Genomic DNA, 57,492 nt, shown 5'->3' on the forward strand with positions numbered 1-57,492 from the left:
AGTGCCGGCCGCTGGCCGGCAACCTCACGGAAACCGGACACCCAGGGCAGCCGGCCAGCGGCCGGCTCTACCGGGGCCGATCGATGGTAGTGCCGGCCGCTGGCCGGCAACCTCACGGAAACCGGACACCCAGGGCAGCCAGCCAGCGGCCGGCTCTACCGGGGCCAATCGACGGTAGTGCCGGCCGCTGGCCGGCAACCTCATTGAAGCCGGGCACCCAAGGCAGCCGGCCAGCGGCCGGCTCTACCCGATCATCACCGCAGCGGCCGATCCTCGCCACCATCCCCGGTTTCCACGGGTGCCGGACCGGCATTGCTGCGGCGCTGTTCTTCGTACGTGCGGAACGCCTGGTGGATGTGCTTGCGCAGCTCGTCGTCGTTCCACGGCTTGGTCAGGAAGCGATAGATCGCGCCGCGGTTGATCGCATCGGTCACCGTGTTCAGATCGGTGTAGCCCGACAGCACCAGGCGGATCGTATCCGGGTACAGCATCTTCACCCGCCCCAGGAACTCGGTGCCGCTCATGTCGCTCATGCGCTGGTCGGACAGGATCACCTGCACGTCGTTGATCGCCAGCAGATCAAAGGCGTCACGCACGTTGCCAGCGGCCAGGATGCGGTAGCCGTCGCGGCGGAACAGGCGCACCAGCGAGCGCAGCACGTTCTCCTCGTCATCCAGCAGCAGCAACGTGCGGTCCGGGCGCGTTTCGGCGAAGGCTTCCGGGCGCAGGTAGCGGCGGCGCAGGGTCATGCCGGCGGCATCGGCCGACATCGGCTCGCCGAACAGGTAGCCCTGGAACACATCGCAGTCGTTGCGGCGCAGGAAGCCCAGCTGGGCCTGCGATTCCACGCCGTTGGCAATCACGGTCATGCCCAGCTGGTGGCCCATGGCAATGATCGCGCGGGCAATGGCTGCTTCGCGATTGCCAGCCGGTGCGCTCTTGATGAAGCTGCGGTCGATCTTCAGCTTGTCCACCGGGTAGCGCACCAGCGCGCTGAGGCTGGAATCGCCGGTGCCGAAGTTGTCCAGGCTCAGGCTGATGCCTTCGTTGCGCAGGTTGGCCAGCGTTTCATGGACGAAATTGACGTTGTTGGTCAGCGCGCTCTCGTTGATCTCCAGCGTCAGCATGTGCGCCGGCACGCCCGCGGCCTGCAGCAGGGACATCACCTCGGCGAAGAAGTTCGGCCGCAGCAGCTGCAGGGTGGACACGTTCACCGCGATGGTGAAGTCATCAAAGCCCTGGTCGCGCCACAACCGCGCCTGCTTCAATGCGCCTTCCAGCACCCAGGTGCCGATCTGCACGATGATGCCCAGGCGCTCGGCGGTGCGCATGAAGCGCTCCGGCACCAGCATGCCCAGGGTCGGCGACTGCCAGCGCAGCAGCGCTTCCATGCCGACCACGTGGCCGTCGCGGGCGCTCACCAGCGGCTGGTAACGCAGCTTCAGCTCGCCATTGGGAATGGCATCGACGATCTGGCGCGCGATGATGCTCTCGCTGTGCGCGCTCGGCGGGGTATCCACGGCATGGATGCGCACGGCATTGCCGCCTTCGCGGGCGGCCTGGTACAGCGCATCTTCGGCATGGTCGAGCAGGCGCGAGGCGCTGCTGGCATGTTCCGGGCACAGGCTCACGCCCAGCTTGCCGGTCATGAACAGCGTGTATGGAAGCACCGACAGCGGCAGTTCCATCTGCTGGCGGATCTCTTCAGCGAAGTCCTCCGGCAGCGGCAGGTCCGCGGTGCGGGGCACCGCGATCAGGAACTCGTCGCTGCCATGCCGCCACAGCTTGCCACGCCCGCGCAGGTAGGACTGCAGGCGCTGCGCCACCAGTACCAGCGCCTGATCGCCCACTTCGGCACTCATGTTCTCGTTGACCGATGCGAAGTGGTCGATGTCCACGTGCATCAGCATCAGCGCGATGCCGCCGGAGGCCGCCTCGGCAACCATCGCCTGCAGCTCGGGGTTGCCGGCGCCAAGGCGGTCGGGGGCATCATCGATGCTGACCGGGGGCAGGTTGGGATTCCACATAGGCTCAGTATTCCGGTGAATCGACGGCGGCCATGCTGGTCGCCTGGTAGGGGAGGTGGACGTCGATCAGGGTGCCTTCGCCATGCGCGGATTCGATCCGCACGTGGCCACCGACGCTCTGCGCGCGCTCGCGCATCACGATCAGGCCGAGGCCACGTGGGCCGTCCGGATCGAAGCCTTCACCATCATCGCGGATCTGCAGGTGCAGGCCACGCTGGCTGACGTCGCGCAGCTGCAGCAGGACCTGGCTGGCGCGCGCATGGCGCAGCGCATTGGTCAGGCTTTCCTGTGCGATGCGGAAGCAGGCTTGTTCGATGCTGTTGTCGGGGCGGTGCGGCAGCGGCTCGATCTCGGCCAGCAGCTCCACCGGCGAAGAGCGGAACAGCACCCGCGCCTGCCAGCTCAGCGCCGCCTCCAGGCCCAGTGCATCCAGCTGCGGCGGGCGCAGCAGGGTGGAGATGTCGCGCAGCTTGGCCACGGTGGTGTCGGCCAGGCTGACGATCTGCGCCAGGTCCTCGCCACGACGCTTCGGATCGTCCTCATCCTGCGCCGCATGCGCCGACAGCTTGATCGCGGTAATGGCCTGGCCGATGTCATCGTGCAGGTCGCGCGAGATCGCGCGACGCTCGTCCTCCTGCAGCGAGAACAGCCGCCCGGCCATCGCCTGCAGCTCGCGATTGCTGGTTTCCAGCGCCCTGCGGGTGCGTTCGGAATCGCTCAGGTCGCGTACGATCAGCAGCTTGCAGTCACGACCGCCGTAGCGCACTTCGCCCACCGCCAGACCGGCATGGAAGCTGCGGCCGTCCGCACGCTGCATGGCCACCACGCTGCTGTGGCCCGGCCCCAGGTGGGGCTGGCCGGCGCGCAGCTGGCTGCGCACCCGTGGCAGGTCGGCGGCAGCGACCAGTGCCGACAGCGGCTCGCCCAGCAGGGTGTGGCTGCCGTAACCGAACAGGCCGGCGGCCCAGGCGTTGGCGTACAGCACGTGCTCGTCGGAGAGGATCACCACGCCGTCGGGCAGTACCCGCACCAGCTCGCGGAACTGTTCCTCGCGCTCGCGCAGCAGGCGCCGCGACTGCTCGCGCTCGGTCACGTCCTGCAGCGTCCCCAGCACGCGGCTGCGGCCGGCTTCGTCGATACCGCTGGCCGCCCGCAGGTGCACCATCAATGCACGGCCGTCCATCGACAGCAGCGGCAGCAGCACGTCCACCTGTACCGGCTCGCCGGAGCACAGTTCGGCCAGCAGCTGTTCGGTCTGGGTGGCGGTGGCCGGGTCGGCCGGCACCAGCAGCTCATCGAAGCGGTGCCAGCGCCGGGCCTCGGGCGGGCGGCGGCCGAGCAGGCGATAGACCTGGTTGGAATAGCGGCCCAGCCCGGTGGACGGGTCCAGTTCCCAGGCGCCGATGCGGGCCAGCTCATGGGCTTCCTCCACCCGGGCCAACGCCTGGTCGCGGCGCAGCTGGGCCAGATCCTCGGCGGTGCGGTCGATGGCGATCAGCAGGCGGGCGTTGTGGCCGTCGTAGCTGATGGCGTTGGAGCGCAGCTCCATCTGCCGCAGCGCGCCATCGCGCAGCTGCAGCTGAGCGCGCAGGATGCACAGCTCCTCGGGCGCCTCGCGGATCGCCTCCAGCTTGGTCTGCAGGGCCTGGTCCTGGCCCGGCGGCCACAAGGCGTCGATGGTCTGTTCCAGCAGCTCGTCGCGGTCCCAGCCGAAGGCGCTGCAGGCGGCGGGGTTGGCATCGAGGATCGCCAGCGTGTCCAGGTCGTAGACGAGGATCGGCCCGGGGTTGCCCTCGAACATCTGCCGCAGGCGCAGCTCGGAGGCCTGCTGGCGCGCATGGGTATGCAGCACGTGTTCGGCCAGCGGGCGCAGCAGCAGATAGAGCAGGCCCGCGCTGGCCAGCGCGAAGAACGAGCCCTTCAGGCCCTGCCACAGGGCCGCCTGCTGCGGATCGGGCACCAGCGCCTGCACCACGCTGTCGGTGGAGATCATCCAGGCCAGCGCCATCACCAGATAGCTCAGCACCACCCGGCGCCGGTCACGGCTCAGCGCCTGCGCCATCCGCGGGTCGGGAACTGGGGCGTTGCCGGTCGGTTCTGCGGGCATGGACGGGGCGGGTGACAGGGGCGCCGGTCATCTTACCCCGCAGCGTGCCGTGACCACTCAATTATCCGCCGCAGGCGCCGTTAACCACTGCGTGCCCCGCTGACGGGCGTGTCATCCGGAGCAAGATCGCGTGGACCAAGGGATCATCGCCAGCCTGCTGCAGCACCCGCTTGCGTCGGCGCTGGTCATCGTCGACCGTGCCGGGCACCCGCTGGCGGCCAATCCGGCCGCGCGCGAGCATGGCCTGCCGGCCACCGTGGCGACCTATGCGCCGATGCTGGAAGATCTGCGCCTGATGGCCGCCGATGGTGGCATCGTCGCCTGCACGCTGCCGGGCGGCCCGCGGGGGCACTACGACGGTCACCTGCGTGCGGTGCACGACGGTGCCGGCAACCTGCTGGCGTTCACCCTGAGCATTCCCGAGCCGGTGCCGGTCGATGCGGGCGGGCGCTGGGAGCTGGCACTGGACAGCGCCGGCCACAGCCTGTGGGACTGGGACATCCCCAGTGACCGGGTGGCGCGCACGCCGGCGCTGGGCGACGAGACCGCCACTGAATTGCTGTCTCGCGTGCACGGCGAGGACATCGCCCAGGTGCGCGCCGCGCTCGACGAGCACCTGCGCGGGCACAGCGAGCAGTACAGCGCACAGTTCCGTTTCCGCCAGGCCGATGGCCAGTGGCGTTGGGTGCTCGATCGCGGCCGCGTGGTCGCTCGCACCGCCGATGGCCAGCCCCTGCGCATGGTCGGCACGCATACCGATATCGAGCAGCAGAAGCAGCTCGAATCGCTGCTGCAGGAACAGCAGCTGCACCTGAGCGAGGCCCAGCGCATCGCCAGCATGGGCAGCTGGTCGTTTGATCCCAACAGCGGGCATTTCTGGTGGTCGCCGGAACTGCGTTCGCTTCTGGCACTGGAGCAGGGCGCCGTTCCGGGCCAGCGGCGGTGGCTGAAGCAGCTGCATCCACGCTCCCGCGGCGCGCTGCGCGCGGCATGGCGGCGGTTGTGGCGCGATGGTCGCGCTGCCAACCTCGAGCTGGAGCTGACCCGCGGCCATGAGCCTTCGCAGCACCTGCGGCTATGGATGCAACCGCTGCTGGACATGGACGGGCAACCCAAGCGCCTGCTCGGCCAGGTACAGAACATCACCGAACAGCACCAGACCGATGCGTTGATCCGCTGGCGCACCGAACTGCTGAACCGGGTCTCCGCGCTGGGCCGCATCGGCGGCTGCGAGATCGAAGTGCAGACCCGCAGCATGCAATGGACCGAGGAGTGCTACCGCATCCATGGCCTGCGCAAGGAACCGATCACCCTCGACCAGGCGCTGGCGCTGTACACGGAGGACTCGCGCAACGCGTTCGAGGCGGCGCTCGCCCGTATCGCCAACGGCGGCCTGCCCGAGCAGCTGGACCTGTGCTTCTACCGCCAGTCCGGCCTGCGCGTCTGGGTGCAGGTGCTGATCGAACTGGACCGCCGTGACGGCCTGCCGGCGCGGTTCGTTGTCCTGTTCCGTGACATCACCCGCGAGCGCGAAGCCAACGAGCGCATCGAACTGCTGGCCCACTACGACCTGCTGACCGGCCTGCCCAATCGCGTACTGCTCGGCGAACAGACCGCCGAAGCCATCGAGGAAGCACGCGACCGCGGTACCTCGCTGGCCATGCTGTTCATCGACCTGGACGGCTTCAAGACCATCAACGACAGCTTCGGCCACGCCACCGGCGATGCGCTGCTGAAGGCCGCAGCCACCCGCCTGCACCAGAACCTGCGCAACAACGACCTGTTCGGCCGCTTCAGTGGCGATGAGTTCATCGTGGTGCTGCGCGATCTGGCCGAGCCGGAAGATGCCGGTCATGTCGCCCGCAAGCTGATTGCCTCGCTGGCTGAGCCGCTGCGCCGTGGCGAGACCACGTTGAAAGTCGGCGCCAGCGTCGGCATCGCGATGCTGGGCGATGCGCAGACCGATTTCGACTCACTGCTGCGCGCGGCCGACGCCGCGATGTATGCGGCCAAGGAAGCCGGGCGCAACACCTACCAGTACTACAGCCAGGACGCCCTGGCCCGCATCCAGCGCCGGCTGGACGTCGAGCATGCCCTGCATGGGGCGATCGAGCGCGACGAGTTCAGCCTGGCCTACCAGCCGCTGCTGCACGCCCACCACGGCGAGCCACCGGCGATCGAGGCACTGTTGCGCTGGCACCGCCCCGGCATCGGCTACTGCAGCCCGGCCGAGTTCATTCCCATTGCCGAAAAGTGCGGCGAGATCGTGCGCATCGGCGACTGGGTGCTGAACGAGGCCTGCCGCCAGGCGACCGCCTGGGACCGTGCCGGACTGCACTTTGATCGCATCGCGGTCAACGTGTCGGCGGTGCAGCTGCGTGATCGCGGCTTCGCCGAGCGCGTGATCGAGATCTGCCATGCCCATGGCTGGCCGCCGCAACGGCTGGAACTGGAGCTGACCGAGTCGGCGCTGATCCGTGATACCGACATCCTGCGCCATTGCTTCGACGTGCTGGAACGGCACGGCGTGCCGCTGGCGGTGGATGACTTCGGCACTGGCTTCTCCAACCTCAATTACCTCAACCGCTTCCCGGTGGGGCGCCTGAAGATCGACCGCAGTTTCGTGCAGGGCATGCTGCATGATTCGGGCACGGCCGAAGTCACCCAGGCCATCGTCCACCTGGGCCACGCGCTGGGCATGAAGGTGGTGGCCGAAGGCGTGGAAACCCACCAGGAAGAAGACATGCTGCGCCGCCAGGGCTGCGACGAGATCCAGGGCTACCTGTACTCGCGCCCGCTCAGCCCGCGTGATCTGGCGCAGTGGCTGCGCCAGCAGCGCCCGGCGCCGATGCGCACCGACGCCAGCGGCGAAGCGGTGCTGGTGCGCTGAGGATCTGCGCTGGCAGATGCCGGCGCGGTGTGGTCTGACTCTGGTGCGCCCAGCTCTGGTGGGTGCCGACCGTTGGCCGGCACGGATGCCCTGACGCTCGCGATCATCCACGCATGGCGTGGAACTACCTGGGAAACTCCGCCTTCAACTGCATGCGCAGGGCCTCGACGATGGCCGCATAGCGTCGCTTCTGAACCAGATAGCTGGCCAGGAACAGCGGCAGCACCAGCAGCATCGGTGCCACCATCGGGCGCATCGCCACCAGCGGCAACAGCAGCAGCGACAGGATTGCCACGAACCAGCTGCACAGGCCGATCACCCGCACCTCGTGCCGTCGCGCGTTGAGAACGATGCGTCCACGCATCACCGGGAAGTAGCGCAGGCCGAAGCTCGGTGCGAAGCTCTCGCGGAACGCCATGCTGCCATCGGGCAGCGCATGGAAGGCCAGTTGCAGCCATCTGTCCTGCGGCAGGTCACGTTCCAGGCTGCCCAGCGAGAGCCGGGCCTGCATGGCCGGTGACGCCGCGATGCGTTCGTTGAACAGGGTGATGCCCCAGCTGAAATAGCCGGCCACCCAGGCCATCAGAAGGACGGCTTCGATGAGGAGCACTGCGATCAGGGCGATGGCCATCGGTCTTCCATGAACGGGACCGGTGGATCATGCCATGCGGGACGGCCCATCCACGCAGGACGTGGATCTACTTCAGGGCTCCGCCATCCAGGCCCAGGTCCCATGCCAGGCCCAGCAGTTCATCGTCGGCTCGGGAGGGGGCGGGGCGCGCATCGGCCAGCTGCTGCAGTTCGAGCAGTTCCTCGCGGGCCACGTCTTCCAGCCGCTGCAGCTGCTCACGCACGCTCGCGTTGTGCGGGCGCTCGGTATCGGTGAGGGAGGGCAGGGCGCGGATCAGGGTCATGGTGCGCGTACAGGATGCATCCAATGGCGGGTTACAGGCAAAGGCCCCGGACGAACCGGGGCCTTGCGGGCTGCCGGCGAGGGCAGCGGACATCAGGATCAGAACAGCTCGACGGTGCCGGCGCCCATGCTCTGCTGGGCGACGGGCTTGTGCGGCGGGCGTTCCCATTCGCTGCGCAGCTCGCGCAGGCGATTGCCGGTGCGCTGCAGGGCGCTGGCGATCTCTTCGTCGAACACGCCGCCATTGCGGTGCAGCAGCTCCTGCAGGGCCACCGCTTCGCGGTTGATGGCAGTCAGGCGGTCCAGGTGGGTGTGCACGCCGCCCAGCGCCTGGGTGGCGATGTCTTCGAACTGCAGGGCACGCACGGCTTCGGCCACGCTGCCATCGATCGCACGGGCGCACTCGGACACTTCGCGCATGCCGTCGCCCAGCGAGGCGTTGATCTGCGCGACGTTGTCGAGCATCGCTGCTGCTTCCTGGCGGGCTTCGCGGGAGCGGTCCATATCGCGCGAGGCCATGTGCGAAACCGTCTCGCGCACCTTGGCGATGGCGTCCTTGGAGCTGTGCGCCAGCTTGCGGATCTGCTCGTTGAAGGTGGTCGAGCGCTCGGACAGGTTGCGCACTTCGTCGGCGACCACGGCGAAGCCACGACCGGCTTCACCGGCGCGCGCCGCTTCGATGGCCGCGTTCAGCGCCAGAAGGTTGGTCTGGTCGGCGATCGACTTGACGTCTTCCAGCAGCGCGAAGATGCCATCCAGGTGCTGCGCCATCTGGTCGATGTGCTGCACGGTGGTGCTGCTCTGGCCGCTCACCTGTTCCAGCGCTTCCACCAGCTGTTCCATGCGATGGCTGGCGTGCTGGGCGAAACGGGCGACGTCGAGGCCGGCATTGCCTTCATCACCGGCGCGGTCGACGATGCGCGACAGGGCCTGGCTCTGCTGGCGCGACTTGCGGTTCATGGCATCGAAGCTGCCGCCCAGGCTGGAGACGGCCTGGCGGATCAGGTCACGGGCGCGTTCCACTTCGCCACGCGAACCGTCGATCTCGTTGCCGACGAAGTTGCGCAGCTCGGTCAGCAGCTGGTCCTGTTCGCGCAGGACACGGGCGTGCTCGGGGGAACGATGTGCCTGGGCGCGGGTGGTCCACCACGCAAAGCCGAGCCAGCTCAGCGTCATCGTGGTCAGGATCGCCCAGCGCAGGGCGGCCGGCCATTCGAAACCGATGGCGAAGGGGAGCAGCAGGGTCAGAGCCAGGGGGGCGGCCAGACGGATGAAAATGCGTGAGTACATGGACGTTCTCGGGAGGTGCACGGAGGATGTATCGGCCGTACCCCCTTTCTCTTTAACGTCGATGTGCCTCGAAGTGCATTCTGAATGCGCCGGTTTTCCGGCGCCTTGGCGGCCTCGGGGTCAGAGCCCTTTCCGTGCCGGAAAGGGATCCGACCCCTTGGGCAGGCGCAACGGGGTCGGATCCCTTTTCCATGGAAAAGGGCTCTGACCCCACACCCTCAGGCCAGCAGGCGGTCCACGGCCTCGATCATCGCCTTGCGGCTGAACAGGAAGTCCCAGTAGCTGCCGCCCAGCTGGCGCCACAACACCGCCGAACGCACCGCGGCCAGCAGCAGGGCACGGATCTCCGCCACCACGCCGGCCTGGCCCAGGTAGTGCGGGTTGCCCTGCACCATCACCCGCGGTTTCAGGTGGCTGATGGTGTCGGCATACAGGCCGCCGAGGTTGGCCAGTACGTCCGGGTGGCCACTGTCGCCCAGTTCGGTGGCCTGGCGCTGGGCGCGCTCGATGCCCGAGGCGACCTTGTTCACGGTCGCCCCATCCTGCACGAAGCGGCGCTCCAGCTGCAGCACCGACAGGGCCAGCTTGGGCAGGATCGGGTCCTGGCCCTGGCTGCGGAAGTAGTTGTGCAGCAGGCGCAGGCCGGACTTCAGTGCATGACGGTCACCGAACACCGCCTGCGGCGAGGACGCATCGACGCGGAACACGCTGTCCACGGCGGTGCGCACGGCGGCGGCGTCGGAATGGCCGGTATCGGCGATGCGGCGCACCTGCTGCAGGGCCTGGGCAATGCCGGCCAAGGCCAGGACGCGGTCGTCGACAGTGAAACTCATGCAGCGATTACCTCAAAAGGGGAGGGGGTGGTGCGCAGGCGTTGTTCCAGCGGCGCATCGGTGGCGGCGATCACCGCGCCGCCCAGGCACACATCACCGTCATACAGCACCAGCGATTGACCGGGGGTAACGGCACGCTGCGGGCGCGCAAAGGTGACCAGCACGCTGCCATCGTCCAGCACCTGGACCGTACACGGCTCGTCGGGCTGGCGGTAGCGGGTCTGGGCGGTGCATTCGAAGCGCCGTGCCGGCGGTGAGCCGGCGATCCAGTGCGCGGTTTCCGAACGCAGGCGGTCGGACAGCATCCACTTGCTGTCGCGGTCCTGGTCCACGTACAGCACGTTGCTGGCCACATCCTTGCCAACCACGTACCACGGCGCGGCCGGGCGGCCACGCACGCCGCCGATGTTCAGGCCCTCGCGCTGGCCCAGGGTGAAATAGAACACGCCCGGGTGTTCGGCAATCACGCTGCCGTCGGCCGGGTCGAGGATCTGGCCGGGCTTGGCCGGCAGGTAGCGGCCGAGGAACTCACGGAAGTCGCGCTCGCCGATGAAACAGATGCCGGTGGAGTCCTTCTTGGCGTGGGTCGGCAGGCCGACGTCGCGCGCGATCCGGCGCAGGTCGCTCTTTTCAAGGTCGCCGATCGGGAACAGGGTGGCTGCCAGCTGTTCCTGGCCCAGTTGATGCAGGAAGTAGCTCTGGTCCTTGGATCGATCGGCGCCGCGCAGCAGCAGCCACTGGTGGCCGCGCTGGGTCACCCGTGCGTAATGGCCGGTGGCGATGCGCTCGGCGCCCAGCTCGCGGGCGGCGTCCAGGAAATGCTTGAACTTCACTTCACGGTTGCACAGCACGTCCGGGTTCGGGGTGCGGCCGGCCGCGTACTCGGCCAGGAAGTGCTCGAACACGCCCTGCCAGTACTCGCTGGAGAAGTCCCGGAAGTGGAACGGGATGCCCAGCAGGCCGCACACGGCCACCGCGTCGCGACGGTCATCCTCGGCACGGCAATCACCGCTGCCATCGTCGGCCCAGTTCTGCATGAACAGGCCGGCCACGGCCTCGCCCTGCTGTACCAGGCGCCAGGCGGCGACCGAGGAATCGACGCCGCCGGAGACACCCACCATCACACGCGGAGTGCTCATGCGACCTCCCGGACCAGCGAAAGCGGGTGGCGCTGGCCACCCAGGTAATCCGCCACCACCTGCCACACCAGCGGGCTGCGCTGGCGCTCGCCGGCGGCCTGCAGCTCGGCCGGGGTCAGCCACAGCGCGCGGTCGATGCCGGTGTCCAGCGGCTGCGCCGGATCGTGCGAAACCGGGTGCGCCGCGTAGCAGAAGCGCAGGAAGGCCGTGCCGTCGCCGGCAGTCCACTGGTAGCAGCCGATGAAGTGGGTCAGCTGCACCGTCCAGCCGGTTTCCTCGCGGGTCTCGCGCAGGGCGGCCTCGGCCAGGCTTTCGCCCGGCTCGAGGTGGCCGGCCGGCTGGTTCAGCACCTGGCGGCCGTCAATGGTCTCCTCGACCAGCAGCACGCGGCCGCCGTCGATCACCACGGTGGCAACGGTGGCGTGCGGTGCCCAGCGCGGGTCCGGCGTGGCGTTCAACTCAGAACTCGTCCTTCTTGGTCAGTTCCAGCTCCATCGCGTCGGCGGTGCGGATGGCCGCATCGATGGCGTCGCTGAGCTGGTCGGCGGTGGCATCGGCGTCGATCTTCACCACGAACATGGCGGTGGTGTCCTGCTTTACCCAGCCGCCCATCTTGGCGTCCTGCGAATCTTCCAGCAGGCGATTGGCCACGGCCACCGGGAACTGCTTGGTCTTGGCGCTGTGGGCCGGCGACCAGATCTCGCGGATGTTGTGGCTGCCGAAGTCTTCCACCGCCGAGCGCACGTAGACCATCTGGGTGCGGTCACCCTCGACGTCGAAGACCATGCGGTAGTCGCCATCCTCGTCGACTTCGTAGGTATAGCCCAGCTTGTCCAGGTGGCGCGCCACGGACTTGTCGGCCTGGGGCGCGGCGGTGGCAGCACCGGCAGCGGCCAGGGTGATCAGCAGGGCGGGCAGAAGGGTCCTTTTCATGAAGATCCTGTGAAGCAGTGTTGAAAGAAGCTGCAATTGTGACGTTGGGCGTGCGTGCCGTCCAATCCGCGGCGGGCCGACGCAGGTCCGGCGCTACCCCTATAATGGAAGGATGCCCCATGAGTCCTCCCCCGATTCCCAGCACGAGCACGGCGTTGCCGTGGAGCCCGCGCGCCCGGAAGTGGCGCCGCCGCCGTTCTATCAGGTGATGCTGCTCAACGATGACTACACCCCGATGGATTTCGTGGTGGATGTGCTGCAGCAGTTCTTCAGCATGGACCTGGACAAGGCCACGCAGGTGATGCTGCACGTCCATACCCGCGGCCGCGGCGTCTGCGGGGTGTTCACCCGCGAAGTGGCCGAGACCAAGGTTGCCCAGGTCAACGAGTACTCGCGGATGAACCAGCACCCGCTGCTGTGCACGATGGAAAAGGCCTGACCGGCTGCCGATCCTCGTCCGGGTACATCGACTCCGAACACGGCGTGCCCACCAAGGTGGGCACCTACCAAGGCAGAAACCTGTAGAGCCGAGCCCATGCTCGGCTGCTTTTCGTCCCGGCGCAATGATCCCGGATGGAGTGCGCCCACCACGCGCGGAGGTCACGCCTCCGCCAACGCCTCCAGCGCCATCCGCGCCACCGTCTCGTCGACGTCGGCGGGGTCGCCGTCATCCCTGAACCACACCGCCGACAGCGCAGTGCTGGCCGCGATCCAGCGCAGCAGGCGCGTGCGTTCCAGGCCGGCCAGTGCGCTTACCTGTTGCAGCCGGGCGGCAAACCGCTCGGGCCGGGTGGCCACATGGATGCCCGGGCCACAGAGGTCCGGGTTGCTGAACATCGTCGTGTAGTCGAACGCGCGGTCGCCCAGCAGCCGCTTCGGGTCGATCGCCAGCCAGCCACGCGCGCCGAAATCCAGCACGTTGTCGTGGTGCAGGTCGCCGTGCAGCGGCCGGATCTCGCGTTCTTCCTGCAACACCCGCTCCGCCAGTGATCTGCACTGTTCCAGCAGTGGCGGCAGCGCGGCCCTTGGCTGCAGCAGGTCGGCGAACCATGTACGCAGGCAGACCAGTTCCGCTGGTGGCGCGCTCCGTGGCCGGTGCAGCTGCCGCAGGACCTGGCACAGGATCGTGGTACAGGCATCATCGTCGCCCTCGATCGAACGTTGCCGCAGCGAATCGCCGCCGGCACGCTCGATCAGGATCGCCGGCCCCTCGTGGGCCAGCAGGCGGGCGGCACCATCGCCGTCCCACCAGCGCAGCAGGCGATGGCCGTTCTGCTCCTCGGTTTCGCTGCTGACCTTCAGCATCGCCGGTTCGCCGTCGGCGGTCAGCACCGGCCAGAGCTGGGCGTGGGGCGTCTCGATGGCCGCGCCATCACGCCGCAATCGCCAGCGGCTCAGGTAGGGTTCGCTCATGCTGGGTGGGCTGTCCTGGAGTGAATGAAGATCAAGCGATCTGCACTGCTAACGCCATCTGAACGCAGCAATCCGCTAGGGTGATGGAAATCGCGTAGTCAGGCCGCATATTGTCCCCATCTGCCGCCGGAGTAATCCATGTTCAGCAAAGACCTCGAACACACCATCGGCCAGTGCTACAAGCGCGCCCGTGAGGCCCGGCATGAATTCATGACGGTCGAACACCTGCTGTTGGCACTGCTCGACAACCCGTCCGCCCAGGCCGTACTGAAGGCCTGTGGTGCCGACGCCGAACGCCTGCGCCAGGAGCTGGAGCAGGCCATCGAGGCTTCCGTGTCCCGCCTGGCCGAAGATGACGGCCGTGATACCCAACCGACCCTGGGCTTCCAGCGCGTGCTGCAGCGGGCCGTGTACCACGTGCAGTCCTCGGGCAAGAAGGAGGTCACCGGCGCCAACGTGCTGGTCGCCATCTTCGGCGAAAAGGACTCCCACGCCGTCTATTACCTCAACCAGCAGGACGTGACCCGGCTGGACGTGGTCAATTACCTGTCCCACGGCATCGCCAAGCTGGGCGAGGAAGGCGAGCAGCCGTCCTCCTCCTCCGAGGGCGAAGGCCGCATCGAAGGCGGGGAGGGCGAGCCGAAGGGTGATGCCCTGACCGAGTTCGCCAGCAACCTCAACGAACAGGCGCGGTCCGGCCGCATCGATCCGCTGGTCGGCCGTGCCGACGAGATCGAGCGCACCATCCAGGTCCTGTGCCGCCGCCGCAAGAACAACCCGCTGTACGTGGGCGAGGCCGGCGTGGGCAAGACCGCGATTGCCGAGGGCCTGGCCCGCCGCATCGTCGAGGGCTCGGTGCCCGACGTGCTGGCCGACGCGGTGATCTACTCGCTCGACCTGGGCGCGCTGGTGGCCGGCACCAAGTACCGCGGCGACTTCGAGAAGCGCCTGAAGAGCGTGCTGACCGCACTGAAGAAGGTCCCCAATGCGGTGCTGTTCATCGACGAGATCCATACCATCATCGGTGCCGGTTCGGCCTCGGGTGGCACCATGGATGCGTCCAACCTGATCAAGCCGGCGCTGGCCTCCGGCGAGCTGCGCTGCATCGGCTCGACCACCTTCCAGGAGTACCGCGGCATCTTCGAGAAGGACCGGGCGCTGGCCCGCCGCTTCCAGAAGATCGACATCGTCGAGCCGACCGTGGGCGAGACCTACGAGATCCTGCAGGGCCTGAAGTCCAAGTACGAGCTGCACCACGGCGTGACCTATTCCGACGAAGCGCTGCAGGCGGCGGTGGATCTGTCGGTGAAGCACATCGGCGACCGCCTGCTTCCGGACAAGGCGATCGACGTGATCGACGAGGCCGGTGCCCGCCAGCGGCTGCTGCCGGAAGGCCAGCGCAAGGAGCTGATCGACGTCGAGGAAGTGGAGGCGATCGTGGCCAAGATGGCGCGCATCCCGACCAAGCAGGTCAGTGCCACCGACAAGGATGTGCTGCAGCACCTGGAGCGCAACCTGAAGATGGTGATCTTCGGCCAGGACCCGGCCATCGAGACGCTGTCCTCGGCGATCAAGCTGGCCCGCTCGGGCCTGGGCAATCCGGAAAAGCCGATCGGCAACTTCCTGTTCGCCGGCCCGACCGGTGTCGGCAAGACCGAGGTGACCAAGCAGCTGGCGCTGCAGCTGGGCATCGAGCTGGTCCGCTTCGACATGTCCGAGTACATGGAGCCGCATTCGATCAGCCGCCTGATCGGTGCCCCTCCGGGCTATGTCGGCTTCGACCAGGGCGGCCTGCTGACCGAAAAGATCGTCAAGACGCCGCACTGCGTGCTGCTGCTGGACGAAATCGAAAAGGCGCACCCGGACATCTTCAACATCCTGTTGCAGGTGATGGACCGCGGCGTGCTGACCGATACCAACGGGCGTGAGGCCAACTTCAAGAACGTGGTGCTGGTGATGACCACCAATGCTGGCGCGGCGCAGGCCTCGCGGCGCTCGATCGGCTTCACCAAGCAGGACCATGCCACCGACGCGATGGAGACCATCCGCCGCAGCTTCACCCCGGAATTCCGCAACCGACTCGATGCGGTGGTGCAGTTCCAGGCGTTGGGCTTCGAGCACATCCTGCGCGTGGTCGACAAGTTCCTGATCGAGCTGGAGATGCTGCTGCAGGACAAGCACGTCAGCCTGTCGGCCACGCCGACCGCGCGCGACTGGCTGGCCCACCACGGCTTCGACCCGCTGATGGGTGCGCGCCCGATGGCCCGCGTGATCCAGGACAAGATCAAGCGTCCTCTGGCCGACGAGCTGCTGTTCGGCAAACTGGTCAACGGAGGCAAGGTGAACATCGATGTCCGCGACGACGAGCTGGTCGTCGAAACCCAGGCCGAGCCGGAGCGCCTGCTGCCGGTCACCGTGGAGTGAGCTGACGCCGGGCCTGGCCCGGCGGACCTGAAATGACAAGGGCGGCTGCGGCCGCCCTTGTCATATGCGCCATCAACGGCCGCGCTGGCGGGCCTTCTTCTGGAAGGTGGCTTCGTCGATCGGTTCGATCTGCGCCACCCGGCAGTGGTCGGCATCGGTGCGCAGCTGGCTGCGGCCGGCGCTGCACAGCAGGCCCTGCTGGCCTTCGGTGATGAAGCTCAGTTTCCGCGAGTAGCCGGCAGTGGAGCAGTCGTTCTGGAAGTGCACGACATAGTGGTCCTGGCCATTGCGCAGCAGGATGTTCCGCGAAACGCCGGCGCGCACGATCTGCTGGTCGCTGCCCAGCTGGATGCAGTCACTGGCCGTGGAAGGGGGCTCGGCGGCGCGCACAGGCGATGCGCTGGCGGACGCGGCAACGGCGACGAGCAGGGCGGTCAATGTGAGCATGTTCATGGCGGGGCAGGGGAATGCCGATCCGGACTGGATCGGGTCCCACGATGCCGCCACGGATGAAGATGCGAATCTGCCGCAAGCAGGGCTGACCGACGCCACGGTGCGTTCGGTCACGATGACCTCCGGCAGGGCCGGATTGCAGGCATGACAAAAGGCCAGCAACCAGGGCTGGCCTTGTCGAAGTGGCGCAACGCGCCGACCGCTTACTTCATGCGGTAGGTGATACGACCCTTAGTCAGGTCGTACGGGGTCATTTCAACCTTGACCCGGTCACCGGTGAGGATGCGGATGTAGTTCTTGCGCATGCGGCCGGAAATGTGGGCGATGATTTCGTGCCCATTTTCCAGGCGAACGCGGAAAGTGGTGTTCGGCAGCGTCTCGCTGACGGTGCCCTCGAACTCGATGGAATCGTCTTTCGACATGTAGTCCTGTGCGGTTCAGAAAACGGCCACGCTGGGCCTAAGGCGCAGTATTTTACGCGTGACCGGCCCAGCTTGCAAAGTTTGTGTTAACCCCCGGCCAAACGCTGTGCCGGCAGGCGTCCGACCGCCTGCGTCCACGGGCCTTCACGGCCGTCATGGCGCACCGCGTGGCGGACGTGCTGCAGGAACGCCGCGCGCGGCAGGTGCTCGGCGCCCATCCGCAGCAGGTGCGGATTCTCCACCTGGGCATCGATCAGCGCCCAGCCCCAGCCGTGAAGCGTGGATGCCAGCGCGGCCAGGGCGATCTTGGAGCCGCCGCTGGCGCCACTGAACATGCTCTCGCCGAAGAACATCGTTCCGATCGCCACCCCGTAGATGCCGCCGACCAGCGTCTGCCGGTCCCAGACCTCGAAGGAGTGGGCAAAGCCGAGGTCATGCAGCTGGCTGTAGGCCTCGACCATGTCGGGGCTGATCCAGGTGCCGTCCTGGCCGGGCCGCGGTGCCGCCGCACAGGCGCGCATCACCCGGCTGAAGGCGGTGTCGGCGGTGACCTCCCATGTGCTGCCGCGCAACTGGCGTCGGAAGCGGCTGGACAGATGCACGCCATCGGTACGGAACACCATGCGCGGGTCGGGCGACCACCACAGGATCGGCTCGCCCTCGCTGAACCATGGAAAGATGCCGCCCGCATACGCGTTGAGCAGGCGCGCCGGGTGCAGGTCGCCGCCCACGGCGAGCAGGCCGTCGGGCTGGCGCAGGGCGGTCTCGGCCGGCGGGAAGGGGGCGTCCGGCGCGTCGGCCAGGCGCCAGGGCAGCTGGCGGGTCATGCCGGCATTGTATTCGTCGCGGCCCCGCGTGAATGCTGCGGTAGATGCCAACCTTGGTTGGCAGGTCACCCGTCCGCGCGGAATGGGCTGTGCCCCAGCAGCTCCTGTTGGTAGCGCCGCACATCCCGTCGCTCCTGCCGGCACCACTCCTGCAACGCCTCGGCGAACTCCGCATCAGCCACCCAGTGCCGGCTGCGCACCAGCGTCGGCAGGAAACCGCGCGCCAGCTTGTGCTCTCCCTGTGCACCCGGCTCGAATCGGGCCAGGCCTTCGCGTAGGCAGTACTCGATGCCCTGGTAATAGCAGGCCTCGAAGTGCAGGCCGGGCAGGGTGGCGCCGCCCCAGTAGCGGCCGTACAGCGTGTCACCGCCGCGCAGGCACAGCGCGCCGGCAATCGGCTCGCCGTCCTGTTCGGCCAGGAACAGCACCAGCCCGCGACCCAATGAAATGGCCAGATGGCGCAGGAAGGCCTCGGTCAGGGCCGGGGCATTGCCGTATTCCAGGAAGGTCTGCAGGTAGAAGCGGTACATCGCCTGCAGGTCGGCGCGGCTGGCCTCGTCGCCATGCACCACGCGGAAGCTGATGCCCTGGCGGGCGACCTTGGCCCGTTCCTGGCGGATGTTCTTGCGGTGCTTGTGGTTCATCGCGCCGAGGAACTGGTCGAATGTCGCCCAGTCACTCGGGTTCTGCCACTGGAACTGCACGTCCTCGCGCAGCAGCCAGTCATCGCCGAACAGCGCCTCGTCCGCTGCGGCGTGGAAGTTGATATGGGCCGATGACACGGCCAGTGCCGGCAGTGCATCGCGCAACGCCGACAGCAGCGTGGTGCGCTCTGAATCGTGACGGGCCAGCAGGCGCGGCCCGGTGACCGGCGAGTACGGCACCGCGCCCAGCCATTTCGGGTAGTAGTCGCGGCCATGGCGGGCATAGGCGTTTGCCCAGGCATGGTCAAACACGAATTCACCGTGGGAGTTGGTCTTCAGGTAGCCCGGAATTGCGCCGACCAAGGTGTCGCCTTCCCAGAGCGTGAAGTGCCGGGGCTGCCAGCCCCAGTCCTCGCGTAGGCAGCCGTGCTGTTCCAGGCCGGAGAGGAAGGCGTGGCTGACGAACGGATTCTGGCCGTCGTGCAGGGCATCCCAGTCGGTGGCGGGAATGGACTGCAGGGAGTCGAGGAAGCGGGGGGAGGGCATGGTTGGCAAGGATAGGCCAGGTGGATCGCGAACGGTGCTGGCGGGGCTGGGTTGGTTTGTTCCGGTCGGGGTTGAGGAAAGTTTGAATTGTCCATCCGTGTGCGCTTGGTTGCGGAATGCCTGAATGCACAGGGGCAGAGTGAGCTGCGCCGCTGGAGCGGTGCATTCACTCTTTGCAGGGAGTAGCCAAAATGAACCAGAAATTTCGCCTTGGATCCCTTTCTGTCCTGCTGTCTCTTCTGGGTGGCGGACTGTTGATAAGCCCCGCGCAGGCCGTTGACGCTCCTCCTGCGGTGGAGCAGGACACTGGGCTCGACATCCTCTTGACCCAGAAGGCGCGCGACATTCTGGAGCGCGTTCGTCTCGTGGATGGCCAGGCACGTAGTCGCCGGGTTGAGGTATCAGCAGATATCGCCAACGGTGTAGTGACCGTGGCGCTGGATCGTGACTTCGTTCCTGCCGATTACGGACCGTCGTTCGAGGATCAGCGAAGCGAGATCAGTTTTGGACTACTGCATTGGGCCGAGCAGGTGGCGCCGTTCAGTCGTGTCGTTTTTCTGTATGACGGGAAAGAGATCGAATACTACTTTCCTGAGATAAAGGCTGCGGACGATGCGGCGCGGAAAGCGGGGGATGCGCTGAGGCGGATGCGTGGAACGCCTGGGTCCGGGATGGCATTTGTCGCAGCCGGCCATGGGTATTTCTACAGCTACAAGGACAACCGGTGGGTGACCTCAAGGGATGAATGGAATGGCGTCTCCGAGGGGTTGTTGACTCCGTCGTACGCTGCGGAGCTGAAGGCGATGATCGAGCAAAGGAGCCAAATGCCTGTCGTCCGTCCGCGCGTTCAGATCACGGGAACGACTCATCCTCCGAGTGGTGAGGAGTGGTGGACCATAGCTGCGCGCTACGCGATTGCCGAGCAGTATCCGGCCGAGACAAAGATATGGAACACGTACGCAGGCAGTACGCTTTGGGATCGGGAGGAGCGTGAAGACATCAACAGTCGGCCGCTTCTCGCAAACCACCACGGAGCTGAGGTAGCGATTCATCTGCACAGCAATGGAGAACCCTCGGGGGCCGCGCGCGGTACTCGTGTGATCGTGCAACCTGGTAGGCCGATGGATGCTGCCCTTGCACAGAGTGTCCTGTGCTCGATGAAGGAGCTGATTCACTCGGTTCCGGAGTATGCCGATTTTTCGGTAGCCCCAGCTCCCCACGCTGAAAACAAAGGGGAGAATCGTGAAGCAAAGATGCCGTCAATCATTGTTGAGACGGCTCTTCATACCAATCCGGATGATGCCAAGGCCCTCCAGGACCCCGTCTTCCGCTCGGCGGCGATGAAAGGGGTGGAGAAGGGCTATCGCCTGTGGGCACAGGGCAAGGCCTGTGAGCCTTTGACGCTTCACCCCCTTCCCGATGTCGAGGTTCCGCTGCAGGCGGTGCGCGAGCTGACAGTGGGTTTCGCGGGCAATCCCCAGTACCCCCTGGAACTTGAAGTGGCCGTGGCAGATTGCGACCGGCCCGGATACTGCACGCCGTGGAAGGGCCGCTTTGAAGATCCGGATGCGCCGGTGAAGTTCGAAGTGAGCTGCTCCTCCACGGAGCCCGGCTCAGTCCGCTGGAATGTCCTGTTGCGCGATGCGGACGATGTCGTCGCGGCACCGGTGGCGTTCACCCAGTCCTGCGTCCGGGCCTGAGTGGTGCCTGGAGCGGGTAGAAGGGTTGCGAAAACGGGCGCTTGCGCGCCCGTTTTCCTTAGTCGAGCATAGCTCGACTCTACAAACCACCGGTCAGCTGGCCTTGCCCTGCGCGTCCAGGTAGCGCTCGGCGTCCAGTGCGGCCATGCAGCCGAAGCCGGCCGAGGTGATCGCCTGGCGGTAGTGTTGATCGGCCACGTCGCCGGCGGCGAACACGCCTTCCACCGAGGTCTGGGTAGCGTTGCCGCCCAGGCCCGAACGGATTTCCAGGTAGCCGTTGTTCATCGCCAGCTGGCCGTCGAACAGGGTGGTGTTCGGGTGGTGGCCGATGGCCACGAAGAAGCCGTGAGCATCGATGTCGCGGGTGCCGCCGTCCAGGGTGGACTTCACGCGCACGCCGGTCACGCCGGCATCGTTGCCCAGCACTTCCTCCACCTGGTGGTGCCAGACGGTCTCGATCTTGCCTTCGGCCACCTTCCTGAACAGCTTGTCCTGCATGATCTTCTCCGCCTTCAGGGTGTCGCGGCGGTGGACCAGGTAGACCTTGCGGGCGATGTTGGACAGGTACAGGGCCTCTTCCACCGCGGTGTTGCCGCCGCCGACCACGACCACGTCCTGGTCGCGGTAGAAGAAGCCGTCACAGGTGGCACAGGCGGACACGCCGCGGCCCTTGAACTCGTCTTCGGTCGGGATGCCCAGGTACTTGGCGGTGGCGCCGGTGGCGATGATCAGCGCGTCGCAGGTGTACTCGTGGCTGTCGCCGATCAGCTTGAACGGGCGCTGCGACAGGTCGGCGGTGTGGATGTGGTCGAAGATGACCTCGGTCTCGAAGCGCTCGGCGTGGGCCTGCATGCGCGCCATCAGGTCCGGGCCCATCAGGCCGTGGGCGTCACCCGGCCAGTTGTCCACCTCGGTGGTGGTCATCAGCTGGCCGCCCTGCTGCAGGCCGGTGATGACGACCGGCTTCAGGTTGGCACGGGCGGCGTAGACGGCGGCGGTCCAGCCGGCCGGTCCGGAACCGAGGATGACGAGGCGCTGGTGGCGGGAGGGCAGGCTGGTGCTCATGTAGACTCGCGAAAAGGTAGATGGGACAAGGCGCTGGCGATGTTTGCGCAGCATCCGTGGCTGGTCATAGAGTGGCGGCTGGGGCAGGGCGATTCAAGCCGATGAACAGAACGCCGTCATCCAGCGGTGGTTTCGGCCCTGTCCGGGCCCGGTCAGAAGTCGCATAACTGAAAACTGACGCCGTCTCATTTATTATCAATCACTAACAGCGCATTCCAAAGGTATGGTCTAAGGTGGCGAAGCAGGTCCCTGAACGCTCCAAGTCGGACGACAGCAAGGCGTCACGTCGCACGGCCGCGGCGGCGACGACCGACAATCCACGCCGCCAGCGCCTCTGGCGCGACCTGGGCCTGATCGCGATCGCGCCAGCCCTGCTCTATCTGGCGGCGAGTCTTTTCACCTATTCAGCGACGGATCCGGGCTGGTCGCATACCGGCAGCGTAGTCGCGCCGGTGCACAACCTCGGTGGTCGCGCGGGCGCCTGGATCGCCGACGTGCTGCTGCAGTTGTTCGGCTACATCGCCTTCCTGCTGCCGGTGGTGCTCGGTGCGCTGTCTTGGATTGCCATGTTCGGCCTCAAGCGCGAGAGCAAGGGCGAGAACGACCTGGACCCGGCGCTGCGCCTGGTCGGCCTGGTGGGTTTCCTGATTGCTGGCACCGGCTTCCTGCATGTACGCCTGTTCAGTGGGGATGTCTCCAGCGCCGGCGGCATTCTCGGCAAGCTGGTTGGCAATTCGCTCACGGTGGGCTTCGGTGCGCTGGGCGCGAACCTGTTCGTGCTGGTGCTGCTGCTGGCCTCGATTACCCTGGCCACCGGGCTGTCCTGGTTCACGGTGATGGAAAAGATCGGCCGTGGCGTGATGTCGCTGGCACCGTTGCTGGCGCGCAAGAAGGAAGAAGTCACCGAGTGGCAGCAGACCCGCGTGATGCGCGAGGAGCGCCAGGAAGTGCGCAAGGCCGATGCCGAGGTCCGTGCCAAGCGCGAGCCGGTGAAGATCGAGCCGCGCCCGGAACCGGTGATCGAGAAGAGTGACCGGGCCAAGCGCGACACGCAGATCCCGATGTTCCGTGGCGTCAACGGCGACGGCTCGGACCTGCCGCCGTTGGCCCTGCTGGACGACCCCAAGCCGCAGCCGGTGGGCTACGACAAGGAAACCCTGGACGCGCTGTCACGGCAGATCGAGTTCAAGCTGAAGGATTTCCGCATCGACGCCCAGGTGGTCGGCGCCAATCCCGGCCCGGTCATCACCCGCTTCGAGATCGAGCCCGCGCCGGGCATCAAGGTCAGCCAGATCAGTTCGCTGGACAAGGACATCGCGCGCGGCCTGTCGGTGAAGTCGGTGCGCGTGGTCGACGTGATTCCGGGCAAGTCGGTGATCGGCCTGGAAATCCCCAACGTCACCCGCGAGATGATCTACCTGTCCGAGCTGTTGCGCTCGAAGGAATACGACAAGTCGGCCAGCGTGCTGACCCTGGCGCTGGGCAAGGACATTGCCGGGCGCTCGACCGTGGCCGATCTGGCGCGCATGCCGCACCTGCTGGTGGCCGGTACCACCGGTTCGGGCAAGTCGGTGGCGGTCAACGCGATGGTGCTGAGCCTGCTGTTCAAGGCCTCGCCGAAAGACCTGCGGATGCTGATGATCGACCCGAAGATGCTCGAGCTGAGCGTCTACCAGGGCATCCCGCACCTGCTGGCGCCGGTGGTCACCGACATGAAGGAGGCTGCCAACGGCCTGCGCTGGTGCGTGGCCGAGATGGAGCGCCGCTACAAGCTGATGAGCGCGGTGGGCGTGCGCAACCTGGCCGGCTTCAACAAGAAGGTGAAGGAAGCGCAGGATGCCGGCCAGCCGCTGATGGACCCGCTGTTCAAGCCGAACCCGGAGCTGGGCGAGGCGCCGCGTCCATTGGAGACGCTGCCGTTCATCGTCATCTTCATCGACGAATTCGCCGACATGATGATGATCGTCGGCAAGAAAGTGGAAGAGCTGATCGCGCGCCTGGCACAGAAAGCGCGTGCGGCGGGCATCCACCTGATCCTGGCCACGCAGCGCCCGTCGGTGGACGTGATCACCGGCCTGATCAAGGCCAACATCCCGACCCGTATCGCGTTCCAGGTCAGCTCCAAGATCGACTCGCGCACCATCCTCGACCAGTCCGGCGCGGAGACCCTGCTGGGCCACGGCGATATGCTGTACCTGCCGCCGGGCACCGCGCTGCCCGAGCGCGTGCATGGTGCGTTCGTGTCCGATGACGAAGTGCACCGCGTGGTCGAGCACCTCAAGGCGATGGGCCCGGCCGACTATATCGACGGGGTGCTGGACGAGGTGCAGACGATGGGCGACGGCGTGGTCGTCGGTGCCACCGGCCTGCCCGAGACCAGTGCGGCCGGCGACGAGTCCGACCCGCTGTATGACGAAGCGCTGCGGGTGGTCACCGAGACCCGCCGCGCCTCGATTTCCGGCGTGCAGCGCCGGCTGAAGATCGGCTACAACCGTGCAGCGCGACTGATCGAGGCCATGGAAGCGGCCGGCGTGGTCAGCCCGCCCGAGCACAACGGCGACCGCACGGTGCTGGCACCGCCGCCGCCGAAGTAAGGCCCGACGTATCCCCCACGACGTCCAAGGAACCGACGCATGCTTCACCCCGTACCAAGCGCGCTGGCGCTGGCGCTGGCAGCCTTCCTGGCTGCCGGCCCGGCACTGGCAGAAACCGCCACCTCCGCGCCCGCCACGGCGCCGCCTTCCACCAGCGGCGATACCGAAGCCAGCAATAATTTCAGCATTGTCCGTTACCGCGCCGACTATCAGGTGCGGCCGGATGCGGGCAATGTGCAGACCGAAACCTACGAAGTCCTGCTCAAGACCAAGGCTTCCGTCGAGCAGTTCAGCCAGGTGCGGCTGAGCTACAGCGAAAAGATGGAGACGCTGGAAGTGCTCGGTGCCTACACCATCACCGCCGATGGCCAGCGGCGCGACGTGCCGGCCGATCGCATCTACACCCAGGAGAGTTACTCCAGCGCCTCGGCGGCGATGTATGCCGACCGCAAGGTGCGGGTGATCGTGTTCCCGAACCTGGCCCCGGGCACGCGCCTGTACTACCAGGTGCGCCGCACCCAGGCCACGCCGTACTTCCCGGGCTATTTCGGCCTGTGGGAGACCTTCAACGTCTTCACCGAGTACGAAGACGCCGAGGTCACCCTGACTGCGCCGGCCAACCTGCCGATGTTCGTCGACAGCCGCGGCGTGCAGGGCAGCGATCGCCCGACGGTGAAGAACGGCCAGGCGCAGTGGCGCTGGCGCTACCAGCGGCGCGAAGCCATGCCGGCACAGAACTGGTCGGCGGCGGGCTGGGAGTTCGGCCCGAACATCATGGCCAGCACCTATCGTGACTGGTCGCAGATGGGACGCGCCTACCAGCTCAAGGCCGGCCCGGCGGCCGACGTGACTCCGGCGCTGCAGGCGCTGGCTGATGAAATCACCGCTGGCATCAGCGACCGGCGCGAGCAGGCCGATGCGCTGTACCGCTGGGTGGCGCAGAACATCCGCTATGTGGCGGTGTACCTGGGCAATGGCGGCCTGGAGCCGAACAGCGCGCAGAGCATCCTCGACAACCACTATGGTGACTGCAAGGACCATGTGACGATCCTCGAGGCACTGCTGGCAGCCAAGGGCATCGCCAGCTCGCCGGTGCTGATCGGTGCCGGCGGTGGCCCGACGCTGCCGAAGATTCCGGTGCTGGGCCGCTTCAACCACGCCATCACCTACATCCCGGAATTCGATCTGTACCTTGATTCGACCACCGCGTGGGCCCGCTTCGGGCAGCTGCCGGAAGGTGACCTGGGTGCGCCGGTGATGCGTACCCGCGACGCCTCGTTGGCGCGCACCCCGGCCAACACTCCAGAGCGCAACGCCACCTCGATGGAGGTGCGTTTCACCTTCGACGCCAACGGCAACCTGCGCGGCGAGACCATTCCGAAGCTTGGCGAGAACGCCGAGATCGGCATGCGCGCCCAGTTCTCCCAGCTCAATGCGCAGAACCGTGCGCGCGCCGAGGAGCAGATCATGGCCGCGTCCGGTTTCGACGGGCGAGGGCAGCTGCAGATCCAGGGCGTGCCGGTCGACCTGACCCGGCCGTTCGGCTATCGCATGGCCTTCCAGGCCGAGGACTACGCCGACTTCAGCGTGGCCGGCGGCATGGCCGTGCCGGATCCGCCGGGCGGCGAGTCGGTGCGTGGCCTGTACGCCACCGCTTCTGCGCCGGCCAACGAGACGCCGTTCTACTGCAATGCCAGCCTGCGCGAGGAAACCTATCGCCTGCAGTTCCCGGCCAATGCGCCGATCATCGCCATCCCGGCCAACCAGCGTTTCACCAACGCCGCTGGCGAGTACCGCGTGGACTGGAGCCGCGAGGGGCAGGACGTGATCGTGCGCCATCGCCTGCAGCAGAACGCGGTGCGTGGCCCGGAGGCGCTGTGCCAGCCGCAGGACTACACCGCGTTCCGCGCGTTGTATCGCGAAGTGCGGCGTGGCTTCCGTGGCCAGGTGCTGTACGGCAAGCTGCCGGGCTCGGGCGGCTGAATCGCCCATGGACGTTCAGGGCGGCATAATGTCGCCCTGATCGCCCATTCATCTTTCCCCGGGCACACTGGCAACCACCTTTCCTGGCGCCCGCGCCCACAGGATTCCCGCATGAACTTCCGCTTCCGTCGTTTCCTTGCCACCACCACCCTGGCCGTGGCCTGCGCCGCCGCCGGCAGCGCCTGGGCAGGCGCCCGCGATGACCTGAAGACCTTCACCAGTGGCCTGAAGGGCTTGGATGGCCAGTTCAGCCAGCAGGTGTTCGACAGCCGCGGCAAGGTGAAGGAATCGACCAGTGGCCGCGTGGCCCTGTCGGCGCCGCGCCTGTTCCGCTGGGAATACGTACGCCCGCACGAGCAGTTGATCGTGGCCGACGGCAAGAAGGTCTGGATGTACGAACCGGACCTGGAGCAGGCCACCGTGCGCGAGCAGGGCAAGGAAGAGCAGAACAGCCCGCTGACCGCGCTGATCAACCCGGCGCTGCTGGAACAGCAGTACGACGTCAGTGAAGAGGCTGCGCAGCGCGACGGCCTGCAGTGGCTGTCGCTGTCGCCGAAGCGCGAGACCGAAGCCAGCTTCCAGTATGCCGCGCTGGGCTTCAACGCGCAGGGCCTGGCCAAGATGGAAATCACCGATGCGGTTGGCCAGCGTACCGTGATCAGCTTCAGTGGCTGGAAGCGCAACCCGGGCTTCGCGGCCGGCACCTTCAGCTTCACCCCGCCGAAGGGCACCGACGTCATCGGTAATTGACCTGTGGGCGGAGGCGCTTTGGTGGGTGTCAACCTTGGTTGACACGCTTTTGATCTGCCGGCCAGCGGCCGGCACTACCGATCCTGTGGCCTGATCTGCCGGGCATGGCCTGGCCCTACCTGCTCTGGTGGGTGCCAACCGGGACCGCCTTGGTGGGTGTCAACCTTGGTTGACATGTTTTGATCTGCCGGCCAGCGGCCGGCACTACCGACCCTTGCGGCCTGATCCGCCGGGCAGGGTTCGGCGCTGCCGCAATCCGACCTGACCCGCTCTGGTGGGTGCCAACCTTGGTTGGCACGCGCTCGGCCAGCTCATCCGTTGTCCGGGTGAACGATCACCTGCCACGCGGTGCCATCAAATCGAATCAGGTCCCAGGGCGTCAGCACCCACAGCACGCTACCGACGGAACTGATATCAACAATCGTTGCATCTATCAGTTCTTCGGGGATGCCTTCCAGCAACGGTTCAACTACGCCGGTTTCTAGACTGTAGACGTAGAGGCCGCCATTCTCAGAGCCGATGTAAACCTGTTGCTTGTACTGGCACACAGAGTTGAAGTTGATGCCTTCGCCGACCTCGTGTTGGAGGCACTCGAATCCAGTGGAGATGTCGCCCGTAACGATGGTGCCGTGCATTCCTACAAGGACGAGGCGGCCCTGGTCGGTCCTGCAAGCATGAAGCAGCTCCGCAGTAGTGGCTTGTTCGGGCACGGTCCAGCTCGAGCCATCCCAGTGCGCAATCAAGCCTTGGGAGCCGATTGCGTAGAGGTCAGCAAAGCCCGTTCCGCAGAGGTCGTTCACGCTGCCCACGCGGAACTCAGCGAGTAGCTGGTTGAATCGCTCATCCTCCCGGACATGGGTCATGTGGGCGCGCCAATCGGCGAATCTCCGGCGAAGCTCTGCGTCGCGTTCCATCGGATCTCGAGGAAGTGCGGGAGCATCGCCCAGTTCGAGCAGGTGGCCGAAATCTTCGAGCCAACTGTCGAAGTCATCCAGATCCGACTCGTCTTCGTCCTCCTCGCAGAAGGCAGTCGCGAATTGGGTTGGAAGCTGCCGCCATCCGCCGACGCCCCGATGATAGATCTGTCCTCTTGGGCCCGCGCAGAAAAGGGCGTCGCCCAGCAGTCGCAAACGGGTAAGACCTCCGGGGAAGTCGGCGCCTTCCGCCGAGACGTACTCGATCGTGGCCCCAGCACGGGAGTAATCTTCCAGCTGCCCATAGAAATCAAGGGCAAGCACACGACGGGGGCGACCGCCTTCTTCCTCTGGGACAAGCTCTGTGGACATGACCTGGAAGTCCTGCAGGTCATGGTAGAACCACTCCTCTTTGGGGGTGCGGCCAAAGACGAACATGCGGGTGGGTGGGCCTGGATCCGGGTCGTAGTATTCATGCCCAGGGCCAAGGGCTGCAGCCAGATAGTAGATGTCCGCATCGACCGCGCAGCCAGCAATGAACTCAAGGACATTGGATTCGGGATCGCGCACGAGTGGGGCCTGGATGGTTGAGCTGCAAATTCTCGGCTACTGATGAGGATGCATGGCCCCCGGGAAAGGGTGTTCCATGTGAATCAGTGGCTTACCGATGAATTGGTTGCGGCGGTTTCGGCTCATTTCCGACACATTGGCGGGCTGCCGGCCAGCGGCCGGCACTACCGATCCTGTGGCCTGATCTGCCGGCAGGGTTCGGTGCTGTCTGCTCTGGCTGGTGTCAACCGGCACCGTCATGGTGGGTGTCAACCTTGGTTGACACGCTCTTGATCTGCCGGCCAGCGGCCGGCACTACCACCCGTGCGGCCTGATCGCCGGCATGGCCCGGCGCTTTCTGCTCTGGTGGGTTTCAACCGGGACCGCCTTGGTGGGTGTCAACCTTGGTTGACATGCCTTTGATCTGCCGGCCAGCGGCCGGCACTACCAGACATCGCGTCCCGCCCGCCGGGCACGGCCCGGCGCTACCGTTGGGCGGCGCGGTACAATGACCGGGTGCCAAGACATCGCTCCACTTCATTCCCCGGACCCGATCTGCTGAGCGTCGATCGGGAACACCTGCGCCCGCTGGCCGAGCGCATGCGGCCGCGCACTCTCGACGAAATGGTTGGGCAGAAGCGCCTGCTGGCGCCGGACAGTGCGCTGCGCCGCGCGGTCGAATCCGGTCGCGTGCATTCGATGATCCTGTGGGGGCCACCGGGCTGCGGCAAGACCACGCTGGCGCTGCTGCTGGCCGAGTACGCCGATGCGGAATTCCGCGCCATCTCTGCCGTGCTGTCCGGCCTGCCGGAGGTGCGCCAGGTGTTGGCCGAGGCCGCGCAGCGTTTCGCCGAAGGCCGGCGCACCGTGTTGTTCGTGGATGAGGTGCATCGCTTCAACAAGGCGCAGCAGGACGCGTTCCTGCCGCATATCGAGCGCGGCACGATCCTGTTCGTCGGTGCCACCACCGAGAATCCGTCGTTCGAGTTGAATTCCGCATTGCTGTCGCGTTGCCGCGTGCATGTCCTGGAAGGCGTTTCGCCCACCGACATCGTCGAGGCGCTGGAACGTGCGCTGGGGGATCGCGAGCGCGGCCTGGGCGAAGAGGGTATCGAGGTCGCCCCCGAACTGCTTCTGGAAATCGCCACCGCTGCCGATGGTGATGTGCGCCGTGCGCTGACCCTGTTGGAAATCGCCGCGGAACTGGCGGGCGGGGAGGGAGGGCGCATCACGCCGCAGACCCTGACCCAGGTGCTGGCCGATCGCACCCGTCGCTTCGACAAGGGCGGCGAGCAGTTCTACGACCAGATCTCGGCGCTGCACAAGTCGGTACGCAGCTCCAACCCGGATGCCGCGCTGTACTGGCTGACCCGCATGCTCGATGGTGGCTGCGACCCGTCCTACCTGGCGCGCCGGCTGACCCGCATGGCCATCGAGGATATCGGCCTGGCCGATCCGCGCGCGCAGAGCATGGCGCTGGAAGCCTGGGACATCTACGAGCGGCTGGGCAGCCCGGAAGGCGAGCTGGCGTTCGCGCAGCTGGTGCTTTACCTGGCCAGCACCGCCAAGTCGAACGCCGGCTATGCCGCCTTCAACCAGGCCAAGGCCGACGTGCGCGAGAGTGGTACCGAAGAAGTGCCGCTGCACCTGCGCAATGCACCGACCAAGCTGATGAAGGAGCTCGGCTACGGCGCCGAGTACCAGTACGACCATGACGCCGAGGGTGGCATCGCGCTGGACCAGACGGGTTTCCCGGATGCGATGGGCGAACGGGTGTACTACAACCCCGTGCCGCGTGGCCTGGAAATCAAGCTGAAGGAAAAGCTGGACCGGCTGCGTGCCGAGCGCGAAGCGGCGAGGGCGGCAAAGGGTCGCTGACCCGGTTTATGTAGCGTCGAGCCGCGCTCGACTCCGCTCTGGACCGAGCCAGCAGCGCCTGCGGCAACGGCAGCCGAGCATGGGCTCGGCTCTACAGGGCCAACGGCAGCCGAGCATGGGCTCGGCTCTACAGGGCCAATGGCAGCCGAGCATGGCTCGGCTCCACATTGTTCCCGGCGGCGGTCTTTGGCACACTGCGCGGCCACTTTTTCAAGGATTGATGCCGTGCAGGAAATGATTCTGCCGTTGAAGCGCTACGCCCAGTTCGAGGGGCGTGCCAACCGTCGTGAGTACTGGATGTTCCAGCTGTTCATGCTGATCGTCTCCGCCGTCCTGATGGTGCCGCTCGTTGCCGGGCTGGTGATGCAGTCCGACGTCCTGGGCATCGCGTCGATCATCCTGTTTGTCGTGTTCTGGCTGGCCACGTTCGTGCCGGTCATCGCCGTCACCGTGCGCCGCCTGCACGACTGCAACCAGTCGGGCTGGATGTACCTGCTGGCCTTCGTTCCGTTCGGCGGCCTGGTGATCTTCGTATTCGCGCTGCTGCCGGGCACGCCGCAGGAAAATGCTTATGGTCCGGTGCCTTCGGGGCCGTGACATTTCGCGAGTCGGGCATGGCTCGACTCGACAAGAGGCAAAGAAAAGAAGCCGGCATTTCGCCGGCTTCGTCTTTACTTGATGGTGCAGTCGCCGAAGGACAGGTAGTCCGTGCCGGAACTGAACTGCAGCGTGCAGCTGGCGGTGAACGTCGCGCCTTCTTCCAGTGCGCCCAGCTTGGCCGCCTGCTGTTCGTCGTCGCTGGTCAGTCGGGCCAGGACATTGCCCTGGTCGTCGCCGGCCTCGATCAGCGGCTCGCCCGCCAGGTTGCTGGAAACGCTCAGGGCTACGGCAGTGAATGTCACCGTCTGGTTGAGTTGGTCCATGCCCAGTGACGAATTGCCGGCTTCTTCAAAGGCCTGGTAGAGCGTTGACAGGTCCTGTGCGGCATGGGCGGCCAGCGGCGCAAGCAGGCCGAGGGAGAGGGCGATCAGGGTGGTGTGCTTCAAGGGAGTCTCACAATCATGGGATCCAATCCCATGCCGGTTGTGTGCAGATGAACGCGACCCGGATGGCGGCAAGTGCCCGCCATCCATGGCTGCGCTGGAAGCGGGGCGATCCAATGCCCCGATGGGCGGCAAAATAGGGGAATTGCTGCCCCCTTGCGCAACCCGGGCATGCGCGCGCGTGATACACAGCGTGACGTTTGATCGATGTGATAATCATTCGCGTTTAAGGTAGACTGCGGTCCCTTGTGAACCGGCGGCCCTGGGCCGCTTCTGCCGCCGCTGATGAAGCACTTTGTTCCGCCTTCGCGCCGTGGTCCGCTGGCCCGCGGCTTGGCCGCCTTGATGATGGGTCTGCTCCTGGCCACCCCATATGCCCATGCACAGCAGCGCAACCCGCTGCAGAAGATCGGCCGCACCGTGCTCGACGAGCCTGCGGCCAGCTATCGCTTCGAGCATTTCGTGGTGGACAGCCCGGACCAGCAGCGCCGTTGGCGGGTGAACCTGGCGATCCCGGCCAAGGCCGGCAAGGTGTCCTCTCCGGTGCTGTACGCGCTGGACGGCAACGCCGTCGCGATGGTCCTGGATCAGCCGTTGCTGGCCGAGCTGGCCGCGCGCAAGGCGCCGCCGGTGCTGGTGCTGATCGGCTACGACAACGACCTGCGCATCGATTCCAAGGCGCGCACCCGCGACTACACCGCGTGGATCGACCGCGCCGACGATGAGAGCGGTACGACCCAGGCGGTCGGCGGTGGGGCTGCCGCGTTCCTGGATGTGATCGAGCGCCGCATCAAGCCGGAAGTGGAGCGTCGCGCACGCATCGACACGCAGCAGCAAGCGCTGTGGGGCCACTCACTGGGTGGATTGTTCGTGCTCAATGCGCTGTACACGCGTCCGGCCGCCTTCCAGTCCTATCTGGCCGCCAGCCCGTCGCTGTGGTGGAGCCAGGGTGCGGCGCTGGGGGATCCGGAACAACAGTTCGTGCAGAACGTGCACGGCCAACCGGCAAGGCTCTGGCTGATGCTGGGCGGTGCCGAGCGTGTCGGTGATCGCGGCAAGCGCGACATGAACAATCCGCGCGTGGTCGCGCACCTGCGCCGCATCGGTGGCGCCACCCCGGATGCGGCGATGCAGCTGTCCGAGCGCTTGGGCAAGGTGCCGGGCCTGAGCGTGCAGTACCGCGAGTTCCCCGGCCTTGGCCACGGCCCGATGCTGCCGGCGTCCTTCCATGCGGCGCTGCATGAGCTGTACGGCGTGACCGATCGCAGCGCCGGCGATGGCGCGCCCAATGGCGGTGACAACGCCGCCGAATGAATCCCTTCGCACGCGCTGCCGTGCGACCCCACTACCCAGGCGAGGCTGCCGACGTGCAGCGGCCCAGGCAACCGATGACCCCCGCGCCACGTGGCGCGGCCTACGTGTGCAAGGAGCCTGCCATGTCGTTCCATCCGTCTCTCCGTCTTACCTCTCTCGCTGCCGGCCTGCTGCTGGCGGTGACCGCCACCGCGCAGCCGGTGTTCGACCAGCCGGCCAACGCCACCTTCAAGGGTGAGGTCGTCTCACGCGGTGAGAACGTGGTTCCCGGCAGCACCGCCGACGTGGTCGGCCGTGGTTTCGTGCCGGGCCAGAAGGTCAGCCTGCTGCGTGGCGACAGCGTGCTCAACGCACAGCCGCTGGTGGTCGATGCCGATGGCAACTTCAAGACCCAGCTGAGCATTCCGGCCGACGCGGTGCCGGGCACCCACCCGGTGGTGGTACGTGCCAGCCAGCCGGCTGCGGCCACGGTGCTGAAGCTGCGCGTGTCGCCGCAGCTGCCGCTGTCCGGCCAGGCGCAGTTCGCCACCCGGTCCAGCAAGCTGGTGCCGGGCCTGTACCAGTCCGCCTACAGCGCCGCCAGCGATGCGGTGTTCGTGACCTCGGCCGTGGGCCGCCCGCCGGTGACCCAGTCGCAGCTGCTGAAGCTGGACCCGACGTCGCTGAAGGTGACCAGGGCGATCACCCCGGCGCAGGTACCGGGCAGCACCAATGGCGCGGTCTATGCGGTCTACGGCGTGGGCGTGGATGACACCAACGGCAACGTCTGGGTCACCAACACCCGCCAGAACTCGATCGCGGTCTACCGGCAGAAGGACCTGTCGCTGGTCCACCAGTTCCCGGCCGACACTGTGCCGCACGCGCGCGACGTGGTGGTCGATGGCACCCGCGGCAAGGTGTTCGCCTCGGCGACGGGCGAGGACCACCTGTCGGTGTTCGACGCCAGGACCTTCAAGGAGCTGTCGCCGGTGACGCTGGAATCCGGCGTGGACGACGGCACGTTCACACCGATGAGCCTGGTGCTGGACGAGAAGGGCGGCAAGCTGTTCACCGTCAGCATCGGCACCCCGGAAGCGGCGGTGATCGATGTGGCCAGCGGCAAGGTCGAGAAGGTCATCGATCTGGGTAATTCGATCAGTGCCTCGGGCGTGGCCTTCGATGCGGCACGCAACCGCCTGTACGTCGCCTCGCAGGGCACCGACAACCTGCTGATCGTCGACGTGGCTGCCGGCAAGGTGCTGCATGACGTGCCGGTCGGCGCCGGTGCGCTGAACGTCGCCTTCGATGATGCCTCCGGCCTGGCCTATGTCAGCAACCGTGGCGCTGGCACGGTCACCGTGGTGAATGGTGACGGCAAGGTGGTCGCCAATCTTGATGGCGGCACGCTGCCGAACCACGTCCGCGCCGATGGCAAGGGCAACGTGTTCGCGGTGAACAAGTCGCGCGGCGCTGAGGACCCGAAGGGTGACCGCATCACCCGCATCACCCCGAAGCAGTAAGTCACACGGTGGGGCGGCGTGCGCGCCGCCCTGCCAGCAAGGAGAACGAGCATGAACATCGCGTCCCGTCTGCGCCTGTGTGCGCTTCCGTTGGCTGTTTCGCTGGTACTGGCCGCCTGTGGCGGCGCGTCGACACCGCCTGATGGCCAGAAGGCCGCCGAGCCGCCCGCCGCACCGGCCGCTGCCGAAACCGCGTTGCCGGCAGGCTGGCAGCGCGTGGCCGGTGCCGAGCTGCCGGCCGTGCATGACCAGAAGGCGGTGCTGCCGGCCAAGGTGCATTCCGATGACGGCGCCGATATCGAGGTGACCGATACCAGCCGGATCATTGCCGGTGGCGACGACGTCATCGCGGTGATCGAAGCACTGGGGCTGGGCACGCAGGTATTCGCCGCGCCGACCAACACCACCACCCAGGCCGGCCTGGCGGCGCCGCACCAGTTCCTGTTCAACCGCACCACCGGCGTGGAGGGCGTGCTGAGCCTGCAGGGCTCGCTGTTCCTCGGCAACAGCCTGCGCCGCCACACCGAGCTGGCCAAAAAGCTGCGCGAAGTCGGTGAGCCGGCGGTGGTCATCGATGATCTGCAGCCGGCCCCGGACAAGGTGCGCAAGGTCGCCGCCGCACTAGGGCTGGCCGAAGCGGGGCAAACACTGGCCACGCAGGTGCAGCGCCAGCTCGACGAGGCTGCAGCGATTGGCAAGGGCCTGGGCCATGCGCCACGACTGATCCACGTATCGGCCACCGGCGCTGGCGGCTCGCCCACTGTTGCCGGTGCCGACAGCGCGTCAGCGCAGCTGATCGCGCTGGCCGGCGGCATCAACATCGGCACCGAGGCCGGGGTGAAGAACTACTCGCAGCTGAGCAACGAGGGGGTGGTCGCCGCGGCACCGGAGGTGATCCTGGTGACCGAGCATGACCTGCGGCTGTTCGGCGGTGCCGAAGGCCTGTGGAAGGCGTACCCGACGCTGAAGCAGACGCCGGCCGGGCAGGCCAATCGGGTCTGGGTGATGCCGGATGTGCAGCTGAAGTACACCAGCGTGGGTTCTGGTGCGGGCGCGCTGGCGCTGGCCAAGGCCCTGGCAGCCTTGCCGAAGGCATGAGTCCGGCGGATCGGCGCCGCCGTCGCGGGCGGACGATGTTGATGGTGGCGTTGCTGGCGCTGCTGGGGGCAGTGCTGGCGTCGTTCGCCGTGGGTCCGTTGCGGTTGCCGCCGCTGGAGGTGATGCAGGCGCTTGCGGTGAAGCTGGGCCTGCTTGACCCAGGGGCAGTCAGCAGCCGTGATCTGGCCGTGGTCTGGCAGCTGCGCATTCCGCGCGCCCTGTTGGGCGCGATGGTCGGTGCGTCGCTGGCGATGGCCGGTGCCAGCCTGCAGGGCCTGTTTGGCAATCCGCTGGCCGACCCCGGCATCGTCGGTGTCAGCCAGGGTGCTGCGCTGGGTGCGGTGGCTGCCATTGTTCTCGGCGCTGCCGGTGCGGCCGGCTGGCTGGTGCCGGTGGCAGCCTTCGTCGGCGGCGCGCTGGCGATCGGCCTGACCTATGCGCTGGCCCGGCCCGGCAAAGGCAGTGGGAATGCCACGCTGCTGCTGGTCGGCATCGCGATGGCCGCGTTCTGCTCGGCGCTGATCGGTTTCCTTACTTACATCGCCAGCGAAAGCGAGCTTCAGTCGCTGGTGTTCTGGCAGATGGGCTCGCTGGCGCGCGCCAACTGGGCCGACGTGGCCGCGGTGGTGCCGCTGTTTGCGCTCGGCGTGTTTGCGCTGCAGCGACTGGCCACGCCGCTGGACATGCTGGCGCTGGGTGAACGCCAGGCGCAGCACCTGGGGCTGGACGTGACCCGTACGCGGCGTCGCCTGGTCGCGTTCAGTGCGCTGCTGGTGGGCGCAGCGGTGGCGTTCGCGGGCTCGATCAGCTTCGTCGGCCTGGTGGTGCCGCACGTGGCGCGACTGCTGGTCGGCCCGGGTCATCGCTGGCTGCTGCCGTTGTCCGGGCTGCTCGGTGCGCTGCTGATCGTGGTGGCCGACACCGCCGCACGCACGCTCGATCCACCTGCGGAGATTCCGCTGGGCCTGTTCTCGGCCGCGCTGGGTGCGCCGTTCTTCCTCTGGCTGGTGCTGCAGCAGCGCCGCAAGGCGGCGCCATGAGCGTGCTGCTGAAACTGCACCAGGTGGTGGTGCGCCGCCAGCAGCGCGAGATCCTGCATGGCATCTCGCTGGCGTTCGAGCCGGGCACGGTTACCGCGCTGGTTGGCCCGAACGGCGCGGGCAAGTCTACGTTGCTCGCGGTGGCGGCCGGTGACCTGCGCGCCGATGCGGGCGAGGTGAGCCTGTTGGACAAACCGCTGGCCAGCTACAAGGCCGGGCCGCTGGCACGCGAGCGCGCGGTGATGCCGCAGGAGCATGGCGTGCGCTTCGCCTTCAGCGTGGAGGAAGTGGTGGCGATGGGACGGTTGCCGCATCCGCCGGATCCGCGTGTGGACGATGCACGGGTGGAAGCTGCCATCGATGCCGCCGAACTGCAGGCGCTACGCCTGCGCGAAGTGCAGCAGCTGTCCGGTGGCGAGTCCGCCCGGACCACGTTCGCGCGCGTGCTGGCGCAGGACACGCCGCTGCTGTTGCTTGATGAACCGACCGCGGCGCTGGATCTTCGCCACCAGGAGCGTACGTTGCGCAGTGTGCGTGCCTGTGCCGAAGCCGGTGCGTGCGTGATCGTGGTGCTGCACGATCTGAACCTGGCCGCCGGCTATGCCGACCGCATCGTGCTGCTGGAGCAGGGCAGGGTGGCGGCCGATGGCACGCCGCTGCAGGTACTCACCGAAGACAACCTGCAGCGGGTCTATCAGCAGGATGTGGTGGTGTTGGAGCATCCGCGGCGCGGGGTGCCGTTGGTGGTGGTGACGTAGTCCGGATCTGCTGCCGTCGCCGCGTATCATGTCTGACCGGTATTCCCTCAATGGACTGATGCAATGATCTGTAGCATTTCGCGCGGCACGCTGCTGGCCGTGTTGGTTGGCTTCTCAGGCGCTGCGACTGCGGCTTCCACCTCTCCGGTTTCGCTGACCGATGCGGCGGAGAATGCCTCGCTGATCGAGATACGGCATTCCGCTGGCGCGGGTTCCCCTGTTGCGTCCATCCGGACGCAGTACTTCGCCAGCGAGGAAATGTCCGTGAGTTGGGATGACCAGCGGGTGCTGGTGCTTTGCAAGGAGGCGGCATACCTGCAGATTCCCCCTGCCAAGCTCAAGGCCGCTGCGTTGAGCACCGAGCAGCGGCAGATGATCGTCTACCAGGCGCTGATGTCCGGCCTGGGTGCTGTCGCGGGCGTGGTCGGGCCGGCGGGCGAGGTGGTGGCTGTGGCGGATGACGGAAGCGAGACCCGCAGCATTGGTGAAAGCCATTGGGCGTACGGTATCGAGCGCTACGACGTCACCACCCAGCGCATGCCGGGCGGCGCGCTGCGTGTGCATTCCCGCAAGACCGAGACCGTGAACACGACGCCCCCGGCGAGCCCGGACGACACGTTCAGCACCGAGGATGACCAGGCGGCACGCCTGTCCGAACTGGCGCCGGTGGGGAGCTGGACCGAGGTGCTGATCCATGGTGGCCCGCAGCTGCCGCACATTGACCCGGCGACGTCGCTGAAGGGGTGGATTCCGATGGGGGATGACCAGGCGGCGACCGTGGCCGAGGCACGCACGCTGCACGGCTGCAAGTAAAGGCTAAGAGGGGGCAGATCCCTTTGTCCAGGGGCAAAGGGATCTGACTCCGATCATTGTTGGCCTCATCGTTCCATTTATGTTTGCAATATTCACTTGCGCGCCAGATTGGCAGGTCTAGAATGCGCCCCATGAACCGGATGCCGCTCCTGAAGTTTTTCACCCTGACCCGCGCCAACGCGGAACGGGCGTGTCTGCCTGGAGCCCCACGAGGCCGTTGAAGCGGCCATCGCTGGACCTTCGACAGAGCGCCCTCCGGGGCGCTCTTTTCGTTTTTGATTCTTGTAGTCGACTAATTTCCCGCGAGTCGACTAACAGTCGACTCTACCCAGCCGACGCTACCCAGTACTGCAAAGGAGAACGTGCCATGCACCAGATCGCCGAGACCGAACGCTAGCCGCGCACCCTGTCGCCAACCGGGGGGCGCGGCCCCCGAAGTTGGCTTTGCAGGAACCTTTCTCATGAACACCCAAGTCCTTTCCCGCCGTCGCAACCTTGGCATCATTGCCCACATCGACGCCGGCAAGACCACGCTGACCGAACGCCTGCTGTGGAAAAGCGGCGAGATCCACCGCGTCGGCGAAGTACACGACGGCAACGCGACCACCGACTTCTCGGCGATCGAGCGCGAACGTGGCATCACCATTGGCGCGGCCGCCGTGCAGGCGCAGTGGGCGCCGCGCGACCTGCCGCCGCATCGGCTGACCCTGATCGACACCCCTGGCCACATCGACTTCGCCATCGAGGTCGAGCGTTCGCTGCGGGTGCTCGACGGCGCCGTGGCCGTGTTCTCGGCCGTGGACGGCGTGCAGCCGCAGTCCGAGACGGTGTGGCGCCAGGCGCGTCGCCATCGCGTGCCGCTGATCGCTTTCGTCAACAAGATGGACCGCGTCGGCGCTTCATTCGAGCGCGTGCTGGAGCAGCTGCAGGACAAACTGCGGGCGCGGCCCTGGGCGCTGGGCGTGCCGTTGGGCAGCGAAAGTGGCTTCCACGGCTGGGTCGATCTGGTCGATGAGCGCGTGCTGCAGTGGCAGGATGGTGCCGCAACCACGGTGACCCCGTGGGACCAAGCGGCGCGGGCCCAGTGGCAAGCCCAACGCGATGCGCTGGTCGAGGCCGTGGCCGATCACGATGAGCAACTGGCCGATGCCTGGCTGGAAGGTCGCGTGATCGATGCCGGGCAGCTGCGCGCGGCGATCCGCCGGGCGACGCTGGCGGGTGCGGGCGTGCCCGTGCTGGCCGGTGCTGCGTTCAAGGACAAGGGTATCGAGACGCTGCTGGACGCCGTGGTCGATTACCTGCCGTCGCCGCTGGATCGCCCTGCCGTCAGCGCCGAAAGCGATGAGGGCGAGGTCGTGCTGCCGCCGGACCCGGACGGTCCGCTGGCCGGCCTGCTGTTCAAGATCACCCACCAGCAGCACGGCGCGTTGAGCTTCGTGCGGCTGTACTCGGGCACCTTGAAGGTGGGTGATGCGGTGGCCAGTTCGCAGCATCCGCAGGGGCGGCGTGTCAGTCGCCTGGTGCGGGTGCAGGCCGACCAGACCCACGACATCGAACAGGCCGTGGCCGGTGACATCGTTGCAGTGCTGGGCTGGAAGGATGCGGTCAGTGGTGAAACGCTGAGCGGTCGTGCGCAGCCGCTGCGCCTGGAGAACATCCAGGCACAGGCACCGGTGCTGGCGTGGCGGTTGGAGCCGGCGCGTGCGGCCGACCTGATCCGGATGGCACAGGGTTTGGCCAGCCTGGCCCAGGAAGATCCCTCGTTCCGCGTCGAAACCGATCGCGACACGGCGGAGACCCTGGTCTGGGGCATGGGCGAACTGCACCTGGAGGTGATGGTCGAGCGCCTGCGCAGCGAATGGAAGGTCGACGTAGGCGTAGGTGCGCCGCGCGTGGCCTACCAGGAGACGCCGACGCGTGCGATGACCGGCGTCGTCGGGCGGCTGGTCAAGCAGACCGGCGGCCAGGGCCAGTTCGCGCACGTGGTGCTGGATGTATCGCCGCGCGAGGACGACCAGGTCGTATTCAACGACCGCATCGTCGGTGGCGTGGTGCCGCGCAGCTTCATCGCGGCGGTGGAGAAGGGCGTGCGTGCTGCGCTGTCGGAAGGCCCCCAGGGCCATCCGGTGGTCGGCATCGAGGTCAGTCTTGTCGATGGCCAGACCCATGCCAAGGACTCCTCGGAGATGGCGTTCCATCGCGCAGGCGCCGAGGCGATCAAGGCGGCGCTGGCCGAAGGCGGCACGCAGCTGCTGGAGCCGGTGATGGCGGTGACGGTGCATTCGCCGTCAGCGTCGGTGGGTGATGTGGTCGGCGACCTCAACCGCCGCCATGGTCGCATTGCCCGCATCGACGATCAGGATGGTCGCGCCGAGGTCAGTGGCTTCGCACCGCTGGCGCAGCTGGTGGGCTATACCACCTCGCTGCGTTCGCTCAGCCAGGGGCGGGCCAGCAGCGAGGCGCACCTGCATGGCTACGAGCCGGTGCGCGCTGCATGAAGAAGGTGAGGGGAGCCCGTTCGCGGGCTCCCTTTCTTGTGGGTTCGGGTTGCCGCATCCATGCATGGCGTGGATCTACCGGGTGATCGGGTCGCGAGCGCTGCACTAGATCCACGCCATGCGTGGATGGGGCCCTCGCGATGCGTTTTTTTGCATTGCGATGCAACAAAACTGCAGAAAAAGCTGGATTAAAGTGATGCCTCACGATAAATTGCGCACCCCCCGTTGCTCGCCGCCGCCCGCACCCCTCTCATGCGTGATGACAAAGACCCCGGAACCCTGGAGCTGACCCTGCCGCGCAAGCGCGGTCGTCCGCCCAAGTTCGGGTATGCGATGAGCGATGCGCAGCGGGCCGCACGCTATCGTGCGCGCCGGGCAGGGCAGGCCAACCACGCCGATGTGCGCTCCTGCAGCGACATGGTGCTGCTGGACAAGATCCGTGCAGCGGTGAGCGCGCGCGACACCGAACTGGCCGGGTTCCTGGTCCACGTGCTCTGGCAGCGCTACCCCCTGCAGCTGAAATAGTTCGCTGGCGGGGTGGCCGTTGTCATCGAGCTTGTTGATAATGCGGGATTCAGGTTGTTCCCGCTGGCGTGCCCGGGATGGCAGGCGCGCATGATCGAACGGTTCCCAAGATGACCACCACCAGCGACACCACCACCGAAGCGGCGCCGAGCGGCGCTCCCCTGTTCTATACCCGTCCGGTGCCGCTGCAGGCCGATGTGCACGCCGATCTGCGCATCCTGCCGGGCAAGCTCGAGTTCGCCGCCGGCAACAACGCCATTCCGCTGGTGCTGGGCGAGTTCTCGCTGGCGCTGCATCATTTCCCGATCCTGTTCGCCGGCCCCGGTGCGGTTCCGATGGCTGCCGTCGGCGTGTCCGACCAGAACCTGTTCATCAAGGACGGCCTGTGGGAAGACGAGGCCTATATTCCGGCCTACCTGCGCCGCCACCCCTTCATCTTCATCGACACCGGCGCGGAGAATGACTTCCTGCTGGGCATCGACGAAGAAAGCCCGCGCGTGGTCAAGGGCGGCGAGGAAGGCCAGCCGCTGTTCGTTGACGGCAAGGCCACCGAAATGGTGCAGCAGGCGCTGGAGTTCTGCGGCCAGTACACCCGCGAGCACGAACAGACCTTGGCCTTCTCCAAGGCCCTGACCGACAACGGCCTGCTGGTCGAGCGCAACGCCACCGTGCGTACCCCGGATGGCCGCGAGTTCAACCTCAATGGCTTCCTGGTGGTGGACGTCGAGAAGTTCGTTGCGCTGCCGGAAGCCACCGTGGTCGAGTGGCACCGCAGCGGCTGGCTGGCACTGATCCACCAGCACCTGATGTCGCTGGGTCGCTTCAATGACCTGACCCGTCGCCAGGTCGAGCGCCTGGCCGCCTGATCAAGGCATTGGCAGGGTTCCCGCTGGGCGGGAGCCCTGTCCGGCCTTCAGCACGTCCAGCAGGCGCCGCGCATCGGCCCAGTCCGGCGCGGCGTCATGCGCCAGGTCGACCAGCTCCGCCGCGATGGCCGCATGCTCGCATTGGCCCAGCATCTGCAGCGTGCCCTGCAATCGGTGCGCGTGATGGCCCAGTGCCGATGCATCCGCTCGATCAATAACCCGCTCCATGTTGCCGAGCTCATCGTGGATGTCGGCGATGTAGGCCGCGTCCATGTCAATCGTCTGCGCGGCTGCGCACGGGCCCTCTGGTCGCGCAATGCCGAGCGCAGGCAGCAGCTGGGCGGCGCGCAGCGGCTTGGCCAGCACCGCGTCGAAGCCCGAGCGGTGGCAGCGTGCGCGATGACGCCGTCCGGTGCGGGCAGACAATGCGATCAGGCGAACGGTGCGCCCGGCAGACCCGCGCAGCTCGCGCGCCAGCACGTGACCATCGGCGCCAGGCAACCCAATGTCGATCAGAGCAACGGAGCGGGGCTGCCGTGCCTGTTCGGCCAGGGCACTGGCCGCATCTTTCACGGCGCATACTTCTGCGCCCCAGCGCCGCAGCTGTTCGGCGATCACGTGGCGATTGAGCTCGTGGTCCTCGACCAGCAGCAGGTGCAGTCCGGCCAGTGGCGTATCGCCCACGGGCATGTCCTGGGCATCCACGCCGGTGCCAGCCGGGCACACCGGCAGGCGCAGGATGAAGCGACTGCCACGGCCCAGCACGCTGTGCACGGTGAGGTCGCCGCCCATTGCGCGGGCCAGCTCGCGCGCGATGGAAAGCCCCAGCCCACTTCCGCCACGCCGCTGTCCGCTGCTGCCTTGCTGGAAAGGCTGGAACAGGGTGGCTACCTGCGCCGGCGCGATGCCGATGCCGCTGTCGATCACCTCCAGCAGCAGCGCCCGCGGACGCGCCGCCGGCATCAGTTGCAGGCGCAGCTCGATGCGGCCGGAATCGCTGAACTTCACTGCGTTCGCCAATAGATTGCTGGCAATCTGGCGTAGCGCATCGGCGTCCACCAGGATGTTCGACGGGGATGCGCCCTGGGCATCGAGATGCAGCTGCAGGCCTTTCCGCTGGGCCTGTGGCCGGATCGCCTCCAGAGCCTGCCGGCACAGCTGGGTTGCATCGCAGGGTTGCGCATGCGGCTTGAAAGCGCCGCTCGCAAGGCGCGAAAAATCCAGTGCGCGATTCAACAGGCTGCGCAGGGATTGGCTGGCGCTGCTGGCAGCGGCGAGCAGGTCACGCTCGCCCTTGGGCAATGTCGATTGCCCCAGCAGCTCGATCGAGGTCAGCACGGCCTGCGCCGAGTTGCGCATCTCGTGGCTGATCACGCCGATGGCATGCGCGCTGCTTCGGTCACCGCGCGCCCGCAGGTGGCGCATTGCGAGCCACAGCAGCGGCAGGGCAATCAGCAGTGGGGCCAGCAGCAGCCACCCGCGCGGGGGCGACGCCTGCATCCAGTCCAGTGCATTCCCGGCCGCGGCAGGCAGGGTCTGGCCTGCCCATAGGTGGAGCAGGCCTGCGTGCTCTTCCAGTGTGATCTCCCGCAATGCCTGTTCGATGCGCCCAAGCAGTTGCTGGTCTTCCCGGCGAACCAGCAGGTAAAGGTCGGTGGAGAAACCGCTATCGAACGGCTGCAGGCGCAGGCTGCCATTGAAATGGCGTCGAACCAGGGGGCGCAGCGTGGGCTCCAGGCCAATCGCCACGTCCGCCAGGCCGGCTTCGACTGCCGCCAGTGCTGCATGCCGGTCTGGCAGCTGCCGCAGCCGGACCTGCGGGTGATGCGCGTGCAGCCAGCTGGCGTAGGGCCCGCCTTCAACGACGGCGATGACCCGGCCGTCGAGTTCGCGCATCTCCCGTGGCAGCCACTCGCCGGCGCGTCCGGCCAACAGGGTGGCGCCGCCACGGAACGGGGTGGACGCGGCAAGGCCGGGGCAGGGCAGCGCCTGGTGCCTTGCGCCGCCAAACACCATGACCAGGTCAGCCTCGTGATGGCATACAGCGAGGATCGATGCGGCGGTTGTCGGGTAGGGGTGTTCCAGGAAACGGAATTGGGCGTGCCGCGCCACCAGGTTGGCATAGCCATGGGCGAGCGTTGGCGGTGATGACGGATCGGCCAGGGCCGCGGGCAGGGGGCGCAGGGAGGGAGTCGTGGCGACCCGTACAGTGCTGCCCGGCAGCCAGCGTGGCGAGCGGATATCTTCGGCCGAGGCAGCCGGCAGGAGAAGGAGCGCCAGCAGCCCCGTGGACAGGAAGCGGCGGCGCAACGGCGGCTGGCGCCTCACGGTGTCTCCAGTCGTTCGCGCAGTGCGTAGATTTCCACGTCGCTGCGCAATCCCAGCTTGCGCAGCACAGCAACCTTCTGCGTGCTGACAGTCTTGATGCTGCGGTGCCGCCGCAATGCGATCTCGGAGACCGTCAAGCCTTCCAGCAGCAGGCCCAGCACTTCGCGCTCGTTGCGGCTGAGCTCGCCGCGGTCGCCGGCCAGCCTGACGTCCGGTGGAACCCGGGTCAGGCCCTGGGAAACACGTACGATGGCGTCGGACAATGCAGCAAGCGGTTCGGCCTTGCTGACGAATCCGTTGAGTCCGGCATCGATCAGGCTGTTGAGGTTGGTGGTGGGGCAGAGCGTGGCGAAGGCCAGCAATGGCGTGCGCGGGAATTCCCGGCGGAGCAGCGCAACCAGCTCGAGGCTACCCAGGTCGTCACGGGCAAGCGTGAGATCGATGATGGCCACATCCACTGGTGTGCGTTGCAGGCTGCAGAGCAGTTCGTTGCTGCAACTGTGGCTGGCGACGATGTCGAAGCGGAGATCGCCTGACAGGTGCAGGGCGGTGCCGCGACGGACGACTTCGTGATCGTCCAGGAGCGCCAGGCGAAGCCGACGCGGTGCAGGAAATCCATTCATGCGCGGGAGGTGGTCGGCGCCCATGGGCGTGGCCGCCATTCTGGCGCCGCTGTCGCGTCGAACATCGAATTCGTTGCGTTTTTACGACTATTCCTAAAGATCGATGGATGCAGTTGATCGGCCGGGGCTTACGCATTCGTGACGTAAATGGATGGGGTGCTGCAGGCGTCCCGTCGTGGCTGCCGGAACCATTAATGTGACGCGTCACGCTGGCGTGACCCTGCGCCCCTGACCTGAGTCGTTGACGCCGTCAGGGCAGGGCTATCGAGTCTGCACGCGGGGGATCGACATGCGACCCAGGAACTGCGCCGGGGTGATGCGGGGCAACTGTTTGGCATGGGCGTCTGAGAAGTGGCGCAGGCCGCCCCAGAGTGCGGTGTCTCCGATCAGGAAGCAGCGGTGCTGGGCACGGGTGACGGCGACGTTGAGCAGATTGGGCTTGCTGGAGGCCCAGTGCGCCGCGCCCACCGTGTCCGTGTCGCAGCCCAGGACCATCCAGACAATGCTTTCCTCCTTGCCCTGGAAGGTGTGCACGGTGCCGACGCGCTCCCTGCACCACGTGCGCAGTTCGGTGGTGCGTGGCGCCTGCGTGCCGGGTGGGGCATCCGGGCCAAGCCAGGCGTCCTGGCTCCGCAGTCGCTCGAGCAGGGCATTCTTGATGCGCTTGAAGGGCGAAATGATGTAGACCGGGGGAAGGCTTCCGGTGCTGTGGTAGAGCGCGGCCAACGCCTGCTGCACCAGGTCGATCTGGCACGGCACGACCTGCTTGTCGCTGGTGCGGCCGGGGGCGTGTACCCAGGCGCTGCTGCCGATGTCCAGGCTGTCGGCGGGTGGCCGCGCCGCACTGGGTTCCCAGGGGTTGGAGAAGATCATCTTCCCCTCGTAGGCAATCGTGTTGGCAATGGAGAACATCGGTTCGACGCAGCGACGATGCACGCGCAGCGGACTGCCGATCCAGAGCGGCGAGCCGCCGGACTCCATGCGGGCACCGAGCGGGTTGGCCTCGTCGGCCAGTACCTGTACGGAGGTCTTGTCGGGCGAGACGTTCACGCCTGCGGGCAGTGCGCTGGTTCGGCCCAGCGCCTGCAGCAGCTTGACCGGCACGGTGAACACCGGCTCGATCTGCAGCGGATCACCCACCACGACCGCGCGCCTGGAGCGCAGCAGTGCACCGACTGCCGCCTGCGGCACGGCCTGGCCAGCTTCATCGATGAACAGCCAGCCGATCGAGTCCGGCCCCAGATGTCGGAACTGGCGTGCGACCGAGGCGAACGTGCTGGAGACAACCGGCACGATCATGAACAGGCTCTGCCAGATGGCCAGCGCATCGCGTGGCTCCTGCAGCCGCTTGCCACTCAGCAGGTGGCACAGTGCAATGACGTTCTGGGCGAAGCCGCCGCCCTTCTGCACCACTTCGTGCAGCCAGGCCTGGTGAAGCTGCAGTGCCGCCACGAAGAGATTGGCGCGCTGCTCGTTGAGCTGCTCGCTGTTCCAGACTCCCTTGATCTGCCAGTCCTGATCTTCCAGTTCGGCCGCGTCGGCGGGATGGGACGCGGTGCCGAATTCGGCTTTCAGTTGTTCGAGCTGTTGCGTCATTCCAGCCCATTGCTGCGCCCGTGCCTGCGCGGCGGCCGATGCCTCGGCCTGGGTGCTCGCGGTTCGGCCCAGGTGCTGTTGCGCCGTATCACATTGCGTCCCGAGTTCGAGCCCGCGCTGGGTCCATCGGTGCTGATGATCTGCGTTCTGCACCATTGCGGCCGCATGGCTGTGCGCGCGCTGCCGGTCGAAGATGCGGGCCCACCAGCCAGGCTTCTCTTCCCTGAGCAGGATGCGTTGCGCCTTGAGCAGGGCGAGCTGTTCATCGGATCTGCTGCGCTGGCCCTCGAGTGCACGGCACTGCTGTGCAGCTTCCTCATGCGCGCGCTGTGCATCGCGAAGCTGAGAAGTCGTTTGCCGGCAGAAGCTCTCCTCATCGTTGCCGCTGATCTCACGGCTGAGCGAGGCGAGCCGATCAAGCTTTTCGACCAGGCCATTGACGATCGCATCGGCCTTGCCGAACGCCTGCCTGGCCTGCTGGAAGCTCATGGCTGCTGGGTTGTCCCGCCACTCCCAGAGCGACTGGTGGCGGGCGCGGTCGTAGCCCTTCGGTGCGGGGGTTTTGCCATCTTTTGGGGCGCTCCTGCTGATGGCCCGCACAAGTGCCTCGCGGTTGGCCTTCCTGCCCAGCGCGCAGCTGATCAACCCCCAGGCATCGCTGTCTGCCGCCGGTCGTTCATAGGCGCCCCTGCCGTTCCATTCGAGCAGGTTGCGGGCCAGTGGCCGCAGGTAGTCGAAGGTCACATCCCCTGTGCTGTTGCGCCAGCGCGACCCTCCGGGCTTGCCCAGTGACCGGCGCTTCGGCAGGTCACGCGAAATATTCTCCACGGCGGCATTGTTCGACGATGCGACCACCATCTCGAAGCCGGCCAGGTCGGCCTTCAGTGGCGAGACCCTGCACGGCTTCTCACCTTCGAAGTTCACTTCGCGGGCTGGGCCGAGCGCAGCGGCTGGCGTCGCGTACTGTGACAATGCACGTGCACGCCGCACGATGTTCTCAGCGAAGACCTCACGCAACAGCGTGGTCTTCCCTGTTCCGGGCGGGCCATTGACCGAGAAGATGCCTGAATCGCGCACCTGCTCGAAGATGCTGTTCACAGCGAACTGCTGCATCAGGCTCATCGTGTGTGCAGGATCGCCGGGCCAGTGGCCCCGATTGATGTGGCGCGGGCGCAGCCGGTCGGCAATCAGCGCATGGCCTTCTGGGGTGTAAAGGTCTTCGCGTCGGCTTTCAGGCAATGGGCTCAGGTAGGTACGTAGCGGCGCACTGGCCTTGCCCTGGTCGAGTGCGCCGATGGCCCGCGCGATATCCTCGACGAAGAAACTGTTGAGGATGCTGATCTCCGCGTCCTCTTCGGGCTGGGCCTCGTCGTCCTCGGCGTCGTCCGCTTCCGCCGTTGGCTCGTTGTCCGGCCCTGGGGGTGTGGCTTTTGCTGCCCGTTCCGGCTTCGGCTTGTCTTCAACGCTTTTCGCCCGGATGACCAGCAGCGGAGCGGACGCGTCGCCCGCGGAAGAGTCATGACCCGACCAGTTGCACAGGATGTCGAGCAGGCGCAACAGGTCGTCGGGGCTGCAGGGCGTTGGGCCCTCACCCTCTCCGGCGGGGGTGGCAGCGGCGCTGCGGAACGTTGCTACGTCGCGCTTGAGTGCTTCAAGGCTTGCCTGGAAGGCGTCGAAGTCCAGGCCCTGCAAGCCACGCCTGGAGATCGTGCCCAGTGCCCACGGAACGGTCGATACCGAGATTTCACCCAACTGCAGCACGCCCTCGGCGCTTGCCCGCAGGCTGGCCGCGCAGGTCAGGCCTTCCAGTTCGGCCCGTTCATCCTGTTCCAGCGACTCGTCTCCGCTTGGCGTCTCAGCCAGTACCCGCTGGGTGATATCGGCCAGCTGGGCTTTGTCGAATATGCCGAGGTAGACATCGAATCCGCTCAGCCTGCGACCGAATGGCAGGGGTGGGGACCACAGATCCTTTGGGTCCAATCGCTCGAGCTGATCCCTGGACAGCTGCCGTACGCTCCAGTCCGCGTCCTTCGACTCAAGGACCTGGCCCTGCAGATCGTAGGGTATGAAGAACTCAACCCTGTGCCAGAAGCTGAGGATCGCGCGATGACTGGCCTGCAACGTGTTGCGTCGTTCTTCCTTCAACTGCCTGTTCCTTCCATTGTGAAATCGGCCACGACCGGAATGCACCCTTCGTCGGCCATTGTGGCCGGCGCGCACAGCCCTGCATTGGCCATTAGCGGCCGCCGCGGTCGAGTCTTGAGTGTTCGCGGCCCCGGCGCCAGCTACTGCAGGCAGGGCAGGGGCGGCGTCGCTGTACGCACGGGTCCGGCAGCGGCTGCGCGCGTGCCGGATGAACAATGCCGCAGCGGTGATGAATGCGACATCCGGCGCAAGCAGATGTCGACACGCCCTGCCGTCAGCAGGTGCTGCGTGGGGATGACCGATGGCTCAGCGCACCGACTGCGGCACGCGCCTCAGCCTTGCGGTGTCGTAACCCATGGCCGCGATGCGCTGCACGGCCTGCTGGTAGTCGCTCTCGGACACCTGTGGCGTGCGTGCCATGTACCACACGTAGTCGCGCTTGCTGCGCGCGACGATGGTCTGGCCGTAGTCATCGCGCAGCCAGGCAATCACATACTCGGCCTGGATCGGCCAGATGAACTGCATGCCCCAGAGGGCGCCGTTGCCGTCCTTCTCGACCCGTCCAACAGGGTGCATCGACTTCTGGGGGGCGTCGAAGCTGCCCTTGCGATAGGTGAACGTGGTCTGGATGCGCCCGTCGGGCTTCAATGCGTAGCTCTCCACCGCGTCGAAAGCTTCGCGCTCCGGCCATGAGGGGATGTGGGCGATCACATACCAGTCGCCCATGAAGCGTGGCACGTCCACTGAGGGCGGGCGGGGCAGGGGACGGGTATCGGTGGAACTGCAGCCGGAACCAAACAGGCTCAATGCCAGCAGGGGAAGCAGCGAGCGCATGCGCATGTCACACCTCAACGGGGGCGGAACAGATAGTGGGCGACCAGCCACTGCTGGCCGTCGTCGTAGCCGAACAGCTCGGCGCATGCCATCCAGAACATGCGCCAGCGCTGCCACCAGATCTTCGCGGCGGCCTGGCCGTAGGTCGCGACCAGCACCGGCATCACCGCCTCGCGTGCTGCATCCTGGTTGGCCAGCCAGTGGTCGGCGGTGCGCTGGTAGTGGGTGCCGTCCAGCAACCAGCGCTGGTCAAGCCGCAGGTCGCGCTGGAAATGCAGCAGCGTGTCGGCCGCCGGCATCAGGCCACCAGTGAAGAAATGGCGGCCCATCCAGTTGTCGCCGCCCTCGGTCTCGAACGGGTACATCAGCGTGCGGTGGGCGAAGATGTGCACGAACAGCGCGCCGTCGGGCTTCAGCCACTGGCTGATGCGCGCCAGCAGGCGCTCGTAGTTGCGCACATGCTCGAACATTTCCACCGAGACGCAGCGGTCGAAGCGTGCGGTTGGCAGCTCGAGCTGGTTGACGTCGCGGGTGATCACCTCGACGTTGTGCAGCCCCCGGGCCTGGCACTGCGCCATGATGTGCTGGCGCTGGCTGTGCGAATTGGACACGGCGGTGATCGCGGCGGTGGGATAGTGCTCGGCCATCCACAGGGTCAGCGAACCCCAGCCGCAGCCCAGTTCGAGGATCTGCTGGCCATCGGCCAGTCCGGCGCGCTGGCCGTACAGCTCCAGCATGGCGTCCTCCGCCTGGTCCAGCGTTTCGCGCCCGGTGGGGTAGTAGCAGCTGCTGTACTTCAGGCGCCTGCCCAGGCAGGCCTGGAAGAAGGCCGCCGGAACCTCATAGTGCTGGCGGTTGGCCGCGTCGGTATGCAGCGCGAGCGGGCTGTCGGCCAGCTCGGCGATGCGACGGCCGAAGCGTGCGGACTGTGCTTCGATACCGCCCAGCATTTCCTCGTGCAGGCGTTGCGCGCACAAGCGACGGATGCCGGCGCGCAGCGCGGCATCGGGAACCAGGCCGCGTTCGGCCCAGGCGATCAGCCCGGTTTCCGCGTCGTCGGCCGGGGTCAGTGACGGAATCGCGCTCATGCGGAATGCTCCTTGGAAGGACGAGGGAACCAGGGGAAGAACATCGGCGTGCTGCGCTGGTAGGCGCGGTAATCGTCGCCGCGGCTGCGCAGCGCCTGCTTTTCGGTGAACGGAATGCCGCTCAGGTAGCGCAGGAACACATACATCAGCAGCGGGCCGGACCACGCCAGCCACCACAGCGGCGAGCCGACCGCGAGCAGGGCATAGCTGAACCAGTGCAGCCACTCGAAGAAGTAGTTGGGGTGGCGGGAGTAACGCCAGAGCCCGGCGCGGCAGGTGCGACCCTGGTTTGCAGGATCCGCGCGGAACCGGGCCAGCTGATGGTCGGCCAGGCTCTCGCCGCCGACGCTCAGCAGCCAGACGAGTGCGGCGGCCACGACCCACAACGTCATGCTGGTCTGTGGATTGGCAGCCACCGCGACGAAGGGCAGGGCGAACAGCACGACCAGCAGTGCCTGGGCCATGAAGAAGCCGAAGATCTTGGCTTGATGCCCTTGCCAGTAATCGCGCAGATAACGGTAGCGACCGTCTTCCTGTTCGTGGCGGACCCGATGCCACAGGTGCAGTGCCAGTCGGCTGCCCCACAGGCCACCGAGCACGCCCAGTGCAATGCGTGGCGCCGCCGCACCATCGCCGAGCCACGCCAGCAGCAGGGCCGAAGCACCCACGCCCTTGGCCCAGAGCACATCGACCACGCCGATGTTGCGGTGGCGCCGCTGCCAGGCCCAGCCCCAGCTCATCACAAGCACGGCATACAGCAGTACCCACACCAGATTGATCATGACGGCGCTCCGGCCAAGGGCGGCGGGATGGTGCGGGAGCCGCGACGAGCGGCCATGCACAGCAGCGAAAGCGCGATGCTCCAGCCCACCCCCAGCACCAGCAGGCCCTGCCAGAGCGGCGCAGTGAATCGAACCGCATCGAAACCGCGCGCTGCGGAGAGATAGGCCAGCGGGGCCAGCAGCAGGCCGAACGCGGCTGGCAGGGCAGGGTGGCGCAGCAGGAAGCGCATCGAAGTGGTCAGCGTCATCGCAAACGCGGCCCACAACGCCATGATCCAAAGGGGCGGCGTCCAGCCCAGCGGGGCCGCGGCGTAGCGCACGGTGCCGCTGGCGGCGGCACTGGCGTCGACCAGCCACGCGCAGGCCAGCGCCAACAGCATCAGCCGAAGATCCAGCCGAGGTTGCGGCGAGGTCAGCAGCTGGCTGCCGATGTAGAGCGACGCTGCCAGCAGCGCCGGCAATTGCCAGCCGCGCCCGGCGCCGGCCACGGCGCACAGCCAGACCAGCTGGTTGCCAAGCAGATTGGCCCAGAACCGGCGCACCTCAGCCGCCTTGACCCGATGCGCCAGCGGGACGATGCCCGGGGCGCGCCAGCAGCAGATGCGAAACGCCGATCGAACGCTCCAGGAAGCCGCCCTCGCAATAGGCCAGGTAGAACTCCCACATCCGGCAGAAGCGCGTATCAAAGCCCTGTGCCTGCACAGCGGGCAGCTGGGCAAGGAAGCGTTGGCGCCAGGCGCGCAGGGTCAGTGCGTAGGAGTGACCGAAATCCTGCTGGGCGACCAGCTGCAGGTCACTGGATCGGGTCTTGGCCGCCATGATCGCGTTGATCGACGGAATGAAGCTGCCCGGAAACACATAGCGCTTGATGTAGTCGACGCTGCGCCGTGCCTGCTCGTAGCGGTGATCTTCGATGGTGATGGCCTGCAGCAGGGCGACACCATCGGGCTTGAGCAGGCGCTGCAGCGTTGCCATGTAGGTGTCCAGGTATTCGGCGCCGATGGCTTCGATCATCTCGATCGATACCAGCTTGTCGAACTGGCCCTGCAGGTCGCGGTAGTCCTGCATCAACAGCGTGACCTTGTCCTGCAGCCCGGCGACGCGGACGCGCTCTCTGGCCAGTGCATGCTGCTCGGCGGAGATCGTGGTTGTGGTGACGTGGCAGCCGTAGTGCTGCGCCGCGTGCAGCGCAAAACCACCCCAGCCGGTACCGATCTCCACCACGCGGTCGCCCGGCTTGAGCTGCAGCTGCTGGCAGATGCGGTCCAGCTTGCGCCGCGAGGCGGACTCCAGCGACTCGCCTTCTTCGGCGAACAGGGCCGAGGAATACATCAGGTCCGGTGACAGGAACAGGGCGAAGAAGTCGTTGCCGAGGTCATAGTGCGCGGCGATGTTGCGGCGGCTGCCTTCGCGGCTGTTGCGGCGCAGGCGGTTCCAGCCGCGCAGCAGCCAGCCTCCCACGCGCGCCGGGCCGTGTTCCATGCTGTCGAGCAGATCGCGGTTGCGCACCAGCAGCCGTATCAGGGCGACCAGGTCGTCACAGCGCCATTCGCCATGGATGTAGCTTTCGCCGGCGCCAACGCTGCCCTGGGCCGCCACCTTGCGATAGAACGCCGGGTCCTCGATGGTGACGGTGACATGCAGCTCACCGCGGGCATCGCCCAACCAGACTTCGCCCAGCGCGTCGCGCACGCACAGGCGGCCGTCGCGCATCGGGGCGAGCTGGGCCAGCAGGCGGCGGCGCAGGAAGGCATCCAATGCGCCGGGGCGCGGCAGCGCGACCGAAGGAATCATCGAATTCATCGCGGTTTCTCGGCAAGGGTAGGGTGGTCGTGTACGGGATTGCGTTTCAGCCACAGCCGCAACGCATGCCAGTGGATGGCGGCCACCACCTGGGTGGTCATCAGTGGATAGCAGGCCAGGACGCGGGCCAGCCCGCGGCCATCCAGGGGGTGTCGTTGCATGACCTGGGTGGCATCAAACTGGCGCGCGCCGTCGCGCCAGACCTGCATGTGCACGCGCAGGTCCTCATCAGGGCAGTTGAACCGCCAGTCGTAATGACAATCCATCGGCATGAAGGGCGAGACATGGAAGCATTTGTCGAACCGCCAGCGCAGCGAGGTGCCTTCCTGCGTGGCCGTTGCGACCGGCAGCACGTAGGCGTGACGTTCCTTCCAGGGTGTGTTGGTGATCTCGGCGACGATGCAGTCCAGCGTGCTGCCATCGGCCCGGTAGCAGTAGTAGAAGCTGACCGGGTTGAACACGTGACCGGCGAAGCGCAGATGGGTGAGCAGGCGGACCGGGCCGGTGGGCCGGTAGCCCAGGGTTGATGCAGCGTGGTCGCGCACTGCATCGGCCAAGGGCCGCGCGGGATCGCCGAAGTAATCGCTGCGACGGAACTCGGCCAGATTGCGGCGATTGATCGACCACAGCCAGCGCCCGGCGAACACGCTGTCGAGTTCATCCAGGTCGAGCAGCAGCTGTGCGATCGGATAGCGGAACGCATGCGGGTGTGGCAGGTGCCTGCGGTGCGCCACCTGCCCGAAGTAGAGCGCACTGGCGCTCATGCGGCCACCTCGCCGGGAGCCGCCATGACGTGGTGCGGTTCACAGGTGCGCAGTGCATCGACCACGCGACGGGCGCTGCGGATGCCGTCCTCATGGAAGCCCCAGCCCCAATAGGCGCCTGCGAACCAGGTGTGGCGGCGGCCCTGCAGCTCGGCCCAGCGCTGTTGCGCGCGCACTGCGGCATGGTCGTGCACCGGGTGCGCATAATGCAGGGTGCGCAGCACCTTGCCCGGGTCGATTGCCTCGCTGCGGTTGAGCGTGACCACCAGGGGCGTGCTGCCGGGCAGGCCCTGCAGCTGGTTCATGCAGTAGCTGACCGTGCAGGGCGCGGCAGGGTCGCGGGGCACATGGGCATTCCATGCCGCCCACGCCTTGCGGTTGCGCGGCAGCAATGACGCGTCGGTGTGCAGCACCGCTTCGTTGGCCTGGTAGCGGATGGCGCCGAGCACGTCGCGTTCGATGGGGTCGGCGTCACGCAGCAGCGCCAGGGCCTGGTCGCTGTGGCAGGCCAGGATGACCTCATCGAAGCCTTCCACGCCGGCCGCGCTGTGCACGCGAGCGCCCCACGGCATGCGCTCGACCGACTGTACCGGGCACTCCAGCCGCTCATGCACCCGCCAGCGGGCGCGCAGGGCATCGACATAGCGGGCCGATCCACCGCTCACCACCCGCCACGGTGCACGCCCGGTCATCTGCAGCATCTGGTGGTTGGCCATGAACTGGGCCAGATAGCGCGCCGGGAAGTCCATCACCGTCGCCGTCGGGGACGACCACAGCGCGGAGGCCATCGGCAGCAGGTGCTCGTCGATGAAGGCATCGCCGTAGCGCTGGCTGCGCAGGTACTGCCCCAACGTTGGGCCCTCGTCTTCTGCCAGCAACAGGGGGGCATCGCGGTAGAACCGGCGCAGGTCGGCCAGCATGCCCCAGAACCGCGGCGACACCAGGTTGCGGCGCTGGCAGAACAGGCCATCCAGCGAGGTGGCGTTGTACTCCACGCCGCTGCGCTCGCTGTGCATCGAGAAGCTCATCGTGGTCGGCTGCGAGGCTACGCCCAGCTCGTCGAACAGTGCGGTCAGCAGCGGGTAGTGCTGGGGATTGAACACGATGAAGCCGGTGTCCACCGCCATGCGGACGCCATCCACCCGCACGTCGTGGGTGTGGGTATGGCCGCCCAGATAGTCGTTGGCCTCGAACAGCGTGACGTCGTGTTCGCCGTCCAGCCACCAGGCGCTGGCCAGTCCGGCAATGCCCGAACCGATGATCGCGATGCGCATGTCAGTACCTCGCCTTGGCCAGCACCCACCCGGGAATCGGCTTGAGCCCTTTGACCAGCCCAAGCGCCGCCATCGCGCGCAGTCCATACCAGGTCAGGTCCACTTCCCACCAGCGGAAGCCCTGGCGGACGGTGCCCGGGAAGAAGTGGTGGTTGTTGTGCCAGCCTTCGCCGAAGGTGAGCAGCGCCAGCCAGAGATTGTTGCGGCTGTCATCGCGGGTCTCGAAGCGGCGGCGACCGAAGCGATGGGCCAGCGAATTGATGGTGACCGTGGCGTGGAACAGCACGATGGTGGAGATGAAGAAGCCCCACACCAGCAATTGCGAGCCGGAGGTATGCAAGCCTGGCGCCCAGCGCTCCAACCCGGCGCCCAGTGCATACAGCGCTGCGGCCAGCAGTACCGGCACAGCCGTATCGAAGCGGTCCAGCCAGCGCAGCTCCGGGTAGCGCGCCAGGTCGGGCACCCGCGACAGGTCGGTGGCAAAGGCCTCGCGGGTCAGGAACCAGCCCATGTGGCTGCGCCAGAAGCCGCCCTCACGGGGGGAGTGCGGGTCCAGCGGCTGGTCGGCGTGACGGTGGTGGTGGCGATGGTGGGCGGCCCACCACAGCGGCCCGCGCTGTACGCTGGAGGCGCCTATCACCGCGAACACGAACTGCACCGGCCGCGATGCCTGGAAGGTGCGATGCGAGAAGTAGCGGTGGTAGAACGCCGTGATGGCGAACATGCGCACCGCATAGAGTGCTGCAGCCACGATCACCGCTGTCCACGAGATGCCCACCCAGATCACTGCGATGCAGGCCAGGTGCATCAGCGCGAAGGGCACGGCGCGCACCCAGTCGATCCGCCCCGGCCGCTCGCCGGTGGCCTCTGCGGCGTTGCCGGTATCGAACCAGCGCTGCAGCGTGCGCAGCAGGCGCCAGCGTCGACGGGGGAGGGGCGCTACAGAGGCCATGGCGGATCTCGGCGGGTTTCGTGTCTACCTCTACGCGGCAGAAGGCCCACTGGATGCGGAGCGCGGCAGGAAATTTGGATTTCACCTGGCCGTAACGGTGCAGCGATCTGTCAGCGGCTGCGCCCAGGCCTGCTGCCATTCGCTGGCGGGGCGACCAGCCGCTGCGGCGATGAAGCGCACCGTCACCTGTGGATAGGCACCGCGTTGATCGCGCAGGTTGCTGGTGCCACGGAACTCCAGCAGGCGCTGGTCAGCGCTGGCATATACCAGCGCAAGGCGTGGCGCGATGCCGCCGTACCAGGTGTCCAGGCTGACCTCGATCGACTGCGCATCGGTCCCCTGCCAGCGCTGCGGGCCGATGCGCCTTACCTGCACCGGGAAGTAGCGCTGCCGCGCTGGGACCAGGAAGGGCAGGGTCACACGCTCGCCGCGCATGAGCGCCTGCCAATGCAGGCGCACCGCCGCGTCGAACCCTGCGTCGATGACCGCGCCGGTCGGCAGGTCGAGCTCGCGCTGCACCGGTGGGCTGCCGGCATCCTCCTTCCACGCGATCGAGACCCTGCCGCTGGCGGCCTCGACGTCGGCCTTCTGGCCGCTGCGCCGGTCCTCCAGGGTATAGCCGCGCGCCTGTGGGTCCGCGCTGGCCGGCAGGTGCTTGCGGGCGAAAGGCCGCCCGTCCGCGCATTGGTACAGCACCCAGCGCTCGGCACCCTCGGCCGCATCGCGTCGCCAGTGCACCTCGCGGTAGAGCAGGTCGCCGCGCGACGACGTTGCTACCCCCTCGCTTCGCAGCCAGGGCGCGGCCAGCGCGGCATGGGGCAGGCACAGCAGCAGCCAGGCGGTACGCATCGCGTTCATCCGGGAAAGGAGGGCTGAGGTCATACGGCGGGGATGGGCGGTTGGATGCGTCTGCAGCGGCTGCATCCAATCACGGCCCCTGCGCGTACAGAGGACAGACCTTCACCCGCCCGCCGCGAACGCCGATGTACCCTGACGCCGCCAGCAACCCCCTCAACTTCGATACCGCACGCATCGTGTCCAGTTCCCAGCAGCCGAGCAGCGAGCCGACGAACTGGGCCGGTGACATGGACGGCGTGGCACGGCTTCGTGACCGCGACTGTTTCATGCGGATCTATGATTACTTCATGCCGCGGCTGTGCGTATACCTGCGGGGCCTGGGCGTGCCTGACGCGGTGGCCGAGGAACTGGCGCAGGAGAGCCTGCTGCGGCTATGGCTGCGCGCGGCCGACTTCGATCCCGCGCAGGGTGCGCTGAGCACATGGCTGTATCGCATCGCCCGTAACCTGCACATTGACCGCATCCGCCGCGAGCGCAGCTGGATGCAGGTGCAGGCAGCCGTCGAGGACGCAGCAACCCTGGATGTGATCGAACGCAGCAGCGCCGAACAGTTTGCCGACCAGGCCCGGCTGCGCCAGCGCATCAACGAACTGCCCGCCGTGCAGGCGCGCTTGGTGCGCATGTCCTATTTCGAGGCCAAGAGCCACAGCGAGATCGCCGAGGCGATCGGCATGCCCTTGGGCACGGTCAAGTCGCA

Annotated in this window: 49 protein-coding genes (1 of these 49 only partly in view); 20 read left to right on the top strand and 29 right to left on the bottom strand. The window is 66.9% G+C overall.

Features of this window, described 5'->3' with window-relative positions:
* Positions 1–254: 254 nt before the first annotated feature.
* Positions 255–2,027, bottom strand: coding sequence for an EAL domain-containing protein (locus AC5P98_RS20795; protein WP_014647070.1), 1,773 nt, complete (start codon positions 2,025–2,027; stop codon positions 255–257).
* A 4-nt stretch (positions 2,028–2,031) separates the two neighbouring features.
* Positions 2,032–4,134 carry a sensor histidine kinase gene (locus AC5P98_RS20800; RefSeq protein WP_032961901.1) on the bottom strand — a complete coding sequence of 701 codons (2,103 nt, stop codon included), beginning with the start codon at positions 4,132–4,134 and terminating at the stop codon, positions 2,032–2,034.
* Positions 4,135–4,264: 130 nt separating this feature from the next.
* On the opposite strand from AC5P98_RS20800, the gene AC5P98_RS20805 reads away from it, so the two are divergent.
* Positions 4,265–7,024 carry a bifunctional diguanylate cyclase/phosphodiesterase gene (locus tag AC5P98_RS20805; RefSeq protein WP_049403984.1) on the top strand — a complete coding sequence of 920 codons (2,760 nt, stop codon included), beginning with the start codon at positions 4,265–4,267 and terminating at the stop codon, positions 7,022–7,024.
* A 124-nt stretch (positions 7,025–7,148) separates the two neighbouring features.
* Here the strand turns inward: AC5P98_RS20805 and AC5P98_RS20810 are convergent, their stop codons facing one another.
* From AC5P98_RS20810 to AC5P98_RS20840, 7 genes are all read right to left on the bottom strand, one after another.
* Positions 7,149–7,655, bottom strand: coding sequence for a hypothetical protein (locus tag AC5P98_RS20810; protein ID WP_032961898.1), 507 nt, complete (start codon positions 7,653–7,655; stop codon positions 7,149–7,151).
* 67 nt (positions 7,656–7,722) lie between these two features.
* Positions 7,723–7,938 (bottom strand): hypothetical protein, encoded by a 216-nt coding sequence (locus AC5P98_RS20815; RefSeq protein ID WP_049403982.1) that lies wholly within the window; start codon positions 7,936–7,938, stop codon positions 7,723–7,725.
* A gap of 98 nt (positions 7,939–8,036) precedes the next feature.
* Positions 8,037–9,227, bottom strand: coding sequence for a methyl-accepting chemotaxis protein (locus tag AC5P98_RS20820; protein WP_014647075.1), 1,191 nt, complete (start codon positions 9,225–9,227; stop codon positions 8,037–8,039).
* 218 nt (positions 9,228–9,445) lie between these two features.
* Entirely contained in the window at positions 9,446–10,060 is a 615-nt protein-coding gene (gene hflD / locus AC5P98_RS20825) for a high frequency lysogenization protein HflD (RefSeq protein WP_032961893.1), read from the bottom strand.
* On the bottom strand, positions 10,057–11,199 hold the full coding sequence (gene mnmA, locus AC5P98_RS20830; RefSeq protein ID WP_049403980.1) for a tRNA 2-thiouridine(34) synthase MnmA: 1,143 nt from the start codon (positions 11,197–11,199) through the stop codon (positions 10,057–10,059). Before mnmA ends, hflD begins: the two co-directional genes overlap by 4 nt.
* The gene (locus AC5P98_RS20835; RefSeq protein ID WP_053495616.1) at positions 11,196–11,657 is read right to left on the bottom strand and encodes an NUDIX hydrolase; all 462 of its coding nucleotides are present in this window, start codon (positions 11,655–11,657) and stop codon (positions 11,196–11,198) included. The genes mnmA and AC5P98_RS20835 overlap by 4 nt, the downstream gene beginning before the upstream one ends.
* Position 11,658: 1 nt before the next feature.
* Positions 11,659–12,132: a hypothetical protein gene (locus AC5P98_RS20840; RefSeq protein WP_495230201.1), complete on the bottom strand. Its 474-nt coding sequence runs from the start codon at positions 12,130–12,132 to the stop codon at positions 11,659–11,661.
* 112 nt (positions 12,133–12,244) lie between these two features.
* On the opposite strand from AC5P98_RS20840, the gene clpS reads away from it, so the two are divergent.
* The gene (gene clpS, locus AC5P98_RS20845) at positions 12,245–12,571 is read left to right on the top strand and encodes an ATP-dependent Clp protease adapter ClpS (RefSeq protein ID WP_005416477.1); all 327 of its coding nucleotides are present in this window, start codon (positions 12,245–12,247) and stop codon (positions 12,569–12,571) included.
* Between the two features lie 161 nt (positions 12,572–12,732).
* On the opposite strand, the gene AC5P98_RS20850 is transcribed toward clpS, so the two are convergent.
* On the bottom strand, positions 12,733–13,545 hold the full coding sequence (locus AC5P98_RS20850; RefSeq protein ID WP_049405424.1) for an APH(6) family putative aminoglycoside O-phosphotransferase: 813 nt from the start codon (positions 13,543–13,545) through the stop codon (positions 12,733–12,735).
* Between the two features lie 138 nt (positions 13,546–13,683).
* On the opposite strand from AC5P98_RS20850, the gene clpA reads away from it, so the two are divergent.
* On the top strand, positions 13,684–15,969 hold the full coding sequence (gene clpA / locus AC5P98_RS20855) for an ATP-dependent Clp protease ATP-binding subunit ClpA (protein ID WP_032961881.1): 2,286 nt from the start codon (positions 13,684–13,686) through the stop codon (positions 15,967–15,969).
* A 72-nt stretch (positions 15,970–16,041) separates the two neighbouring features.
* Here the strand turns inward: clpA and AC5P98_RS20860 are convergent, their stop codons facing one another.
* Positions 16,042–16,416 carry a hypothetical protein gene (locus AC5P98_RS20860; protein ID WP_229767389.1) on the bottom strand — a complete coding sequence of 125 codons (375 nt, stop codon included), beginning with the start codon at positions 16,414–16,416 and terminating at the stop codon, positions 16,042–16,044.
* Between AC5P98_RS20860 and AC5P98_RS20865 the strand changes: the two genes are divergently transcribed.
* Entirely contained in the window at positions 16,409–16,570 is a 162-nt protein-coding gene (locus AC5P98_RS20865; protein ID WP_154583326.1) for a hypothetical protein, read from the top strand. The two genes, AC5P98_RS20860 and AC5P98_RS20865, sit on opposite strands and share 8 nt — an antisense overlap.
* A gap of 55 nt (positions 16,571–16,625) precedes the next feature.
* On the opposite strand, the gene infA is transcribed toward AC5P98_RS20865, so the two are convergent.
* From infA to AC5P98_RS20880, 3 genes are all read right to left on the bottom strand, one after another.
* A complete protein-coding gene (gene infA, locus AC5P98_RS20870) occupies positions 16,626–16,844 on the bottom strand; it encodes a translation initiation factor IF-1 (RefSeq protein WP_005409596.1) in 219 nt (72 codons plus the stop codon).
* Positions 16,845–16,930: 86 nt separating this feature from the next.
* Positions 16,931–17,671: a leucyl/phenylalanyl-tRNA--protein transferase gene (gene aat, locus AC5P98_RS20875; protein WP_014647084.1), complete on the bottom strand. Its 741-nt coding sequence runs from the start codon at positions 17,669–17,671 to the stop codon at positions 16,931–16,933.
* 65 nt (positions 17,672–17,736) lie between these two features.
* Positions 17,737–18,861, bottom strand: coding sequence for a GNAT family N-acetyltransferase (locus AC5P98_RS20880; protein ID WP_049406342.1), 1,125 nt, complete (start codon positions 18,859–18,861; stop codon positions 17,737–17,739).
* Positions 18,862–19,052: 191 nt separating this feature from the next.
* Between AC5P98_RS20880 and AC5P98_RS20885 the strand changes: the two genes are divergently transcribed.
* The gene (locus tag AC5P98_RS20885; RefSeq protein ID WP_495230202.1) at positions 19,053–20,561 is read left to right on the top strand and encodes an N-acetylmuramoyl-L-alanine amidase family protein; all 1,509 of its coding nucleotides are present in this window, start codon (positions 19,053–19,055) and stop codon (positions 20,559–20,561) included.
* Positions 20,562–20,654: 93 nt separating this feature from the next.
* Here AC5P98_RS20885 and trxB read toward each other — a convergent pair whose 3' ends face one another.
* The gene (gene trxB, locus AC5P98_RS20890; protein ID WP_014647087.1) at positions 20,655–21,626 is read right to left on the bottom strand and encodes a thioredoxin-disulfide reductase; all 972 of its coding nucleotides are present in this window, start codon (positions 21,624–21,626) and stop codon (positions 20,655–20,657) included.
* Positions 21,627–21,859: 233 nt separating this feature from the next.
* Here trxB and AC5P98_RS20895 point away from each other — a divergent pair, with 233 nt between their 5' ends.
* The 3 genes from AC5P98_RS20895 to lolA all read left to right on the top strand — a co-directional run bounded on the left by AC5P98_RS20895 (position 21,860) and on the right by lolA (position 26,953).
* Positions 21,860–24,220 (top strand): DNA translocase FtsK, encoded by a 2,361-nt coding sequence (locus AC5P98_RS20895; protein WP_014647088.1) that lies wholly within the window; start codon positions 21,860–21,862, stop codon positions 24,218–24,220.
* A gap of 39 nt (positions 24,221–24,259) precedes the next feature.
* Positions 24,260–26,203 (top strand): DUF3857 domain-containing protein, encoded by a 1,944-nt coding sequence (locus tag AC5P98_RS20900; protein WP_014647089.1) that lies wholly within the window; start codon positions 24,260–24,262, stop codon positions 26,201–26,203.
* Positions 26,204–26,314: 111 nt separating this feature from the next.
* Entirely contained in the window at positions 26,315–26,953 is a 639-nt protein-coding gene (lolA, locus tag AC5P98_RS20905; protein ID WP_005413289.1) for an outer membrane lipoprotein periplasmic chaperone LolA, read from the top strand.
* A gap of 311 nt (positions 26,954–27,264) precedes the next feature.
* Here lolA and AC5P98_RS20910 read toward each other — a convergent pair whose 3' ends face one another.
* Positions 27,265–28,437, bottom strand: a complete 1,173-nt coding sequence (locus tag AC5P98_RS20910) for a hypothetical protein (protein WP_049408157.1) — start codon at positions 28,435–28,437, stop codon at positions 27,265–27,267.
* 579 nt (positions 28,438–29,016) lie between these two features.
* On the opposite strand from AC5P98_RS20910, the gene AC5P98_RS20915 reads away from it, so the two are divergent.
* Together AC5P98_RS20915 and AC5P98_RS20920 are read left to right on the top strand one after the other, a co-directional pair.
* Positions 29,017–30,294: a replication-associated recombination protein A gene (locus AC5P98_RS20915; protein ID WP_229653762.1), complete on the top strand. Its 1,278-nt coding sequence runs from the start codon at positions 29,017–29,019 to the stop codon at positions 30,292–30,294.
* A 225-nt stretch (positions 30,295–30,519) separates the two neighbouring features.
* Positions 30,520–30,891, top strand: a complete 372-nt coding sequence (locus tag AC5P98_RS20920; RefSeq protein ID WP_014647091.1) for a DUF805 domain-containing protein — start codon at positions 30,520–30,522, stop codon at positions 30,889–30,891.
* Between the two features lie 74 nt (positions 30,892–30,965).
* Here AC5P98_RS20920 and AC5P98_RS20925 read toward each other — a convergent pair whose 3' ends face one another.
* Positions 30,966–31,340, bottom strand: coding sequence for a hypothetical protein (locus AC5P98_RS20925; protein ID WP_049403897.1), 375 nt, complete (start codon positions 31,338–31,340; stop codon positions 30,966–30,968).
* A gap of 282 nt (positions 31,341–31,622) precedes the next feature.
* Between AC5P98_RS20925 and AC5P98_RS20930 the strand changes: the two genes are divergently transcribed.
* From AC5P98_RS20930 to AC5P98_RS20970, 9 genes are all read left to right on the top strand, one after another.
* Entirely contained in the window at positions 31,623–32,651 is a 1,029-nt protein-coding gene (locus tag AC5P98_RS20930; RefSeq protein WP_046430481.1) for an alpha/beta hydrolase, read from the top strand.
* Positions 32,652–32,773: 122 nt separating this feature from the next.
* Positions 32,774–34,150 carry a YncE family protein gene (locus tag AC5P98_RS20935; protein ID WP_049403894.1) on the top strand — a complete coding sequence of 459 codons (1,377 nt, stop codon included), beginning with the start codon at positions 32,774–32,776 and terminating at the stop codon, positions 34,148–34,150.
* Between the two features lie 51 nt (positions 34,151–34,201).
* Positions 34,202–35,248 (top strand): heme/hemin ABC transporter substrate-binding protein, encoded by a 1,047-nt coding sequence (locus tag AC5P98_RS20940; protein WP_014647095.1) that lies wholly within the window; start codon positions 34,202–34,204, stop codon positions 35,246–35,248.
* Positions 35,245–36,288 (top strand): FecCD family ABC transporter permease, encoded by a 1,044-nt coding sequence (locus AC5P98_RS20945; protein WP_046430486.1) that lies wholly within the window; start codon positions 35,245–35,247, stop codon positions 36,286–36,288. Before AC5P98_RS20940 ends, AC5P98_RS20945 begins: the two co-directional genes overlap by 4 nt.
* Positions 36,285–37,046, top strand: a complete 762-nt coding sequence (locus tag AC5P98_RS20950; protein ID WP_049403890.1) for a heme ABC transporter ATP-binding protein — start codon at positions 36,285–36,287, stop codon at positions 37,044–37,046. Before AC5P98_RS20945 ends, AC5P98_RS20950 begins: the two co-directional genes overlap by 4 nt.
* Positions 37,047–37,109: 63 nt before the next feature.
* Positions 37,110–37,859, top strand: coding sequence for a hypothetical protein (locus AC5P98_RS20955; RefSeq protein ID WP_049403888.1), 750 nt, complete (start codon positions 37,110–37,112; stop codon positions 37,857–37,859).
* Between the two features lie 461 nt (positions 37,860–38,320).
* Positions 38,321–40,357: an elongation factor G gene (gene fusA, locus AC5P98_RS20960; RefSeq protein WP_049403886.1), complete on the top strand. Its 2,037-nt coding sequence runs from the start codon at positions 38,321–38,323 to the stop codon at positions 40,355–40,357.
* 252 nt (positions 40,358–40,609) lie between these two features.
* The gene (locus AC5P98_RS20965) at positions 40,610–40,882 is read left to right on the top strand and encodes a hypothetical protein (protein WP_005409616.1); all 273 of its coding nucleotides are present in this window, start codon (positions 40,610–40,612) and stop codon (positions 40,880–40,882) included.
* Positions 40,883–40,992: 110 nt separating this feature from the next.
* Positions 40,993–41,748: a SapC family protein gene (locus AC5P98_RS20970; RefSeq protein WP_032961063.1), complete on the top strand. Its 756-nt coding sequence runs from the start codon at positions 40,993–40,995 to the stop codon at positions 41,746–41,748.
* Here the strand turns inward: AC5P98_RS20970 and AC5P98_RS20975 are convergent, their stop codons facing one another.
* From AC5P98_RS20975 to AC5P98_RS21030, 12 genes are all read right to left on the bottom strand, one after another.
* Positions 41,749–44,076: an ATP-binding protein gene (locus AC5P98_RS20975; protein WP_080354600.1), complete on the bottom strand. Its 2,328-nt coding sequence runs from the start codon at positions 44,074–44,076 to the stop codon at positions 41,749–41,751.
* Positions 44,073–44,723, bottom strand: a complete 651-nt coding sequence (locus AC5P98_RS20980; RefSeq protein WP_237760644.1) for a response regulator transcription factor — start codon at positions 44,721–44,723, stop codon at positions 44,073–44,075. Before AC5P98_RS20980 ends, AC5P98_RS20975 begins: the two co-directional genes overlap by 4 nt.
* A gap of 237 nt (positions 44,724–44,960) precedes the next feature.
* On the bottom strand, positions 44,961–48,440 hold the full coding sequence (locus AC5P98_RS20985; RefSeq protein WP_099476085.1) for an AAA domain-containing protein: 3,480 nt from the start codon (positions 48,438–48,440) through the stop codon (positions 44,961–44,963).
* Between the two features lie 306 nt (positions 48,441–48,746).
* Positions 48,747–49,280 carry a lipocalin family protein gene (locus tag AC5P98_RS20990; protein WP_049405275.1) on the bottom strand — a complete coding sequence of 178 codons (534 nt, stop codon included), beginning with the start codon at positions 49,278–49,280 and terminating at the stop codon, positions 48,747–48,749.
* A gap of 8 nt (positions 49,281–49,288) precedes the next feature.
* Positions 49,289–50,362 (bottom strand): SAM-dependent methyltransferase, encoded by a 1,074-nt coding sequence (locus AC5P98_RS20995; protein ID WP_049419141.1) that lies wholly within the window; start codon positions 50,360–50,362, stop codon positions 49,289–49,291.
* Positions 50,359–51,144, bottom strand: coding sequence for a DUF1295 domain-containing protein (locus tag AC5P98_RS21000; RefSeq protein ID WP_049405280.1), 786 nt, complete (start codon positions 51,142–51,144; stop codon positions 50,359–50,361). The genes AC5P98_RS20995 and AC5P98_RS21000 overlap by 4 nt, the downstream gene beginning before the upstream one ends.
* Positions 51,141–51,686 carry a DUF2878 domain-containing protein gene (locus AC5P98_RS21005; RefSeq protein ID WP_049405281.1) on the bottom strand — a complete coding sequence of 182 codons (546 nt, stop codon included), beginning with the start codon at positions 51,684–51,686 and terminating at the stop codon, positions 51,141–51,143. Before AC5P98_RS21005 ends, AC5P98_RS21000 begins: the two co-directional genes overlap by 4 nt.
* 1 nt (position 51,687) lies before the next feature.
* Positions 51,688–52,947: an SAM-dependent methyltransferase gene (locus AC5P98_RS21010; RefSeq protein WP_049405283.1), complete on the bottom strand. Its 1,260-nt coding sequence runs from the start codon at positions 52,945–52,947 to the stop codon at positions 51,688–51,690.
* Positions 52,944–53,711: a DUF1365 domain-containing protein gene (locus AC5P98_RS21015; protein WP_014647127.1), complete on the bottom strand. Its 768-nt coding sequence runs from the start codon at positions 53,709–53,711 to the stop codon at positions 52,944–52,946. The genes AC5P98_RS21010 and AC5P98_RS21015 overlap by 4 nt, the downstream gene beginning before the upstream one ends.
* On the bottom strand, positions 53,708–54,985 hold the full coding sequence (locus AC5P98_RS21020; RefSeq protein ID WP_049405285.1) for an NAD(P)/FAD-dependent oxidoreductase: 1,278 nt from the start codon (positions 54,983–54,985) through the stop codon (positions 53,708–53,710). Before AC5P98_RS21020 ends, AC5P98_RS21015 begins: the two co-directional genes overlap by 4 nt.
* Position 54,986: 1 nt before the next feature.
* On the bottom strand, positions 54,987–55,937 hold the full coding sequence (locus AC5P98_RS21025) for an acyl-CoA desaturase (protein WP_049405286.1): 951 nt from the start codon (positions 55,935–55,937) through the stop codon (positions 54,987–54,989).
* Between the two features lie 81 nt (positions 55,938–56,018).
* Positions 56,019–56,786 carry a hypothetical protein gene (locus tag AC5P98_RS21030; RefSeq protein WP_414613832.1) on the bottom strand — a complete coding sequence of 256 codons (768 nt, stop codon included), beginning with the start codon at positions 56,784–56,786 and terminating at the stop codon, positions 56,019–56,021.
* Between the two features lie 134 nt (positions 56,787–56,920).
* Between AC5P98_RS21030 and AC5P98_RS21035 the strand changes: the two genes are divergently transcribed.
* Positions 56,921–57,492: the 5' portion of a sigma-70 family RNA polymerase sigma factor gene (locus tag AC5P98_RS21035; protein ID WP_014647131.1), read on the top strand. 52 nt of this gene lie beyond the right edge of the window; only the first 572 of its 624 coding nucleotides appear in the window; it begins with the start codon at positions 56,921–56,923; its stop codon lies off the right edge, out of view.

The sequence above is a fragment of the Stenotrophomonas sp. YJH_SMC_135 genome (genome assembly GCF_059372355.1).

Excerpts from the sequence above, each read along its gene's own strand:
- AC5P98_RS20915 (WP_229653762.1), top strand. The coding sequence starts at position 29,017 with ATGCGGCCGCGCACTCTCGACGAAATGGTTGGGCAGAAGCGCCTGCTG.
- AC5P98_RS20795 (WP_014647070.1), bottom strand. The coding sequence starts at position 2,027 with ATGTGGAATCCCAACCTGCCCCCGGTCAGCATCGATGATGCCCCCGAC.
- AC5P98_RS20850 (WP_049405424.1), bottom strand. The coding sequence starts at position 13,545 with ATGAGCGAACCCTACCTGAGCCGCTGGCGATTGCGGCGTGATGGCGCG.
- infA (WP_005409596.1), bottom strand. The coding sequence starts at position 16,844 with ATGTCGAAAGACGATTCCATCGAGTTCGAGGGCACCGTCAGCGAGACG.
- AC5P98_RS20955 (WP_049403888.1), top strand. The coding sequence starts at position 37,110 with ATGATCTGTAGCATTTCGCGCGGCACGCTGCTGGCCGTGTTGGTTGGC.
- AC5P98_RS20900 (WP_014647089.1), top strand. The coding sequence starts at position 24,260 with ATGCTTCACCCCGTACCAAGCGCGCTGGCGCTGGCGCTGGCAGCCTTC.
- trxB (WP_014647087.1), bottom strand. The coding sequence starts at position 21,626 with ATGAGCACCAGCCTGCCCTCCCGCCACCAGCGCCTCGTCATCCTCGGT.
- AC5P98_RS21010 (WP_049405283.1), bottom strand. The coding sequence starts at position 52,947 with ATGAATTCGATGATTCCTTCGGTCGCGCTGCCGCGCCCCGGCGCATTG.
- AC5P98_RS20810 (WP_032961898.1), bottom strand. The coding sequence starts at position 7,655 with ATGGCCATCGCCCTGATCGCAGTGCTCCTCATCGAAGCCGTCCTTCTG.
- hflD (WP_032961893.1), bottom strand. The coding sequence starts at position 10,060 with ATGAGTTTCACTGTCGACGACCGCGTCCTGGCCTTGGCCGGCATTGCC.
- AC5P98_RS20860 (WP_229767389.1), bottom strand. The coding sequence starts at position 16,416 with ATGCTCACATTGACCGCCCTGCTCGTCGCCGTTGCCGCGTCCGCCAGC.
- AC5P98_RS20815 (WP_049403982.1), bottom strand. The coding sequence starts at position 7,938 with ATGACCCTGATCCGCGCCCTGCCCTCCCTCACCGATACCGAGCGCCCG.
- clpA (WP_032961881.1), top strand. The coding sequence starts at position 13,684 with ATGTTCAGCAAAGACCTCGAACACACCATCGGCCAGTGCTACAAGCGC.
- mnmA (WP_049403980.1), bottom strand. The coding sequence starts at position 11,199 with ATGAGCACTCCGCGTGTGATGGTGGGTGTCTCCGGCGGCGTCGATTCC.
- AC5P98_RS21025 (WP_049405286.1), bottom strand. The coding sequence starts at position 55,937 with ATGGCCTCTGTAGCGCCCCTCCCCCGTCGACGCTGGCGCCTGCTGCGC.
- AC5P98_RS20940 (WP_014647095.1), top strand. The coding sequence starts at position 34,202 with ATGAACATCGCGTCCCGTCTGCGCCTGTGTGCGCTTCCGTTGGCTGTT.
- AC5P98_RS20885 (WP_495230202.1), top strand. The coding sequence starts at position 19,053 with ATGAACCAGAAATTTCGCCTTGGATCCCTTTCTGTCCTGCTGTCTCTT.
- AC5P98_RS20965 (WP_005409616.1), top strand. The coding sequence starts at position 40,610 with ATGCGTGATGACAAAGACCCCGGAACCCTGGAGCTGACCCTGCCGCGC.
- lolA (WP_005413289.1), top strand. The coding sequence starts at position 26,315 with ATGAACTTCCGCTTCCGTCGTTTCCTTGCCACCACCACCCTGGCCGTG.
- clpS (WP_005416477.1), top strand. The coding sequence starts at position 12,245 with ATGCCCCATGAGTCCTCCCCCGATTCCCAGCACGAGCACGGCGTTGCC.
- AC5P98_RS20935 (WP_049403894.1), top strand. The coding sequence starts at position 32,774 with ATGTCGTTCCATCCGTCTCTCCGTCTTACCTCTCTCGCTGCCGGCCTG.
- AC5P98_RS20990 (WP_049405275.1), bottom strand. The coding sequence starts at position 49,280 with ATGCGCATGCGCTCGCTGCTTCCCCTGCTGGCATTGAGCCTGTTTGGT.
- AC5P98_RS21030 (WP_414613832.1), bottom strand. The coding sequence starts at position 56,786 with ATGCGTACCGCCTGGCTGCTGCTGTGCCTGCCCCATGCCGCGCTGGCC.
- AC5P98_RS20840 (WP_495230201.1), bottom strand. The coding sequence starts at position 12,132 with ATGAAAAGGACCCTTCTGCCCGCCCTGCTGATCACCCTGGCCGCTGCC.
- AC5P98_RS20930 (WP_046430481.1), top strand. The coding sequence starts at position 31,623 with ATGAAGCACTTTGTTCCGCCTTCGCGCCGTGGTCCGCTGGCCCGCGGC.
- AC5P98_RS20880 (WP_049406342.1), bottom strand. The coding sequence starts at position 18,861 with ATGCCCTCCCCCCGCTTCCTCGACTCCCTGCAGTCCATTCCCGCCACC.
- AC5P98_RS20980 (WP_237760644.1), bottom strand. The coding sequence starts at position 44,723 with ATGGGCGCCGACCACCTCCCGCGCATGAATGGATTTCCTGCACCGCGT.
- AC5P98_RS20945 (WP_046430486.1), top strand. The coding sequence starts at position 35,245 with ATGAGTCCGGCGGATCGGCGCCGCCGTCGCGGGCGGACGATGTTGATG.
- AC5P98_RS21020 (WP_049405285.1), bottom strand. The coding sequence starts at position 54,985 with ATGCGCATCGCGATCATCGGTTCGGGCATTGCCGGACTGGCCAGCGCC.
- aat (WP_014647084.1), bottom strand. The coding sequence starts at position 17,671 with ATGACCCGCCAGCTGCCCTGGCGCCTGGCCGACGCGCCGGACGCCCCC.
- AC5P98_RS20800 (WP_032961901.1), bottom strand. The coding sequence starts at position 4,134 with ATGCCCGCAGAACCGACCGGCAACGCCCCAGTTCCCGACCCGCGGATG.
- AC5P98_RS20950 (WP_049403890.1), top strand. The coding sequence starts at position 36,285 with ATGAGCGTGCTGCTGAAACTGCACCAGGTGGTGGTGCGCCGCCAGCAG.
- AC5P98_RS21015 (WP_014647127.1), bottom strand. The coding sequence starts at position 53,711 with ATGAGCGCCAGTGCGCTCTACTTCGGGCAGGTGGCGCACCGCAGGCAC.
- AC5P98_RS20995 (WP_049419141.1), bottom strand. The coding sequence starts at position 50,362 with ATGAGCGCGATTCCGTCACTGACCCCGGCCGACGACGCGGAAACCGGG.
- AC5P98_RS21000 (WP_049405280.1), bottom strand. The coding sequence starts at position 51,144 with ATGATCAATCTGGTGTGGGTACTGCTGTATGCCGTGCTTGTGATGAGC.
- fusA (WP_049403886.1), top strand. The coding sequence starts at position 38,321 with ATGAACACCCAAGTCCTTTCCCGCCGTCGCAACCTTGGCATCATTGCC.
- AC5P98_RS20970 (WP_032961063.1), top strand. The coding sequence starts at position 40,993 with ATGACCACCACCAGCGACACCACCACCGAAGCGGCGCCGAGCGGCGCT.
- AC5P98_RS20820 (WP_014647075.1), bottom strand. The coding sequence starts at position 9,227 with ATGTACTCACGCATTTTCATCCGTCTGGCCGCCCCCCTGGCTCTGACC.